We start from the raw sequence: 57,671 nt of genomic DNA on the forward strand, positions 1-57,671 counted from the left end.
TCTAGTGGTTGCATACATTAAACGTTGTTTTGCCAAAGAAGAGTATCGCTACAACGATGACATCGACCAAGCAATTCTGCGCTTTATTACCCAAGATGAGTTTAAGCCAGAAGAGTTACAAGAGTTTTTGTGGGAGTTTGAAAACCCAGCGAAAATCTTAGATACCAACTGGTATGCGATTAAGCCGATGTACGAGAAAAAGTACCGCGAGCTTATTGGCGAAGCCGACAAATTTGTATCAATTAACGATATTCGTTTAGATTTCAAAAATGTTGAAAATGCGATTAAGTATCTTCGTGAGATTTATCGTCACCGTATCAGCAAAACCAATATTTTGTCTTTGGATAACGATGCTGACGGGGTTATTCACTTATCGCCGGGTTTGCATGCAATAGAACCGGTAAAAGATTCCAAATAAAAACTAAAAAAGGGGCCTTGGCCCCTTTTTTATGTGTGCTACAAGCAACTTAGTTGTTGCTTAAGGCTTCGCTGTCTAATACTAACTCTAGTGCTTCGGCAGCAAGATTTTGCTCTTGTTGGCGTAGTAAGTTGTAGTTTTCTACTGCACGGCGATTGGTCGCTACGTTTCGTTCGATAGCATATTGAAGATCAGTCTTCATGGGATTCCCTATATATACGATGATCAAACTTATGACCTTATGGTCGGCACAAGTTTGAGGGCGCAATGTTACACAAATGTGAAGGAAAGGTGAAGTGTTTACTTTGGCTTTTGAACCTGTTTGCCGCTTAATTGTTCAAAATAAGCAGAATGCCAAATTCCTTCTATAATCCGAGGCAAGCCTTGTGATTAAACTTGGACAAGGATGAAAATTTGTTTCAAAATGTGGGCGTTATCTGATTAGGGTCATAAAACTTTTACCCTTGGCGTGGCAAAATGCGCGCTCACTAAAACAGTGAATAGAAATTGTGAAGTCGCCGATTCTAGTACTGTTAAAAGAATATTTTGTTGTTTCGCGTCGTCTATTTAAGCCAATAAAAGCAATAAGCATTAAAAGGCAGACGCGAAGGAATTGTTGAATTATTACGTAAGTTTTGGTCAGTTCAGCTTTGTGAGGGAATGATGGTTAAGAAAATTGGTGTTTTAACAAGTGGCGGCGACGCTCCTGGTATGAATGCTGCGGTACGTGCAGTTGTACGTAGTGCGTTATCTAAAGATATTGAAGTATACGGCGTATACGACGGTTACATGGGCTTATACGAAGACAACATTAAAAAGTTGGATCGTTACAGCGTTTCTGATGTTATCAACCGTGGCGGTACGTTCTTGGGCTCAGCGCGATTCCCAGAATTTAAAGAACTAGCTACTCGCGAAGTAGCAGTAGAGAACATGAAAAAGCACGGCATCGAAGCTTTGGTAGTAGTGGGCGGTGACGGTTCTTACATGGGCGCGAAAAAGCTAACTGAAATGGGCTTCCCATGTATTGGTTTGCCGGGCACTATCGATAACGATATTGCAGGTACTGATTACACCATTGGCTTCGATACTGCGCTAAACGTGGTTATCGACGCGATTGACCGTATTCGCGATACCTCTTCTTCACACAACCGTATTTCTGTTATCGAAATTATGGGCCGCTACTGCGGCGACCTAGCCATGCAAGCTAGCATTGCCGGTGGTGCAGAGTACGTTATTATTCCTGAAAAAGGCTTTGACCGCGAAGGCTTGTTGAACAGCCTTCAAGAGGGTCAGAAAAAAGGTAAGAAACACGCTATTGTTGCTATTACCGAGCACATTACTAATGTGAATGAATTAGCCGCTGGTATCGAAATGGCCACTGGCCGCGAAACGCGTGCAACCATTCTTGGCCACATTCAACGTGGTGGTACGCCAACAGGTCGTGACCGCGTAATGGCAAGCCGTATGGGTGCCTACGCTGTAGACCTTCTGCTAGATGGCGAAGGTGGACGTTGTATCGGTATTCAAAACAACAAGATGGTTCATCATGACATCATCGATTGTATTGAAAACATGAAACGCCCATTCAACGAAGAGTTGTATGATTTGTCTAAATGCTTGTTCTAAGCACTTAGCACAAATGAAAAAGCCCGCTATAGCGGGCTTTTTTGTATCTACAACTTACTACATTGCTATCGATGATCGTTAAGCGACCAATCGTAATCCAAGTAAGAAATCTTAGCCTGTTTTACTTGCTCAGGGCTAATGCGTAATTCTGCCGCATACTGGCTTAAGTAGCTATTAAGGCCACCCTCAAAATCGCCTTTATACCACTTAAATATAGACGATAGGTATAAGCGATTTTTGTCTGCGTCGTAATAGTTTTTATCACTCTGCAAAAACTCTCTAAACGCTTGAGTGAGTTGTTGCTCAACCGCTTCGCCAGTAAATGCCACGCTCTGCAGGGGAGGGCAACTAATTGCAGCGCATACTACAGCGGCATGAATGTGCGGGTTATTGTAACCGGGGCGAATAATGTCGTGCTCGATATGATCAAGGCTTACCTTTTCGCCAAATAACAAAAAGCGTTTTTTCTTCCAAGGTGACTGGAATAAGTTACCTAGATCGCGAATAGACGTGATATTGGGGTAAGCACTAAGAATGTACTGCACGGTATAAGCGTTATAGGCGTTAATAAGAAAGGCCAACTGCTCGTTATTAGACCAAGCATCAAACTCGCTTTGGCTAATGCTCGCCAGTTTGTCTAAATAAGCCTGTAACTCTTGTTGATCAAAGTTAGCATAGTCGACTCGACTTTCTTGATTAGCCACAGGCCAATGCACGTATTCTTTTAGCAATCCACCCCACTGCGCGTGATCAAAAGATTCAGCCAAGGCCAGCGGCGAAGAAATTAAACTAAGAAGGATTAAAACTTGAGCAAACAAACGCTTTGCGGGGCTAAAAAGCGCTTTTAGCGTTTGCAAAACAACAAGGCTTAAGCGAGAATAGCCTCGCTTCTTCGGAAGCTCATCTATGGTGGCCCTATTGGTCCTCCCGCATTGATACTCTGTGAACTCGGCCAGGCCCGGAAGGGAGCAACCGCAGCAGACGACTCGAGTGCCGGGATGTGGCTGGTAGGGTCGCCACCCAATCTTATAAGTCATTAATTCAATAAGATTTCTCACAGTTCTTCTTTCCTTCTTAATTCAACTTCTATTTGTTTAGCATAGTTTAGTCTCATGATGCCTATCTATATGCGTAGTTAATTTCCAACTATCTATTTAGACAGGGGAAAGCTTAGAAAACTTCCTAGCGTTTCTGTATTTATTTGAACATCTTGTGTACTTACCAATTGGACTCAGTGTTACCTCTTGTCACCGAGTTACTCCAGTAACTTACTTCTTTGTGTTTGCCCAAAAATTCACAATGGCTCCGTCAAAACAAACAGCGCTAAGTTAAAGGCTTAGCTGCTGATTTAAACCGGAGACTAAAACAATGACTACATCTACTTTTAAAAAACATCCGCCAATTCCTGCAGAGCGTTTAGCAAAGTACCAAGACTTGTGGCTTAACTCGCAAAGCATTGATGGCATTGACCAAGAAGTAATGGAGCACTTAGTGCGCATTAGTGAGATGGGCGGTGTAGGCCTTGAGGTGGTAGGTAACCTAAACAAAGAATACTTGGGTGCATTTATGGCGCCGTTCTCTCGTGATACTAAAAATGCCGATATTGTGGTGGTGGGTCAGCCTTTAGAAAAAGCGGCGCCTATGAATAGCTCACATAAATATGGGCCAAAAGCCTTACGTGAACTGTCTAAAAATGCCATGGGTACTATTGAGCCAAGCCCAACGGGTGGCTGGGATATTCCTTTTGATAATGCACGCATTGTTGATTACGGAAACATTGATACCTACGGCCAGTTTGATATGAAAGACGAAGTGCAAAAAATTGTTGATGAGTACGAGAAAATTGTACTGGAAGACGATTGCGTAACCTTTACTTGGGGCGGCGACCATACCACTAGCTACGCACCTATTGCGGCTTTGGGCAAAAAGTTTGGCCCATTAAGCTTGATTCACTTTGATGCGCACTACGACTTAGTTACCTTTGCTGATTTTGAATATCCCTATCACTCGGGCAACCAATTTACCCGTAACTTTGCCGAGGGGAACTTAGATCCTGAGCGCATGATTACCATGGGTATTCGCGGTCGTATGACTGCACTAGTGGGCGGACACGCTAAAAACTTTGGTGTAGAAACATACAGCTCAGACGATGTGTTTGACTTGGGCACCACCGAGATAGCAGAGCGCATTTTAAAACGAGTAGGAGACGGCCCTTGTTACTTTAGCTTTGATTTGGATGCACTAGATGCAACCGACAATGCGTCTAACTCAGCCATTGAACCTTTTGGTCTTAAATCGCGCCAAGTATGGGACATCATTCGTTACTTGCGTAAACACGGCAACATTAACTTAGTAGGTGCCGATGTGGTGGAGTACACCCCACAACACGATATGTCTAAGCGCGATGGCTATATTGCGGCGGGCATTAGCTGGAAACTGCTTTGCTGGTTAGCAGATTGCACCGCAAAACGTAATGGCGAAAAACGCAAAACACAGTGGCCACAAGCCTTTGGTAAAGCCAGCCTGTAATAAATGGGGCGACAGCAATGTCGCCTTTTGCTTTTGTGTTTTAGGAGTACGTTATGAATAAACCACCTAAGTGGGGTTTAGAGGCTTGGTATACCGCACACTTATGCTACGGCATTATTCAAATGGTATTTATCCCTATTCTAATTCCTACTTTTATTCTTGATAAAACCGGCAGTGCTACCCAGGTGGGCATTGCGATGGGGATTTTAGGTTTGTCGGGTTTGCTGGCGCCCGTGCTGGGTGGGCTTGCCGACAAATATCGCGCGCATCGCGCAGCCCAGTTAATTGGTTTAGCGGCCATTGCTATTGCTGCTCTGATTTTTGCGCTATCGGGCGCTAGTTTTATGCTGCATTTGTTGGCCGCTGTGTTTTTAGGTTTGGGTTCCGCTTCCCTTCTGATGATTAACCCGGCGTTTATCGTCTCCGGGGGTTATGAAGCAGAAGAGGAAGCCTCCAAGCTTACTTTGCTTAATCAGGTGGCTATTGTTGGATCGTTGGCAGCGGGCTTAGGCTTAGCGGCACTCACCGAAGCGGGTGTCTCTTATGTTGTGCAGTTTATTGTTATGTTTTCGGTGGCAGCATTTGCTTTGCTAGTAACCGCTGCAAGTAACAAGCAAGCTGCTGCCAGAATAAAGGTTGCAAGCGAAGACGACAGTGATGCTCAAGGGGGAATAACAGAGGTATTGTGTTCTCGCTTTGGTCTGATTTTGTTAGCGATATTCTTTGTATCTATTGGCCAGGGCGTTATTACCGGGCAGTTTCCTAACTATATGGCCGAAGTCTTTAAGATTGACGCGGCTTCGTCATCGGTGGCTTTGTCGGTATCGGCAGTAGTGAGTTTAGTGCTGTTATCCTTAGTGGGCAAAGCCATGGCAAAAGTAGGTGGCGAGAAAGTATGGCTGCTGGCTGTAGTGGCCAAAGTTGTGGTGATGATTGGCCTAGCGGGGCTTGCCATTTACGCGGATCAACTTGCGGCATATCTGCCTTTGGCCTTGTATTTGGTTTATTTACAAGGAGTAACAACAGTAGATATGGTGCAGCCAGCCATTGCTGCTAAAGCTTCTCGTGCAGGGGCGGGCATGACCCAAGGTTTGCTAATGTTTGCTATCGCCGGTGCTTATGCCGGTGGCAATGTGCTTAGTGGCATTAGTGCTGATAGTTTTGGTTGGAGCTCCTTAGCCAGTTTAGTGGCAGTGGTTAGTATTATTGCCCTGCTGGTTGGCTTAACTTGCTTAGTGAGGAAACCCAAAGTGGCTATTCAGCGCGCTACTTTTAATGACACTGAGTCGACCAGCGAACTTTAAGCTTTAAAGGCCCACATTATTTAAGCAAAGGCACTTATTATTTTAAGTGCCTTTTATATTGGTGGTTTTTACCAAGCTAATTGGATTTGGTGGAAATATTTTGCTAATTGCTGCTAGTTGATTCACTAACTCGCAAGTCGTTTCTGCTCTACCTTACGTATCATTTAACAACACCTTAACAATTAGTGGCGGTTTTTATGTTGGTTTATTTAAAGCGTTTATTTAGCGAGCATCCTAATAGTGTTAATGAAAGCTACCTTGAGCATTTGTTTGCTGCAGCGGGTTTTGCCATAAAATTGGCCTATGCTGCGCTAGTGTGTTTAATACACGCCATTCTGCCATTTCTATTTGTTACCACGGCCAGTGAACAGCTAAATGCATTACACGCTAAAATGATTGAAAATCGCAATCGACGTGAGGGCAAAGAAAAAGCCCAAGCTAAAGATAGTATTGAAAGCCTTGCTGCTTTTAACTTTGAGATATAGCTGTTAGAGCTACGTTTGTTTAGATAAGTCTAAGAAAAGCAGTTTATTTCTTGTTGGCTTAGTGCTCGCCATTCACCCGGTGCAATGTCTAATACAATGTCGGCAATTTGCTGTCGGTGCAAAGCCTTAACGCGATTACCGGTAGCGGCGAACATTCGTTTCACTTGATGAAATTTGCCTTCGTAAATACTTAGTTCAACGTCGGTGGGGCTTAAAGTTTTAACTAAAGCGGGTAGAGTGGCTTTAGATTCTCCTTGCAGAAGCATGCCTCGCTCGAGTTGTTCAATGGCTTTTTCGCTAATGGGTTTAGCAAGCTTTACTTGATAAACTTTTGGGCAATGTTGCTCGGGACGAGTGATTGAAAATGACCATCTGCCATCGTCGGTGGCTAGGACCAAACCGGTGGTATCGGCGTCTAAGCGTCCGGCAACATGCAGTTGTTCACTTTGCTGTAGTCCTACTGCATTAAATACCGATGGGTAGGCTTCGTCTTTGTTTGAGCAAATGCAGCCTGCAGGTTTGTGAATCATAAAATACTGAGAGGGGCGGGCAAATAAGCGTTTCCCAAGCAATTCAATGTGATTGTTTTCGTGCACCTGAACTGCTGCATCAGTAGCGATTTGTTGGTTAACCTGTATTTGCCCCTGACTAATTACTAACCTTGCCTCAACAAGATCTAGCGAAGTGCTTTTGCAAATAAATTTGTCTAGTCGCATAAATGTTTATACCAATCGTACTAAATAAGGGGTCATTTTATCTGCTTAAAATACTCGAGTAGTTTTCCAGGGTTATTTCTAAACATTCACTTAGTGTGATTGGTATTCAAGTGTTGGAAAGCTGAGCGGAGTATCAGGAATACACCGCTCAAGCGGGGGTTAAAGTTTGTCTAATGCGGTAGTCACTTGCTGTTTTAAGTTTGGACAAACCAAGTAAGCACTTAGGTAATACTCGCGTCGCTGATTAAAGTCTGGACATAGCTCAAGCACTTTTAAGTAAGCGGATTTGGCCTGAGCAAATTCACCTTTTTCAATGTGTAATACGCAGCGAAGCAATGGCTGCCAATAAAGTTTACTTAGCGAGAATTGGTCTAAAGCTTTAAAGGCCTGATCAAAATCGTGTTCGGTGTAAAAGTAAAGTATATCAGCCAAGGCAAACCAAGGAGGACGAAAAGGATTAAGTGCTTTCGAGTTCGCCAGTAATTCTCTGCCTTGTTCAAACTCTCCGGCTAAACATAATGCCCAACCAGCTAAACCCACCTGGTAAGCGGCATTAGGGTTAAGTGTTACTACCTTATTTACCGCATCAACAAGGCCTGCTTGATCACCGCGGCTTAGGTAGCCCATGGCCAAAGCCATTTGGCATTCTTGGTTATTACTGTCTAGTTCTACCGCTTTACGGGCGCATTCAAAGCCTAGTTCGCTTGCGTTAGCAATATCGGCCATCGCTAACTTGTCGGCATCAAAATAAAGCACTGCTAACATAGCCCAAGCCAAAGCAAACTCTGGCTCTTGTTCAGTGGCTTGTTGCAGAGCCTCTAAGGCAGGATGGTAGTGCTCTTTGCTAAGGGTCATTAAGTAATGGCGATAGCGCAAAGTGGCTTCGTAGGTAGAAAGCTGAGTAACTTTTTTGTGGTTACAGCTTTGGTAGATTTCGCGATGAATAATGCCAAAGCTTGAGGCAAGCTCTGCCACAATTTCAGCAATTATCTGATCTTGAGCCTCAAACAAATCGTGGGTAGACATGTCGCAGGTGTATTTTTCGGCCCACACTTGTTGTCCGGTATCACTGCGATATAAACGGGCATGAATGCGCATTTGGTTGTTTAAGGCGCGCATTGTGCCACTGGTGATAAAAGACACATTAAGCTGCTTGCCTATTTGGCTAATGTCGGCGGCCGTGTTGATATCAAAGCTGGTATCTCCCATGGCATACATCGACACCACATTTAGCGTATCAAAACGTGATAGTTCGGTGGCGAGCTCTTCGCTAAAACCATCGGCAAAAAACTGCTGTTGGTTGTCTTCTGCTAGGGATAGAAAGGGCAGCACAGTTATGCTGGGGCTTAGGCTTTCAATTTCTGCTGGCTCTGCAACCGCAGCGTTTGCTTTTGGGGCAAGGTCTTGTTCACTACGCAGCTTAAAGCTAGGCAGATAACGCCCTTTAGGCACAGAGATGTAAAGTGCGTCGTTGGCACCTTCGGTGAAGTAATAAGTGTCGAGAGAGCGGCGAACTCGACCCGCCTGGATGCGGACAATAGGGTCAGATTGATGATCAAAATCGACGCCGCGGTCAAAAATTTCAATGGCGATGGTAAATTGCTTTAAGCGCTCACCATTGCCTTGCAAGGTTTGGTCTACCAAATAGCTCAACAATTCTTTCATCTTGGGGCTTTGTTCGAAAACGCTACTCTCAACTATGCGCTCCAATTGTTCGCGGATCAGTATTTGGTGTTGTTGGTTGTTTAAGTCCAAATTTTTTCCGTTAGCCACTGCTTACCACCTTCATCTTATTATTCGCTTATAGTTTGCCATTTTGTTGCTCGTTTATATAGCGCCTTGCCCTACAAAGTTATTAGCTAACAGTCGTTTAGCAAAGTAGCAATCGGCGCCTACTAAGGCTCGCTGCTGTTACTTACTGTTACCTGTAATTACTTTGAGCTTCGCTTTTCTAAGCTTCTGTATTTATTGCGTTTATTCTTTTCTTGCTCTGTGATCCAGTGTGTAACTTCGAGATTATTGGGCTTTAAGTAAACTGGCTCTCGTCAACAAGATACACATTGTTAATTGCCAATAAGAGAGACAGATTATGAGCACACAAGTTCAAACCAAAAAAGTAGATGCGGGCTTCATGGAGTTTTCTTTGAAGCGAGTATGGCAGGCCACTGGCGCCAGCGAAGAACACGCAAATGCAGTAGCAAGCGCCCTTATGACCGGCATTCGCCAAGGCAAACTAAACCAAGGTTTAGGTGTTTATGAAGCGATTGACCTTACCTTTCAAGCCGGTGAGCTAAATATTAAAGCTGAGCCTGAAGTGGTTAATGAAGGTGACACTTGGGCAGTGATTGACGGTAAGCGCTCTAGCGGCTACTGGACCGTAACCAAAATGGCTGAGCTTGCCATTGCTAAAGCTAAAAAACACGGCATTGCGATTGTGTTTGGCGGTAACCACAACGACGCAGGTAGCTATGGTTCTTATGCGTGGATGGCCCACGAGCAAAACATGTTTGCTCAAACCTCTAATAACTCAGTACCTATGAATTCACCTTATGGTGGCATGGGTAACGTACTGTCGGTTCCTCCTTTTGATGCAATTGCCCCTTCTGGTGAAGAAGCGCCAGTGTGGACCAGCGTTAAGTTATGTGAATGGTACGATGGCCATACTGCACAGGCTGCTTTGCAAGGCACCAAAGTACCTACAGATTCGGTGATTGATCCAAACACCGGTGAGCTAGGCAACGATTTAGCCCCATATGCGCGACCAGTTGAAGGTTATGGCCGAGTGTTTGACCAATCTTGCTACCAAAACATGACTGATCCTCGTGTTTACTCACTAAACCTTTGGAACGAGGCGCTCACCGCCATTATTAATCCGCTGGGTGTTATTGCGCCAGAGATGCCAACGCTAACTGACTACTTGAGTGGTGATGCCGACAAACCTTCGGTAGGTGGCTCTTACTACATTGCCATTGACCCAAGCCACTTTGGTCCAATTGGCGAAGTACTGGCTAAGGCCGATCGCTTTACTAAAGCAGTGCAATCAACTCAAGCTTTACCCGGCAAAGGCGCACCACGTATGCCTGGTCAAAAAGGCTATTACAGCTTAAAAGCGCAAACCGAAGAAGTAGAAGTGCTAGCGAGTCACTGGACACCATTTTTCGAAAATACCGCCGCCAAATATGGCTTAAATGAAGCCAAATTACGTGAAGAGTACGTCCAGTTAACCGAGCAAGCAGTGACTGCGTAAGCAAACCACAAGATCTCGTACGAGTACTTAAGCACAGTCGAAGGAAAGATTGAGGAGCGCAGGGAGCGCTTCGTTTTAAGTTCTTAATACTAATTGATTATCTATAAAACAGTATTGATATCAGAGGATTATTATGACACTTAAAGGTAAAGTCGCCATTATTACAGGCGCCACGAAAATGAAAGGTTTAGGCCGCGCTATTGCACTTAAATTAGCCAAGCAAGGCGCTAAAATCGCCTTAACGGGGCGCACAAGTTCAGCTGAAGGTTTACAGCAGGTTGTAGACGACCTTAAAGCACAAGGTGCAGAGGCTATAGGGGTAATAGTAGACGTAGCCAACCAAGCCGAAGTAAATACTGCCGTGCAGCGCGTTATCGACCATTACGGTAGCGTAGACATATTAGTAAACAATGCTGGCATAGGCGCTGGCTCGCCAGTATTTCTAGAAAATAGTAATCGTGATTGGGATGCTAACTACGCGGTGAACGTAAAAGGCACTATGGCTATGTGTGCAGCGGTTTTACCGCAAATGGAACGTCAAGGATCTGGAGCCATTGTAAACATTGCTTCTTTGGCCGGATTAGGTGCTTTGCAAGGCATGCCTTACCCTTATACCGCCACCAAGTTTGCCTTAGTGGGTGTAACTAAAGAGCTGGCTTTAGAATATGCCAACAAAGGCGTGCGCGTTAATGTGGTGTGCCCCGGCGCTATTGCAACCGACATGCTACAGCAAGCCTATCAAGGCATTGCAGAAGCAGAGGGCATTAGCATAGAAGAAGCCGCTAAGTTAGAAAATTCAACCATTGCTATGGGACGCCCAGCAGAACCGAGTGAAATTGCCGATACGGTGTGCTATTTAGCTAGCCCCGCAGCCAGCTATGTTACTGGCGTTGCTATGCCAGTAGGTGGCGGAATGTTACCTGGCTTATAATCGTTCAAGTACAAGTTGGAATCGAATACTCGATATTTGCTTCCAACTTTCTAAAATCTCCTACAAATTGTTTCTTATCGATAGCCAGTTAATTATCAGATATAGGAACAGCTTTATCTACACATCATCAATGTTGTGATTATGTTAATTATCACGGTGTTTTATCGCGTTTTGTTGATATTTGTCACAAAGGTGAAAATATTAAATTTGGTAAGGCTGTGTCAGGTTGGGTGTTTTTTAGGCATTCTTTCTGTATATCTAATTGTGAAATTCTTAAATAAAACCAAGGGGTGTTAGCGCTATCCATTTTTCATATGTGTAGATTAAAATCTAATCTTGTCGTTGCTTTGCAACATATTGATCTGTTTGGGTTGGTTTATTACACTGATTTCGATGTTTGATAATTATCTCATTAAATGTTGATTAGATAATTATGTATGCCAAATGCGTTCTTTGAGAAGGGTTTTGCTTAGTTGATGAAAACTAAAAAGCGTAATTGTTTGTTTCGGTTGGGCGGCCTAGCAATAAAAAGTTATGAATATGTAAATTATTGGGTGTTGTGTGAGCGTTGTAAACGCTGAGTGGCAACACTGTTTTTTTAAGTGAAAATGAAACCGGTTTCATTTTCGAAAGGAAACTTAAAAATAGGGAAATTGTAATGACAATTACTAAACCTACCGTTACAAAAGGCGGTAAAAAAACGAACCAGAGAATGGCCCATAGGGCGCACTTTTCAAAGCATTTGTGGCTAGTTGCGAGCCTTTCTTTTGCCAGTGGAATGGCCACTGCCGAGCAAGGAATTGAGCTAAATGATAGTGGCGCGGTGGTTTACTTTGATGATCAAGGTTGGTCTGGCAACTGGAGCTATCTTTGCGTCAATGATTATTGTACTAGTGGTGACTTGGTTGGCGATCGGTGGCAAAGAAAGGTAGCCGAGATTACTCCCGTTTCTGGGCAAAATTATACCATTCAAATTAAAGTTCAAGATAATGCCACAGGGCAATTTATCTCACCTGCTTACACCGTGACAGCCGCTGGTGGAGATGCAACTCCACCGCCAGAGAACTTAGCTCCAGAGATAAGCTTTGATGCTTTAGCTAGTGACCTAAGCACTGAAGACAGCTTATCTGTATCTGTATCTGCCAGTGATAGTGACGGTGAAGTGAGTTCTGTTTCGCTTTACCTTACCGAACCAGGTAGCGTGGAACTACTGTATTCTACTCTCAATACCGAACCATATCAGTGGACCATTGACCCGCTAGTTGTGGGAACTTACCAGTTGCGCGCGGTAGCAAGTGATAACGAGCAAGCGACAACACAAGCAGCCGAATCAGTCTACGTTAGTGCAGCAAGCGGGGGAGAAAACCAAGCTCCTCAAGTAAGCATTGCTGCTATAGGCAACAAGCTTGAGGTTGGCGAGTCGGTAAACGTAACAGCAAGCGCTATTGATACTGATGGAAGCATTGCTAGCGTTGAGTTGTTTTACCGTGAACCAAACGCCAATGAAGTATCTGCTGGTGTGTTAAGCAGTGCTCCATACCAGTGGCAAATCGGTAATTTGCTAGAGGGAAGCTATAGCCTGCGCGCTGTGGCTGAAGATAACGAAGGCTTAAGCACTGATGCTGAGCAAAGCTTTGTAGTCACCAGTAATGATATTCCACCTGGGACTTGTGAAGCTCCTGGTGGTTCAGACAATCCTGCTGCTGATGCTGGAGATGGTTATCAGTTTGGTATGACATCAGATGGCTTGGTTTACCACCGAGCAATAGCAGGTCACACTCCAGGCTTTGCCATCGTTGGGTTGCAAAATAACGCGCCTAACTTACCGGCCACTGGACCATTTAATTTCACAGAAAATAATGGTGCTAGCTATCAACGTTATGAAACACAAATCCAAGGAGTAGATGCCAATACTACCTACGACTTAGAGATCCGTTTACAAGGTGGTCAGTTTAACACTGGGCAGTGTATCTATAGCATTCAAGTTAAACCGGGTCAGGGCGTTACCAGTTCTCCGTGTTACATCGCTAACAATGACAGTGGTGGCGGTGAAACACCTGTTGAGCCAGTAAAAGCAACTATTGCTAGTGTCGCTTTTGATGCAGACCTTGGGGCGTATTTGAAAGCTGGAGCTAATACTAGTCAGCCAGGTTTTAGCCTATATACCTTTGATAATGACAGCGCAAACCAAAGTAGTTGTGAGGGCGAATGCTTAGTGAATTGGCCTGCCTTATTGGTGAGTTCTCCAGATAGCTTTGCACCAGCTGGTGGCGTGAGTGGCAACTTTTCAACAATAGAGCGCACACGTAGTGATGTTGACGACTGTGGTAACCCGGTTGAAGTTGTCGAGTATCAAGTGACTTACAATGGCGAGCCTTTGTATTTTTACATAGGTGATCAAAGCGCTGAAGGTACTACCGGACATGGTGTATTTGATGTTTGGTGGGTAGCTGATGTTGAGTTATTGCCTCAATTACCTTTAGTTCAGCATCCTGCGCCGGCCTTAAAAACTGCGATTAATGGCATTACTCCGCGCCGTTACGGTTTTGCAGTGGATATTGATGGCCGCACGGTGACGTGGCGCCCAGGCTACAGCCCTTCTCAAAATGGTCATGCTGCGGGCCTCATTGCGCAGTTCTCGCAAGTAGGGGGAGATGGCTCTATTGGAGCAAAAGATCCTAACTTAGAGTTTTACTGTTCAAATAACCAAATTCAGTTCCACAAAGCAGATATGCCAGGAACCTTGGCTGGGCCATACAGTGCTCAAGTTCCGGGTAGCTGTTACGGAGAATACTACTACTTCTTCCGTTACCGGATGCGCGGTACCTTTAACTTAGATCCTGAATCTAACTGGGTATATTCAGCATTGTTTGTTTATGACGAAACTAATCCTGAAGATCGTATCGACCCAAGTAAACGCGAAACTGTCACCTATCGCAGCGCTAACTGGATGCGTCATGGTCACCCTCATTCGCGGGACCGTACTCAAGAATTCATCACTTTTGACGCGATGCCTTATAACACCTCATTAATGAGTGGCTTAGAGCGTTACAACACCACCTTTATTGATGGCCCAGGTAATACCCAAATTCAGACCGAAGCCTCAGTTGCACCTATTCGTTTAGAAATATTTGAATATGGCCAAGGTAATTGTCAGGGACCGCAGTACGTAATTGGAGCTGAAAACGCGCCTTATCCAATCCGCTCAGAATATAACTATGGGCAAATTTTGAGCTGGGAAGCGTCATTCCCTACAGCTAATAACAGTAAGTTTGGTGGTACCAGCATTAGCTCGCAGGTCTACAACACCATGCAGCACATCACTATTGGTGCTGGATTTGAAACTGCGACAGGTGATCCTCGTTTAAACCCAGCGGGTCGTGGCTCGGTGCGTATTGTTCACTCTGATGGTTGTAACCCAGTTGAACAAGATGAGCGCAATGCCCGCTTTGCTCAGCAGCTCACCTCAGTTGAAAGTGATGTGCAAGTGAACGACTTTTTGTTGGGGCACGACCAATTCCATGGCATGGCTCAAGTGAGTCAGGCTAAGCCAGGCAGTACCGGGTTTGCTGGTAGTAAAGCTATTGTGGATGTAAATGGCGTGCAGAGAAAAGCCGAGAATGAGGGTTCATGTGGTGATTGTCACTTCCGTGATGGTCGCTCAGACTTTGTTGTTAATACCGCCAAAGGGCCACTACTTGCGCCGCCTACCTACGGTGCTGGTTTGTTGTCTTATATTGAAGGCGCTGAAGTAGGTCTTACCTGGGATGGCTCTCAGCCTACTGTTGAATTGCAGGCCGAAGCCGCCTTGTTAGCTGACTTAGGGTTAACGCCAGCCGATATTGGTGAAACAAACTTTGAGCGTATTGTTACCTATACCGAAACACTACATGTACCAGTACGTAAATACGATGCATACGTAGACCCTGCTATAGCTGATGGCGAAGTGGCTTTCCACGAAGTGGGTTGTGCTAGTTGTCACCAAGCTACCCAAAAAACTCGCAGTGATGCGCCGGTAGGTCTGCGCGATATGTACATTCGCCCCTATACCGACATGAAACTGTGGAATGTAAACGGCGGTGAGTTTAGAACCGCACCGTTATGGGCTATTGGCCAGAACATCGAGATGTTGGAGCGAAATGGCAAAAACACCCTGTTTATGCACGATGGCTCTGCCACCAGCTTAGAACAAGCAATTCAATTACACGATGGTGATGCTAGTGCTACCACCGCTGCCTTTAATGCTTTATCGGCAGAGCAGCAAGCCAGCATTATCAAATTCCTGAAAACCCTATAGCTCCACTTTGGTCAACATAAGCTCAGTTTACTGGGCCTATGTTTGGCCGCTTTTTTAGGAGCTTAACTTTTTACTCACAGACCAAACATGGAAGTGAAGTTATGAAAAAATCAAACCCGTTAGTTGTTCAAAATAGGCGGCTAATTAGCGGAATAGTATTAGCCTTGGCGCCCGCGCTTGCTGTTTCGGCAGGTCAGGGTATCGAAGTTAGCCAAGGCTCGTCTTTGCTGTATTTTGACGACGAGAGTTGGACCGGTTCTTGGAACTATTTGTGTCTTAATAACAATTGTATGCCAGGCGAACTTATAAATGGGCGATGGCAACGCGATGTTAGTGAAATGGTGACCGAAGGTAGCAGTTATAACATTCAGCTGAAGATACAAGATAATGCCCTAGGCCAATTTATTTCGCCTGAGTACGCGGTTCAAGCGAGCGCTGGTAGCGGTGGAGTTCAGCCGCCGGAAAATGTAGAACCATCACTATTGTTAGGTGTATCGGATAGTAGTCTTGAAGCGGGTGACAGTTTTACGGTTACCGCTAATGCCAGTGACGAAGACGGTGAAATCACTCGCGTTGCTTTTTACTTAAGCGCGCCTGGTCAAGCTGAAGTACTAACTGCCACAGTTACATCAGCGCCGTATCGTTATCTACAAAACGATACAGTAGCGGGTTCATATCAAGTGCGTGCAGTGGCCACTGACAACGCAGACGCCACCGTTGAAGATAGTGTGACTGTTAATGTGAGTGCCATATCGGGTGAGAACACGCCACCGCAAGTGTCTATTAGCGCCAGCACTGATGGCTTAGCTGCAGGTGACTCTGTCAAGATTAATGTTTCGGCAAGTGATGCTGACGGGCAAGTAAGTGCTGTTACTTTGTACCTTACCGAGCCAGGTGCCGCAGAAACAGCCTTGGCGAGTTTAAACGCTGCGCCTTATCAGTGGCAGCTAGACAACTTAATCGCTGGGACTTATAGCCTTAGAGTAGTGGCTGAGGATGATCAGGCTGCTGGCAGCGAATCTCAACAACAATTTGATGTCGCTGAAGAAGACCTTGTAGAACCGCCAGCTGGTGACTATGGCGTTGAAGTGATTGATAACTCAACCGCTTTATATTGGACATTAAATCAAGATGGCTGGGGAGGAGGTGATTACTACAGTTGCAAAAACGGTGAACAAGATTGTTACCCTGCCAGTTTAGTTAATGGTCGCTGGGAACGTCAGCATAACAATATGGTGGTGGGGCAATCCTATAGTGCCCAGCTTAAGGTTCCTGGCTTAGGCGCAGATCAAAACCCAAGTTGGGTATTTACTTGGGATGGCGATGGCACAACTCCGGGAGATGGAAATAATGGTGGTGATAACGGCGAAGATGGCGGCACTGTAGGCAACAAAGATCCACAAGTAGTTGCTCCAAGCGTGCCAGAAATATTACCCGCGTTAGATTATGGCTACACAGAGGCTAGTGGTAATTTCTTGGTAGGTGGTTTAGGAAACGGCGATGATAAATTTGGATTTACTTTATACACTTTTGCTCCTGACGTTGCCGGTAGTGGTAATAGTAACTGTGTTGATTGTGCGGCATGGCCAGCACTAACCGTAAGTGATGAAGCAGCGATTGTTCGCCCATCACGTTTATTGGGAGAACTTGGCACCATTAGCCTGCCAAACGGTGACCTACAGGTTACTTACCAAGGTAAACCATTGTACTTTAGAGCTGCAGAGCAATTGCCGGGCGAAACCGCTGGAGCGAGTGATGCGTGGCTGTTAGCTATCGTTGAAACTAGCCCTGTGCCAGAAGAGTTATATCAGCGTGCCTTAAAAACACCTACTAATATGACAGCCCCTAGCAATGGCTTTGGCTTTAACATTAGTGGTAACCAGGTGAGTTGGGAATTTGGCTCGGTACTTGGTGGCGTTTCAGCGCCTGAGGTGAGCTTTCACTGTACGGTAGACCAAATGGTATTCCATGAAGTTGATTTGGTGGGAGGACAAGCGACTATTCCTGCCGCTTGTGCCCAAGCCAATATCTACTGGTACTTCTTTGAGTATGCGATGAACAATCCTGGTGCTGGTAGTTATGTGATGAACAATAACTATGATTTTGATCCAGACTCTGCACGTCGCTATACCGCTCTTTATATTAACGACGGCACTCGGATTGATTTATCTTCGCGCGAGGTGTTTAAAGATGTAGGCGCGAACTGGATGCGTTTTCGTCATCCGCGTGCTTATGACGGTGTGACCGAAGCGATTCGTGATGCCAGTCATAACTCATCCCGTTTAGCTGACTTGGCGCGTTACTCGATTGAAGCTATTGAAACTACCTCGGCTGATGGCTCAGTGAATCTGGTATTGGATCTTAATATGCCAATATCCTACACCGGTTCAGAACAAGGATTAGTGCGTTTAGAAGGTCTACAAAATGGAGCAGGGGATGCAAAACTGCCTACCTGGCTTTACAACTTTGAACCGTCTAATAACCAAACTACTTATACCCAAGGTGGTTGGAGTTATGGTCAAAACATCAGTTTTGAGATGACTGGCGTTGTTGGCTTAATTGGCGCGCAAACTTATAACACCTTCCAATACTACACGATAGGAATGGGCTTCCATTCACCTATCGGTGATCCCCGTTTGTCCTTAGTCGGCAAAGGCGGAACTCACATGGTATTTAACATTAAGAACTATGGGGGAGAGTTTAAAAACGGCCATATTGGTGCGGGTATTCATGACATGATCATGGAAAAAGGCGCTATCTTTACCCAACATTTGACTACCTTAAACTCACCGTCTGAAGTAGATGATTTCCTATGGGGTCACCACTTATTCCATGGTGTAAAACTGCAACAATCTACTAATCAGGACCCAAGCCAAGACAACCTAGGTTCAAATCCTGGTGATACAGGTATCGGCAACGAATTACCAGAGATTAAAGCAGGTGGCCCGGTTGCTTGTGGTGATTGTCACTACCGTGATGGTCGTGGTTCTAATGTTCTAGAAACTCCCAACGGCTTGCGGATTGCACCTCCTACTTTTGGCGTAGGGCTATTGCAATACATCGATGGCAGAGAAGCAGGTTTTACTTGGAACGGCAATGTGCCAACGGTACGCCAGCAAATTAAGAATGCCTTAGTGGCTGACCACGGTATTGACCCTAGCGACCCCGAACAAATTACTCCGGAAGATTTAGAGCTAATTTCTAAGTACACCGAGTACTTAACGATTCCGGCTCGAAGCCCAGGAGTTTACGACAAGCCAGGTGTTACCGAGGGAGATAAGCTGTTTCATGAAGTGGGTTGTGCAAGTTGTCATACCCCAATTCAAAAAACCAGTGACCAAGCACCCGAAGCGTTCCGCAATTTAGTTATCCGCCCTTATACCGATATGAAACGTCATAAAGTAGCAGGCGGAACATATCGTACAGCTCCACTATGGGGGTTGGGCCGTAACATCGACTTATTAGAAAACAATAATAAGTTAGTGAACGGTGAAATAGATATTGGTATCGCCCTGTATGACGGCTCTGACGAAGAGCAAAAAGAAGCTCACCATATGCGAGAACGCGCACTATTGTTCTTGCATGACGGCCGAGCGACGACATTGCATGACGCCATTATTATGCACCAAGCCGAGGGCAGTGAAGCCGCCGCTAACTCTGCGGTAGCAGCTTACTCCGCTTTGTCAGAGGCAGAGCAACAGCAAGTTATTCAGTTCTTGCGATCTCTTTAATTTAACTTAGGTGAGCACCTTGGTGCTCACCCCTTCATCGCTTTCAAAAAGGCATTAGACATTGATTGTTCGATGGGCTTTTTAGCATCTGCGATATACATCCACCGTGATTAAACGGTAAACATAGGGAAATAGAAATGACAAAACCACACTTAAAAGCACTCGCTTTAGCAATTGGCATAAGCATGCCTATGCTTGGGTATTCGGCGGTGTTCGAGCCTAGCGATGGGCGTTTATTCACCGTTGGTCAAGACGTTGACAGCATCAATCAAATGCATAACGACACCAGTATAAATGCTGGAGGTGTGACCGGTTATGTAGGCATTGCTTCCTTAGACGGTTTGCATGGAAATGCCGACGCAGGGGCAGGCCGAAACAACTTAGATGAGTTAGCAAGCTTGTATCCTGATCGCGCTATGGTGGTTGGTATCTCGATGAATGGCCAAGTAAGTGCGGTGGCAAACGGTACTTACAACGACAACATTACTAATTTATTAGAAACCTTGGCATCTTACGACCGGCCCGTTTATTTACGTTGGGCTTATGAGGTTGATGGCCCATGGAATGGCCACAACCAAGCAGACTTAATCCGCTCTTGGCAGTATGTACATGGGCGCATTCAGGAAATGGGTATTGCTAATAAAATTGCGATGGTTTGGCAGGTGGCGTCTTACTGCCCAAATCCTCGAGGTCAGTTAGAGAGCTGGTATCCGGGTAATCAATATGTTGATTGGATAGGCTTATCGTATTTTGCTCCCCAAGATTGTAACTGGGATGCGGTAAACGAAGCGGCTAATTTTGCTAAGGCAAAAGGTAAGCCACTATTTATTAATGAAGCTAGCCCTCAGCGTTACCAGATTGCAGATTTAAACTACTCGAGTGATCCCGCCCAAGGAACTAATCGTCAAAGCAAAACCGCCCAGCAAATTTGGCAGGAGTGGTTCACGCCTTTCTTTAACTTTATCGAACAATATGACGTTAAAGCGATTACCTATATAAATGCGGATTGGGACAACCAAACTCGTTGGGGGGACTTTGGTGATGGCTACGGAGAAGGTTACTGGGGAGATAGCCGAGTACAAGCCAATAATGAGATAGAGCAAAACTTCACCCAACAGATAAATGATGGTTCATGGTTATTACAATCTAACGAACTATTCGAAAAGCTTGCATATGGTGAAACACCTACAGAGCCAGAAGAACCTGTTGACCCAGAAGAGCCAATTGATCCAGAACAACCGATAGACCCTGAAGAACCCATTGACCCACGTGGTGACCAAGGCATCAGTTACGTTGACGATGACAGCTTAGTGGTTTACCACAAAGATATGGGCTGGTCGGCATCGTGGAACTATTTGTGTTTAGATGCTTACTGTATTCCTGGCACCTTAGTTGATGGTTTTTACCAAGTACAGTTTGATAACGTGAATCTAGGACAAAGCTATAACATCCAGTTTAAAGTTCAAGACAACGCCAATGGGCAATTTATTAGTCAAGAAACCACTGTAATGTTTAACAAGGGGAGCCAAACACCAGACCTTCCAGAAGAGCCCGCCGAACCGGAAGAACCGACTGAACCAGAAGTACCTGTTGAGCCAGAGGAGCCTAATGAACCTGGCACATTACCAAACTTCGGTATTGTTGGTTTAACGGACAATAGTTTTAAAGTAGTAAGGTTGAATGAAGGTTGGACAGCGGGTTTTGTTTATATGTGTGTAAACAGTGATTGCCGAGTACCAAGCTTAGTAGATGGTTACTACCAGTATCAATGGAATGGCAGCATAGGATCTCAGTACAACATTAGCTTTAAAGTTCAGGACAATAGTGTTGGGCAAGTGATTGAAGAAGCGACAGCAACGTTTAATTAATTGCTAACTGCAAGCTAAACATTCAGGAAAAGCAACACGGCTCATCGTTGTGTTGCTTATTCTTGCCAATAGTGACTAAGGCTAAACACTATTGCTTAACCTGTAGGTTCTCGACCAGTGGCATACAAGGTAGCGGTTTTACTTTTAAGGGTTTAGCCTTTTTAGGTTTAGTGAAACTAGGCGTTTTCCTCAATTGCTCCCTCCACCAGCTTAACTCTTCACAGCCGTGGCCTTTTGCAATGGGTTTTTGGTTGCTACAGAGATTGTCGCCAGCTGGACATACCAAACGTACGTGCATGTGCGAAGAGTGGCCCCACCAAGGGCGAATTTTTTGCAACCAGTCGTCATCTTGCTCACGTTCGTCGCATAGCTGTTGTTTGATTATCGGATTAATAAATATACGCGCGACACGCTGGTCTTGTGCGGCCACCTTTAGCATGGTTTTATGCTCATCTTTCCAAGTGTTTTTATTGATAACTAGGTTCTTTTTGTCTACCACACTAACCGCATAGGGGCTGGCAAGTTGCTTGGTTACTAGTAAGTCATCTTCTAGTCTTAGCCAAATATCAACATCTAAGCCAATTTGGTGGCTACTATGGCCATAGTTAAATTGGCCACCTCTTGGCATCGACATGTCTGCAATCAAAATATTGTTAATGCCTTGGCTGCGTAGTTGTTTAGCGTAATCACTCACGAAGGAAATAAGGCTTGGATGACCATAAAAGCGATGGCGTTGAGCGCGAATCACTTGATAGCCTTCGCCAGTTAAGGGAAGTGCTTTTGCTCCGGCAAGACAGCCGTTTGCGTAGCTGCCAATGGCCGCGGGTTGAGCTTGATAAGTGCTGGTGGCTTGCTCCCAAGGATTGTATTGGGCTTGTGTGGTGTAGCTAGTTGCAAGCAGCATTAATGCGGCAGGTAAACACTTCATTCCGTTTGGCTCTCCCTTCATCATCCACCTGCTAGTGTAGTCGCCTTTGCCAGTGGTTTCAGTTACATTTATTTGCTGCGTTGATGACAATGTTTTGTAAGTCGTTGCTTGGTATTAATCAGTGATAAGAGAATGAGAATGAGAATGGCGATTGTGCATGATGGGCAGAGCTTTACAACTGAGCGACTACAAGTAAACACCGTTTGCTATGAGCAGGTTATTAGTCAACAACCTAGCCTATTACCACGTATTGTTGAACTGTTACGGCCAGCAGTTGTAGAGGCCTTACCGCCGTATTTTCAAGAGATAAATAGTAACGAAGATGCTTTGCGGTGGTTAAGTACGGTGTGTGCAGAAAGCCAGTTGTTTACGGTTGTACTTAAGGGCCAAACGCTTCCTATGGGGTTTCTATTTGTTCACGAGCAAAGCGAAGACATTGTTCACATTGGCTATTTATTGGGAGAAGCTTACTGGCGACAAGGCTATGCCAGTGAGTTATTAAGTGGCTTTATTGCTTGGGCAAAACAACATACACCTTATCGCTGTTTAGTTGCTGGCTTGGATGAGAACAATCAAGCCTCTAAGGGCTTACTGCTGAAACTAGGTTTTAGCTTGCAAGCAAGTAGCGAAGAGAATACGCAAATATATCATTATAATATTCGACCTTGAACTAGCCTATGATCTGGCGATTTACCCTTATACCTACCGAAATCAGCAAAAAGCTTCAAAGTTTAATCTAAGCAGTATTCTAGCGACAACGGTAATCTGCTTTAGTGTAAGCTAACACGCTGTATTTTATCTCTTTAACCCTTATCGAACGCTCTCATGTTTAACTATTCTATTGCTGCTCTAGTCGCACTCACGGTGTTTGTTTCTCCCATACTCCACGCTAAAACCTTGCTTAAGCCAGAAGCTGACAGCTACTTCTCGATTACTGGAGGAAGTGGCATTACCCATTTAGATGATGGTGCAAGTGACGAACAGAAGAAGCAGCAGTTTCGCTCTTTTGATATTCGTTTCGCTCAGCACTTTCATAAAAATTGGCGGGTAGACTTAATTCACGCTAACGAGGGGCATCCCTACAATCACCATCGCGATGGTTTTTCTGCGCATGCCACTTATGTGTACGTTCCAGCTGATTGGTTTCGTTTAGAGATTGGCGCTGGGCCTTATATGTCTTTCGATACCACTATTGACGAAACTGGCCTAGAGCTTAATGAAAAGCGAGTAGGGGCAATGAGTACTTTAGCATTTATTTACCCGCTCAAACGTTTTAGCGAGAGTGCACATTTACGTTTGCAATTAAATAGTTACCTTATGGCTGCGCGTCCCAATGGCAACTCCTTATTAATTGGTGTGGGATGGGACATAGATAACACCGAATATCAGCGTAAGCAGACTAAGTACGAATGGTTTGATGATGCTTGGGTCTCCATTATCAATACTAAAATTAATCACGGCGGCCCAGAAACAAAGGTCGGTTACAGCTTTGATTTAGCAAAGCGCTTTCATAATAACTTGGCCTTATCGCTAGGTTACATTGACGAAGGTGGCTACAACGGCGCAACAGATCGTAGTGGTTTTACTACCCAGCTTTGGAAAGTGATTCCTTTAGGTAAGCGTTTTGAAGGGCGAATGGGCGGTGGTGGTTACTTTGTCGTGGATAAGGTAGAGCATACCAGCGCCTATGACTTAAAAGGCATTATTAGTTTTGGGGCAAATTATTATCCTAGTTGGTCATTCTTTGAAGACGGCTACTTGGGCGTAAGCATTAGCCGAGTGATTGACCGCAAGGGTCACCAAGATGATGCCGACTTGTTCCGTTTTAGTGTTGGTAAACGTTTCTAAAACTAATAGTGAGTTGATTTAATACTGGTAAACAACCACTGATGAATACGAAAAAGCGCGTTGAAGGCTTAGCTCCAACGCGCTTTTTTATTTAAGCTACAACAAGGTGTGTTTATTTAGCGGCGTCGTGGCTTACATCTAAGCTATAAAAGGTTGCTTGAACGTAATCTTCTGGATCACCTGTGCGGTTTTGGTTGTAAACACCCGCTTTGAAATACATCCACTGATCTTCTAAGCCATAACCAGAGTTTTGCATATCTACTTTTTGCACAACATCTGCTTTGCCTTCGCGGCTTATGGTTACTGTCATATCAGTGCCATTGATGTCAATTTCATAAGAAAACTTCTCGCCCAAAGCGATACCGTCATCGTATGACTTAGGGATGTCTTTTTCTTTTTGCTTCCAGTAATTAGGTTTAGTTGGGCCAATCATTGGGAAGATTATGTCGTCTCCACCGTTAGGCTCGTGGCTTATCCATACTGAACCGGTTTCGTGGTTAGGCAGTTTACGGTAGTAAATCTTAACTGGCTCGTCATCTGGTGCGTGAATTTGGCCAATAATAACGCGGCCTTGTTGCCAAATTTCACCGGTAGAGGTGACGTGGTCAACCGAAAGGGTGGCTTTTAGATTACCATCGACACCAGCGGCATCTTTTAGAGAATCTGCTGAAACGTTGTGACCAAATACCCAGTTGTTACCATTTACGCCTTTTGTTTTGTGGCTGGTATTGCCACAACGCATCATTTCACGAAGCTCTGAGCGAACATATTTAGTATTTTTAGAGGTTCTTATCCCCTGAACAGGAGAGCGGAAAACAACACCGTCTTTTGCTTCATTCACGTAAAAGTAATCAGCGTGCATTGCACCTTTAGCGATTTCTTTTTCACTGAATTCAGTAGGGCGATCTCCATTGTCTAAAGACACTGGTAATGTCACTTTCCAACAGGATAGGTCTAGCACCTCTGCTGGTGTGGTATTAGCGGCGGATACGCTTGTGCTTAAAGCACCTAGCATCATAACAACAAGAGTTTTTACTTTCATAAGCTTGCCTTCAACGATTCAGGTTAATATTTGTATTACAATAATGCCAAGATACCTCTAGTCAAAAACTAAGGTCAATTAGAGGTTTTGCTAAATGAGACATCAAACTGTTTTGCTTCAAATAATGTGCGCTTAGCCGAAGATATACCTCATAGTAAAACCAAACGCTTAGGCTGAAGTAACCCTGATTAAGTTATTTCTGAAATGATTTTAGCGGCAATTATCGCTGCCAATAGTTGTTTCTAGCTGAATTTTTAAGCCTGGGCTTAGGGCGTCTATAGCAACTACAGCCGCAGTAATAATAGCTACACTTAGACAAGTTATTAGAGGGAATTATCGAGGGAAAGCATGCAAGAATCCCATACAGAGGGGAGCTGCTTATGTGGCGAAGTGCGTTACCAAATAAGTGGGAACTTAAACATTTTTCAGTATTGTCACTGCTCTCGCTGTCGCAAGTTCACTGGTAGCGCTCATGCCGCCAATTTGTTTGTATTACCCAGCCAGTTCCGCTGGTTGGCTGGGGAAGCAGGAGTTAGGCAGTATCATCCGCAACATACTAAATACTTTGCTACTGCATTTTGTCTCACTTGTGGCTCGTCTTTGCCTTGGTTAGCTAAAACCGGTAAAACCATGGTGATACCGGCAGGTACTTTGGACCAACACCCCAACATACAACCCACTCAAAATATTTTCTGTGCTTACAAAGCACCTTGGTTTGTAGACAGCCAGCAACTCCCGCAGTTTGATGCATTGCCACCACGTAAACCTAGAGCATGACTTAAGTGATCTAAGCTACAGTTTGTAAAGTACTAGTAAGTGTAATTATTTGAGCTAAAGTAATACATTAACCAAAAGGATAGGAGCTAGTGATGGAAACACCAATGACCGGACAGCAACAAAGCAAACCTCAGTATGCGATTCCTCAAGAGGCTTTTGATTGGTACGACGAATACGCCCATGGCCTGATTGACCGCCGCACCTTTTTAGCCCGTTTATCTAAATTGGCCGCAGTGGGTTTTTCCATGGCAGTGTTGTCGTCTGCTTTGTTACCCAACTACGCACTAGCGGAACAAGTGTCGTTTAACGACCCGGATATTAAAGCGCAGTTTGCTACCTTTGATTCCCCCAAGGGTTATGGGGAAGGGCGAGGCTATTTAGTAATGCCAACTAACTTGGAAGCAAGTGCACCTGTGGTTTTGGTGATTCACGAAAACCGAGGGCTTAATCCTTATGTTAAAGATGTAGCACGACGTTTAGCTAAACAAGGCTTTATCGCTTTTGCGCCAGACGCACTGCATAGCTTGGGCGGCTATCCTGGTAATGATGACGAAGGGCGGAGCATGCAGAAGTCATTAGATCGCGCCAAAATTGAACAAGACTTTCTGGCAGCTGCGAGTTTCTTAAAAAGCCACTCTGCTAGTAACGGCAAGTTAGGAGCAGTTGGTTTTTGTTTTGGTGGTTATGTTGTAAACATGTTGGCTGCGCGCATGGGTACTGAGCTTAACGCAGGCGTTCCGTTTTACGGAACCCCAGCAGCAAAAGAGTTAAGAGCCAATATTAAAGCTCCTTTGCAAATTCAGTTAGCGGAGTTAGATAAACGAGTGAACGCCACTTGGCCGGAGTACGAGCAAGATTTACTGGCTAATAATGTCGACTTTGATATGCATATGTACTCGCAAGCTAATCATGGCTTTCATAACGACTCCACTGGGCGTTATGACAAAGACAACGCTGAGCTTGCGTGGAATAGAACCATAGCCTTCTTTAAACAGCATTTAGCTTAAAAATCCTAAATAGGGCTTTGCTTTATAGTTTTAGCCAAGCCCTTTTTGTTCAAATATTGCTTTCTGCGGTATCTGCAAACTTCGTTTTCCATTTTAATTAGTCAGTTACTGATGAATAAGTTATTTGTTAGTGTTTTAATTAAGCCCAATTTTGAGCTTTAGTAACCATTAGCGAATTTACCCAACATGACCAAATGCTTTGACATCATAGGCGCTCCCTTTAATCACTTAGGCTGCGTTACTACCAGACAAAACACTGTGGATGGCTTTAGGCAAGCTAGCCGAGATTCGTGGCTAGGATTATCTAATTGGATGGATGTTAGAAATACCCGCTGGAATGCGGATATTAAAGATTGTGGTGATGTAACTCCTTCAAGTGAAGTATTGAGCTTGCTTGACTCAGATAGAAAAATAAACGCTTTGATGGACTATGGAAACGCGCTTAAAAGCACTGTGCTCAATAGTTTTTATGAAGGACGTATTCCAGTAACCATTGGTGGTGATCACTCTATTGCTGTTGGCACACTTCAAGCGGTGATGGCGTTTTATCAAAAGCAACAGGCTAAAAAGGTGGCGGTAATATGGGTGGACGCTCACGCCGATTGTAATAATAAGCTTGATGGTAATTTGCATGGCAAGCCTTTAGCAATGCTAATGGATAAATACCCGGAAAAAGATTGGTCAATCGACCCTGAATTAGTGGTTGATCCTCAGGATGTTTTTTACATTGGGGTGCGTGATGTGATGCCCAACGAACAACGGTTGATTAGCGAATTGGGTATTCGTCATTATGACATGCCAAGCATAGATAACTTAGGAATAAACGGCGTTATTACTGCTTTGATGGCTGAGCTAAATGACAACTACGATCATATCTATTTGTCCTTTGATTACGATGCGCTAGACGGCAGTATTTATAGAGCGTGCGCTACGCCTAACGTAGGTGGATTAAGTGCCAGAGAGGCAATTCATTTAGTCTATTCTGTTGCATCTAGCCCTAAATTTGTCGGCGCTGATTTTGTAGAATACATGCCTGAACTGGATGACAATGGAGTATCCAAAGAGTTGATGATTAAGCTGATAGATGCAGTGTGGGGGTTTAGAACCTAATGATTCAGTTACGAGCGATGACCACTAAGGAGTTTCCGGCCTACTGCGATTATTTTGTTGCTGATTACAGCCGCGATATTGTAAAGAATCAAGGTCTCTCTAATGCAAAGGCGCTTGAGGTAGCTAAACAAACACTAGAACAAAGCTTTCCGCAAGGGGTAGAAAGCCAAGGCCAGCAACTGTTGTGTATCGAGCATGGTACAGCACTAGTTGGTTACTTATGGCATTCAATTAATTTGAGTGACAATTCTAGCTATATTTATGACTTTTATATTTTCCCTCGTGAGCGTAACAAAGGCTTCGGAAAGCTAGCTATTGAGGCGCTAGAACTAATGTTAGCCGCTAGTGGAGTACAACAGATTAAGTTAAGAGTAGCCTTTCATAATCAGCGTGCGTTAAAGCTTTATGAAGAAGTGGGTTTTACAGTTACGGGTTACAACATGTCAAAATCTCTTAGTCAGTAGCGCAGTAGAATTTATGCAGTACTAAGTTTTATGGAAGCGCTTAGCTTTGAGCAAAATTTTCAGGCAATGAGTTGCAAAGGTGCTCAATATAAAGGCGTTTTTACCAATGCAGTAAAAAACACGGGCATTTCGAACCATGGTTACTCGCTGCGGTTATTCACGTAAGTGGCTACGTTAGCATTAGGCCTAAAATGGGATCTATATTAGCCAGCTACCGCAACAGCAACTAGTATATTGGGGCTTTAAAACAGCTATAGGAAACAGCCAATCTAGAATCCTGTGCCCATGCTAAAGTAAACAGCCGTGTCCTGTCGACTAAAAGCCAAATCCATTCCTAGATGAATGCCGTAGCGGCGGGCGATCTGGTAGCGAAAACCCGCTCCGAAGGCGTCTAATGTTTCACTAGTGCTTTTAATGCTTTCTTCTTTTGTTTTACCAATGCCGTAAAATCCAGACACAATCCAACGATTAGTGATGTTGTAACTGAGTTGAGTTTGTAAAGTTGCCACTTGATCGCCTTGATAGCGATAAGCCGCTATACCCCTTAAACCAATGTAAGGTTTGCTGGTGGGCGACAAATTATTCTGATCACTGTTTAAGGATTGGTAATTACCCGCCAGACCTAAGGTCCACTTCTTGGCGAGTGGGAAATAGCTCTCGCCATCAAGCTCTAAGGTATCGTAGTTATGATCGCCACCTAAACTTTCGCGATAAACCATGTACTCAGCGGCTACCGAGTATCCTTTAGTGGGGTAAAACAAGTTGTTGCGGGTGTCGTATTCGGCCAGTAAACCTAGTCCTGAGTTATTGGTTTTATTACCCATGGTGTAATTTAAAATGGCATCAATTATTTGATTGTCAGAAGAAATTTGGGTACTAGACCAAGTTTGTTTTAAGCCTAGCATTAAAGGTGTTTTAGCTACTCTAAATTGTAACTGCTGGATACCAGCAACGCCCTTCGTATTAGTGTTAAAGCGAATCGCTTTATCACTGGGCAATAAGCCACCCAAATCGTTATAAATGTCTACCTTAAACTGACCCACACCGATGCCTCCGGTGTAACGAATGCTGTCGTTCAACCAAGAGTGCCGGTGTCCTGCAAAGGCGAGCCAGCTGCCATTTTCTGTACCAGCTGCGCCCACTACTGTTACTGCTGGAGGCACTAATTGAGCACCACCATTTAAAGATGTAAGCGCTTGCTGTTTGCGATAGTTCTTTTCTTTTTCCGACTCATGCAAAAATACTCCTGCTACACCACCGCCATAACCCAGTGCTGGTTCGGTTATTAGAATTGGAACTGGCAAAAAACCATAGGCGTTTTCCGCCAAATGATGTCCTAGATCGAACTGCCCATCAATGGGGTCGATAAAGGATGCAAAGGCTTGAGCCGAGAAAGTGCAAAATGTAGTGAAAAGCAATTGTCGAAAATAGTGTTTAGACATATCGGCGCGAGCTACTCTGATCATTACTCGATAAGAAATAAAGGCAGTAAATCGCGGGTTGCTGAAGGCTGCCAACTAATAAGCGGGCAGTGTAAACAGAGATGGCTCTATGCTTAACTCACATTTGTAGGACCTAATCCTCAGTTGGCTATCTTATTAACCTGCAAAAATACTTGTTAAGTTTTCGGTAGTCATATTCGGCAAACTTGCTAATGTTGTTTTAGATTTAGTTAGTACAGTGAGAGAGTCATGGAACCGCTTAGCTTTGAGCAAAAGTATCAGGCAATGAGTCGCAAAGATGCTCAATATGAAGGCGTTTTTTACACTGCGGTAAAAACCACGGGCATTTTTTGTCGGTCCAGTTGTAGGGCGCGCAAGCCTAAAATTGAAAATGTGACCTTCTACGACAGCGTCCAACAAGCTTTGCAGCATGGCTATCGTGCTTGCAAGGTGTGTAAACCGATGCAGCCTTTAGATGAAGCACCTGTCGGAATTAAGCAGTTGCTGGATGATTTACAGCAAGATAATTTCACTCGCATAAAGGATGGAGACTTACGCCAACGTGGATTAGATCCTGCCCAAGTTCGTCGCTGGTTTAAAAAACATCATGGTATTACTTTTCATGCCTACCAGCGGATGTTGCGAATAAACGCTGCCTTTAGCCAAATTCAGCAAGGCGAAAGTGTTAGCAATAGTGCTTTTGACAGCGGCTATGAGTCATTAAGTGGTTTTAACGACAGCTATAAGAAGCTGTTTGGAGGCTCGCCCAGTGAACAAAATCAGGCGGTTATAAATATAGTCAGGTTCACTACACCTATAGGCCCTATGTATGCCTGTGCTACCAAAAAAGGCCTGTGTTTATTGGAGTTCACCGATAGGCGCATGCTAGAAACTGAGTTTGTAGATCTTCGTAAGCGGCTTAAAGCCGTAATCTTGCCCGGAGAAAATTCCCATTTAAAACAAGTACAGCAAGAGATTGCAGAGTACTTTGCCGGAGTTCGTAAACAGTTTGAAGTGGCATTAGATACGCCAAGCACTGAGTTTAGGCAAAAAGTTTGGCAAGGTTTAACAGATATTCCTTACGCTGAAACTCGCAGCTACGGGGAGCAAGCAGACTTCCTTAAAATACCTAATGCAGTGCGCGCTGTGGCATCGGCCAATGGCCAAAATAGGATAAGCATTATCATCCCTTGCCATCGAGTGATTGGCGCTAATGGCCAACTTACCGGTTATGGTGGAGGTATTCACCGTAAAGATTGGCTACTCAAGCATGAGCAAGCTAATTGTTAAACTTAACTTACTTTTACAAAGGCTTGGATAGGTATGCTGGTAGAGCAATCAAAATTAAAGCAGGCGCTATATAATTGGTTAGTTAGCCAAACTGGGGTAAACAGTGTGTTTTATCCTAATGACAAAGGCGGCTTTTATGGCTTTAGTTATAAGGACCGCGAGTTTGCCCACTTCCATCAAGCTGATGAGCTTGACTTAAAATTGGGTAAGAAAACCATTGCTCGCCTAGGTTTGCAGCACCCTAATAACTCGCTGGTTCATCCAAAGCGCAGTGCTGGTTCCGCTTGGATAGAACTTCCATTTCATCACGCGGCAGATCTAGAAACGATAAAGGGCTTAGTGAAGCTGGCAATATCTCAGCTATAGTTGCATAGCAAGACTAGCTTAGGTAAGGCACTACAAGCTCATAACTACAAGCTCATAATATGCCGACATATTCGGCTTAGCTCATAGTATTTCTGCTAAATGGCAATATAATACTACTATTGCTGATTATAGGTTATTACCATGCCGCAAACCCTGTTGCCAAATATTATAGAGTTCCTCTCGCAAATCTATCCATTTAATTTGTTACCGCCTAAATTGCAGCGGCAAATTGGTGAGTCGGTGCAAATTACTTATTTAGCGCGTGGTGAAAAAATCAATTTTGGCGGCGAGAAACAAGAGTGCTTTTTATACATTATTCGCACCGGGGTTATGGAGCAGCGTAAACCCGATGGCGTATTACGCTCTAAGTTGGGTGAGGAAGACTTGTTTGGTTTTACTTTTTTAGAGCCGCTTAAAGATGCCTTAGATGGGTATAGCGCTACGGCGATAGAAAACACCTTGTTATACATGGTGCCGCATAATCAACTCACTCAGTTACTAGAAGAACATCCGGAATACGCCGATAGCTTTGCCTCTAAAGCGCGAGTCCGCTTACAGTCTGCGCTTAATGTAGTGTGGTCTGACAATGAAAAAGGCCTGTTCTTTAAAAAGGTCTCGGAAGTGGCTAGCGGCATAGTAGCAGTGGTTAACGCCGATATGTCTATTCAAGCAGTGGCAAAAGAAATGCGAGAGCAATGCCGTTCTTCAACTGCGGTGATAAAGAAAAACGGCGTGATCAGCGGTTTAATTACCGACCGAGATATGACCAAACGGGTGATAGCCGAGGGGTACGATATCACTCGTCCTATCAGTGAGGTGATGACTTCGCCAGCCATTACCACTAAACCCAATGACCTTATCCTTACTGCTGCATCGCTAATGATGGAGCACAATATTCGCAGTTTACCGGTGGTAGAAAATAACCAAGTGCTTGGTTTACTTACTACCTCACACTTGGTGCAAAAGCATCGGGTGCAAGCTATTTTCCTTATCGAAAAGATTAAATACACCGAAAGCATAGAAGGCTTAGCCAAACTCACTCCCGAGAGGCAGGCGATTTTTGAAGCCCTGGTGGAAGGTAAGGTAAGAGTTGAGGTGATTGGCCGAGTAATGGCAATGATTATGGATGCCTATAATCGTCGACTTATTCAAATGGCTGAGCAAAAACTGGGTAAACCACCTTGTACTTACACTTGGGTGGTGGCTGGCTCTCACGCCCGTAACGAAGTACACATGCTCTCTGATCAAGACAGCGCGATAATATTGCCTGAAAATATCAGTAAAGCTGATCGCATGTATTTCACCCATTTAGCCATGTATGTATGCAATGCCATGGACAGTTGTGGCTACCCTTTGTGTAGCGGTAAATTTATGGCCGCTACACCTAAGTGGTGTCAGCCAATAAATGTATGGAAAGAATATTATCGTAAGTGGGTATCTAACCCAGAATACAGCATGCTACTTAATGCTACCGTGTTTATGGAAGTGCGTTGTATACACGGAGATGGCAGTTTATCAGAGCAATTGCAGCAGTACTTATACAGTCTGCTAAACGATAATAAGACCTTCTTAAACTCACTAGTGACTGATTCTGTATCGGTTAATCCTCCGCTGGGTATTTTTAATAATTTAGTATTAGAAAAGGGTGGGGAACACAGTGAAATGCTAGATATTAAAAAGTACGCCTTATTGCTTATTGTTGATTTGGGCCGTATTTATGGCTTGGCAGTAAACAGCGATGATACCGGCACCGAGCAACGCTTTAACCAAGCGGCCAAACAGAGCATCCTAAGTGAAGATGCGCTAAAAGATGTGCTAGGTGCTTATCGCTTTATTACCCAGCTACGTTTTCGCCATCAATTAAAAGCCTTAAAAGAAGGTCTACAGCCCGACAATTACATTGCACCTAAAAGCTTTGGTAATTTTGAGCGTGAACATCTAAAAGATGCCTTTAGAATTATTGGTAACTTGCAAGATGCAGCAAAACTGCGTTTTAGCGAGAAGTAGATAAAGCATGTTAAAGCGTTTTAAGCCCTTAGCAAAACTGGCTAACCAGCGTAGCAAGGCATTAGCAAAAACAACCTTACCTAAAGACTTAGCTCTATTGCTAAGTGCTGAGCTACCAAAAGAAAATACCCTGATTAACGATCTAGAGTTTTTGGCCTTTGATATAGAAACCACCGGCCTAGACCCAAGCACCGATCAAATCTTAAGTATCGGCTTTGTCACGATGAAAAACCTGCGAATTAACATGCAGGGTGCCGAGCACTATTTTGTGAATAGTGGCACTAAGGTAAAAGCCGAAACCGCTGTAATTAATCAAATAGTGCCAGAAATGTTAGAGCAGGGGATTAGCCTAGATGCCGCAATGGATAAGCTATTTAACGCGATGCACAACAAAGCTTTATTAGTTCATGGGCGCTGCGTAGAGCAGCAATTTATAGAAGCCTACATAGCGCAGCGCTATCAAGACAGCAACTTTCCCATGTTATGGATTGATACCTTAAGCATTGAAAAGTCTCTGTTGGCGAATGTAAATAGACAAAAAACGGGAGACTATCGATTAGCTTCTGTACGCAAACGCTATGGTCTACCCGATTACCCAGGGCACAATGCGCTAGTGGACGCTGTCGCAACCGCAGAGTTGTTACTTGCCCAAAGCAAACGTGTATATGCACAAACCCCCCAAGTGATTAGTGCTTTAGTTAAGAACTAAAGAATTGCCTCTAGTTTGACGGTAAATGCCTGTCACTTCCCTAAAACGTAAGGAAACGACAATACACTTTGAACATTGTTCGACGCGTTTTTGGACATAAATGTTTCAGTGATTTTGCTAATTTAGCATTTAATGGATTATTTAGAGTATTGCAAAGCCTCTAACCTTGAGGCTAATTTAACCTTCCACTACAACTTAAAAACACCGTAAGAGAATAAGTTGAATATCTAGAATTCAGCGGCAACGTTGCATTTTACGTCGATTAGTTCTGCTACCTGCGATAACAAATTTTGGCCTGTACTTTCATTGAAAGTCGCAATGTCTGGTTGCACTATTCCTGCTTCGCCCTTCATTTCCTTAAAACCCGTCGGGCCATAAAATTCACCTGATTTTCCAACTGTTGAAGCCATATACATGGGTTTTGCAGCTTGTGAAGGACTTGCTGCAAGTGTTTTTCCGAATATCCAAATAGCTGCTCGCTGCATTAAAGTAGGGTTACCTTTATGCTGAATACCTGTAATAGAAACACCAGGATGCGCAGCCAATATGCTAACTCCTAAGCCTTCATTTTCAAATTGACGTTTCATTGCATGACTGAGAGCAAGTGCTGCCCATTTACTGCGAGCGTATGCAACTACATTACCTTTGTTTTCAAAACCTTCTTCCATTTGTAGATCATTGAGGCTTACTTGCGCTCCGTGATGCTCTGTAGAAGACATAGTGATAACCCGTGAGCCGATAGTTTCTTTCAGCAAGGGAAGTAAATGCATCGTTAACGCATAAGGTCCAACGAAATGAACCGCTAGGTTTAACTCTATGCCGTCAGCAGATTCACGACGCTCATTATCAAAGAAATAAACTCCTGCATTATGAGCAAGTACATCGATACGAGAGTAAGTCCCCTTGATCACGTCTGAGAATGCTTCAATGGATGATAAGTCGCCCATATCAACTTTCAAAATGTCGATATTTGCTTGAGGGTGAGACTGAACCAATTCATCCTTAACTCGTTGTGCTGCTTTTTCATTCCGCACCGCCATAACGACTCGAAATCCATCTTCAATCATCATACGAGTATAATTTTTACCTATCCCGCCATTAGCGCCTGTTACTATCGCAATTTTTTGTTCTGTCGTTTTCATTAGTAAGCTCTCCAAATAAGTTAGCACCATTACAGCATTCCATTGTCGTGCTATAAATAGGTTAATTAGCATGGCATGTATTCCTAAAGGGAATTGGTATGAACAAAATTGAATGCATAAAGCTCTACGTTCGTGTCGCGTATGTGGGCAGCTTTACAGCTGTCGCAGATGAGTTGAATGTTACACAAAGCTCTATTAGCAAAAAGATAGCTTGGTTGGAGCGAGATATAGGATTTGCGCTTTTTTACAGAAATAGCCGAAGGATTGAAGTGACTGCGCAAGGTAAAAGCTACCTTCAGTACTGTGAGCGAATGCTAGAAGAAATGGAATTGACAGAAACCACATTAAAAGGTGAACTTAATGAAGTCGTTGGTGAGTTAAGTTTATCTGTTCCAAGTGCGATGGCTACGCATCTACTGGCAAAACCTATCAGCCTATTTATGAATCAAAACCCTAAAGTCGTTGTTAATGTATCGGTTAATGATCGAGTGATAAATCTAATCGAAAGCGGTGTGGATATCGCGATTCGAGTATCTGAATTAGCTGACTCTGATTATAAAGCCCGTTTTTTGTTCTCAAATCAAGCGGTTGTTTTTGCATCACCTGAATATCTGAATGAACACCCGTTGCCAACTACAGCAAAAGATCTAGAGCATCATCAATGCCTTACTTATTCTTTTGCTACACCTTCAAACCAATGGCTTATGGAACGAAAGGACTCAATGAAGGAAAAAGTTAAAGTAAAGGAAATATTCAAAAGTGACAGTCCTGAAATGTTGCTTTCAATGGCGCTGCTGGGGCACGGTGTAGGCATGCTTCCTAACTGGATGGTGAAACCTTATCTTGACAATAATCGGTTGGTAATGCTATTGGATGGTTACACCGCCACAAGCTTACCTATGTATGCAGTGTATAAATCAGGAGAATATCAACCTTACCGAATACGCGCATTTATAGATTTTTTAGTCGATTATTTTAAGCCATAATCCTTTAGTTGATTACAATGTTCTAACCGATTAAAATTGTAGTGATAAACTAACATTGACCAGAAAGTAAGAGCCTTAAGCATAAAAAAGGAAGTTAAATCGCAGAGATTGAATTCACATCCAATCCCACCCTAACTCACAACGGGGCAAAAAACGTTTCACACACTCGATAGCCAAGACTGTGCTTTTCAATCCCATCATCTTCGCCGAGTAGCGCAAATGAACAAGGGAGCAGAGTTGAAGTCTGTTTGAGCGTAGCGAGTTACTTCAACTCCCTTGTGAATGCGCAACGTAGGATCTAAGAAGATGCAGGGCGAGCTTTCTTTTTGCTTCGTTTTTCTTTGCTCGTCAAAGAAAAATGACGTCGCCGCAGGCGAAAGCCTTTACTCTATAGCTTACACATAAAGGGGCATAAACGTGTCGGCATGCCTGCCCATTTTTGGACACAAACGTTTTACGCGATCGATATCTTAGCAACCTATGTGAGGTATTTGTCCTCTAACAGAGAAACAACCCACTTTTGTAGCTGATCATCGCTATATCTTGGATGCCATGCGGCGATAACATCAAACGGCTCGGGTGACTCACTCATATCAATTTTCGTCACGCTTAATCCTTCAATCGCTCTCGAAGGCAAAAAAGCAATAGAATCGGTTGTTTCAAGGTAAAGAGGTACCACGGAGAAACAAGGTGCTGACACAACAACATTACGCTCTAAACCAAACTGCTTGAACCACTCATCTATTGAACCTTTAAAGTTGGGCCTTGAAGGCGAGGCTATAATCGCTGGATAGGCTGCGATTTCTTCGAGTGAGGGACTTACTTTGGAAATCGTTGAATGATGGGATGTGATACACACATGATGTTCTTCAAACAATGTAATGATTGGATAAGACTCGGGTATATAGTCAGGGAATGCTATCGCTAAGTTCACTTTTCCACTTTCCATTAAGTCATTTAACTTGTCTAACTCAAAGTCTCTAACAATGATTTTTAAGTTTGGTGATTGAACTCTCAACATTGCAATTAGCGGTGGCAGAACGACTTGTTGTGCATAATCTGTAGCGGCTATTACATAGGTACCTTTTACCGTTGTTGGGTCAAACGTTTTCGGAGAGAGGAGAGCTTGAAAATCCCGAAGCAGTTTATCAATTTCTAGAGAGAGTTCTTCAGCCAAAGGTGTAGGTATAAAGCCATTGGTTTTTCTAAGGAACAGTCGGTCTCCAAATACATCACGCAGCTTTTTGAGTTGCTCGCTTACTGCTTGCTGAGTTAAGCCGAGTTGGCTTGCTGCCTTTGATGCACTCTGCTCTCGAATTAATGCCTGAAAGACTCTGAGCTGTTTAATATCTAACCTATCGAGCTTGTTCACTTGAGTACCCTTTTGCTTAATGGTGTGTTACCAATTTTTATTGTATCACTTACAAATCATCGTTGTTTCTAATTGTTTTTGTCGGTCGCTAACATAGCGCCTGTCAAAACAAATCATAGAGACGGAGAAAGTCATGAAAACAGTAATTCTAATTGGTGCTTTGGGCAAAATGGGACAAGCTGCTTTAACGGGTTTAGGTAGTCATAAGGTCATTACCGCTGGCCGCTCTGGCAGTGTTGACCATATTGTTGATATTACCAATGAAAGCTCGATTCGAGCATTATTTGAAAAAGTCGGTCACTTTGATGCTGTGGTTAATACGGTTGGTTTTTGTGAGTATGCTACGTTTGCAGAAATGAGTGAATCACAATGGATGACGACGGTAATGAGCAAAATGATGGGACAAATCAACCTTGTTCGTATTGGCCAAGAGTACATCGCAGATAACGGTTCATTCACTTTAATTAGTGGCATCTTAAATGTAAAACCTATCCCTTATGCAATTGCGGATGCCACTACAAGTGGTGCAATCGACACCTTTGTTAAGTGTGTAGCGCACGAAATGCCAAGAGGAACGCGCATCAACGTTGTGAACCCAACTGTACTTGAAGAAGCATGGGAAGTTTATGGTGAAATGATGCCAGGCTTTGAGCCAGTACCAGGAAAATTAGTTGGCAAGGCGTTTGAGCGTTCCGTTGACGGCTTTATCAATGGACAAGTACTGTTCGTTGACGCTTAAGGATCTCTAATTAAAAAGCGCGCCTTTCACGGCGTGCTTTTTACGTAAAGAAAGTACTTACGTTAACAAACTTTGAGGCAAAAACGTTTCACACACTCGATAGCCAAGACTGTGCTTTTCAATCCTATTATCTTCGCCGAGTAGCGCAAATGAACAAGGGAGCAGAGTTGAAGTCTGTTTGAACGTATGGAGTTACTTCAACTCCATTGTGAATGTGCAACGGAGGATCTAAGAAGATGCAGGGCGAGTTTTCTTTTTGCTTCGTTTTTCTTTGCTCGTCAAAGCTTAATGACGTCGCCGCAGGCGAAAGCCTTTACTCTATAGCGAACACATAAAGGGGCAACAATGAGTTAAGTGACTAAGCATTTAAACTAAAAAAATGCTCAGACTATATTGTAATGTTTAACTTTTATTGTCCGTCGGAAACAGCGTTAGCAGGCAGCCGACTATTTAGTGATGCATAAAGATATTGCTTGCAGATAAAAAGCTAAGCACTTAGTGCTTAGCTTTTTTGTTTATCTACCTGAAAGGGAAGGGCTTAAAGCCTGTTGATTTTGTTGGGGGCTAAAAGCAAAAAGGCAGTGTTTAGGCCAACACCCTAAACACTGCAAAAGAAGGAATGGTCAGTTCCTTGTTGCTACAGGTCTAACTATGACTCGGTTTCTGCTGCTTGGTTTAGCGGTGGCTTTTTATTGCTGGTGTTTGCTTTTATTAGCAATACACCAACGGCGAGGATAATCGCACCACAAAGAATAAACACTAAACGGTCACCCAGGCTGTTTGGTAATACTACTAACAACATTACAAAGGCACCTGCTGCGGCAATAAGTTTACCTAGCATGCTGCGTTGTTTGTTATCTAACACTTCTTGCTCAGCTGATTCGTTAACAAGTGGCGTGTGTAAGTTGTTGAAGAACTTATCCACGTCTTTTGAACGCTCTTCACTTAAGCCTTTGTAGAACAGTTGAGACATTACAAAGAAGCCGCCAGTTAAAGTAATGTGACCAATTAGGGCGATTGCTACTTTAAGATCTTTCCACTCACGGTTAGTAAGTTCTTGTTCTAAGCCGAAGAAGTCTTGAATATGTTGTGGGCCAATAACAAAACCAACAACGTAAGAAACACAAGCTCCTACTAATAGGGTTCCCCAGCCAGCCCAGTCAGGCGTTTTCTTAATAAAGAAGCCTAAGAAAGCAGGAATAGTCATTGGGAAGCCAAGCATGGCACCAGCAAACATCATGGCGTCAAATAAACTCAATCCTTTCAGGGAGTTAATGAACAGAGCAAAGAGAATAATCAGAACACCAAATACCGTAGAGGTGATTTTAGATACTGCTACTAGTTCTTTTTCTGACGCTTCAGGGCGTAATACCGGTTCATAGAAGTTTTTAACAAAGATACCAGAGTTACGGTTTAGGCCTGAATCCATAGAGCTCATGGTAGCGGCAAACATAGCGGCAATTAGTAGACCTACCATACCAGCAGGCATGTATAGCTCAACGAAGGCTAAGTAAGCTGCGTCGGCAGCTTTACTGCCCATTTCTGGGTGCATAGCGGCTAAGTCAACGCCTTGGCCTGCTAAGAACCATGGTGGGATAAACCAAATTACTGGACCTAAGGTCATTAAACAACACGCTAACAATGCGGCTTTTTTGGCATTTTTTGAATCTTTAGCGGCAAGGTAGCGGTATGAGTTAAGCATGTTATTGGTAATGCTGAACTGCTTAACAAAGATGAAGAATGCCCAAATTGTTAAGATGCTTACGTAGTTAAGATTGTCACCAATGACGAAGTCACGAGGGAATTCATCTAAAATATTGCCAACACCACCTGAGTGGATGATAGCAACAATACAACAGGTTACGGTTACGGCCATAATCACAACCATCTGCATAAAGTCAGATGCGATTACCGCCCAAGAGCCACCTGTTACAGACATAATGAGTACCACTAAACCCGTAAGAACAATGGTCCAGGTCATGTCGAAACCAAAAATACCGGAAGCGATAATGGCCAAACCATTTAGCCAAATACCCGCTGATACCACACTGTTAGGCATACCCGACCAAGTAAACACTTGCTCGTTGTATTTACCAAAACGCATGCGAATAGCCTGAATAACCGTAACTACACGTAGTTGGCGGAATTTAGGTGCGAAGTAGGCGTAGTTCATAAAGTAACCAAAGGCATTGGCTACAAAGATAATCGCAACGGCTAGGCCGTCGGTATAGGCTTTACCAGCAGCACCGGTGAAGGTCCAAGCACTAAACTGGGTCATAAAGGCGGTTGCACCTACCATCCACCAGAGCATTTTACCGCCCCCACGAAAGTAGTCGCTGGTATTATTGGTAAATGTTCTAAACATCCAGCCAATGGCGATCAAAAAGCAAAAGTAAATGAGTACAATCAGGACGTTTAAATCCATTTCTGTTATTCCTCTTCCATAGTAGATGCATTTACCTTAACAAGCACTATGGCATTATTGTATTACATATAGGGTTAACTGCGATTCTGATCTCACTTTTTTATTTAATCAAGTTGAAAACGTTATCTAGATCCCATCAAAAAGGTCTCATTGATAGATGTAATTTTTAGTGTAGCGGCATTTGAGAAATATAATGTAACAAAATGACATTTTTTAGGCTGCCAATTGGCTCACAATTTGTAATACATTTTCTGTGTGAAAATCAATCAACTGTCGGTGATTGGCGACAGTTTTTAGCTGTTTTTAAGTGAAGGTGTATTGAAAAAAGTACAGCAATATCAAAACACTATGGCGATTCGCCTAGAGTAATTTTTTAAATCTGTTAACGTAGGCAAACATTAGTCGCGCAGCATCGAAAATGCTGCACTAAATTAATATGAATGGATGATTTCATAGGATAGTAAAAAGGACACCTATGGCTAACGAATTTGCAATGATTGAAGGCGCTTCGCGTAGTTTACATTTACAAGTAGCAAGGGAGATTGCCAAAAGTATTTTGTCTGGCGCACTTCCTCAAGACAGTATTATTCCTTCTGAGATGGAATTGTGTGAACAATTTGGCGTAAGTAGAACCGCTTTACGTGAAGCGATTAAGCACCTTAGCTCTAAAGGCTTACTAGAATCTCGGCCTAAAATTGGCACAAGGGTTAAAAGTCGCGAACACTGGAATATGTTAGATTCTCAACTACTAAGTTGGATGTCTGGTGTAGGTGAGACCAGTGATACCCTGACCGAGTTTTTAGCCTTGCGTCGCGCCATAGAGCCAGAAGCCGCAGCGTTAGCCGCTATTAACGCCAGCGCGGAACAGCGCATGAGATTATCAGAGTATTATCAACGTATGGTTGAGATCGCTAAGAGTGAAGACCAAAGCGATTGGGTAGAAACTGATTTACAGTTTCACCGTACAGTATACTTAGCGACTGGAAACAGTTTTTACATTCCTTTTGCTAATGTATTGCAGGTAATGTTCATTGGGTTCTTCCAGCATTCCTCTAAAGAGGGTGGAACTTGCATGTCGGAGCATACTGCCATCTACCAAGCAATTATGGCTGGTGACCCCGACAAGGCCCGAGAAGCTAACTTGGCATTGCTTAATAACAGCAACCACCGTTTGCCAGAAGAAAATGTAGCTTAGAAAATATAATTGCGTAAAAAAAACCTCACAGCGTGAGGTTTTTTTGTGCCTGCTTACAAATTTAATGTATGACAAAATAACTCTGGTTTGATTAGAAAGTAGAGTTAAAAACCTAATTAAAATTACGCGAATCTCCTTCGACACTAGCCAGCACTGTGACAACATATTTGGGTAGTGACTCTTCAATCTAGACTTCATCTTTGGCTATTTTTGTTATCTCGCGACTTTTTAGCAGTAAATCTTTGAATTTATGAAATTTTTGGTGTCTTGGTCATATTTTAAACAGTGAGTCACTTCAAAATTTTATTAACAAAGAAAGGCTTAAATTGAAACTGTGATCCACTTAAAGGTGGTATTGTATGATTTATTGTTAATGTTTTATTTAGCATTTTTGATGCCGCGGTTAATAGGAATATTCGCAGTTGCTTGTTAGCGTTTGGCCTATTTGAGCAAAGGATGTGTAGCTCGCCAACCCAGAATACTGGTTGTTGGCCTGAACGGACTACCCATTAGGGTAAACTAAATAGGATGTAACAATGAGATTAACGCGTAATCGCATTTCTGTGGCAATAGGCGCCATTGCTTTGCTCCACTCACCAACACTTTTAGCCGAAAGTGTCTCTATCACTAATCCAAGCTTTGAAAGTTCTAGCCAGTTTGAAGGTTGGGTCGATGTTGATCCGTCTTCTTTGTCGGGCGTTGCTTATGATGGCACGAAAGCGGTAAAAATTAGTGGCAGTGGCGGCTCAGTAGAGCAAACGGTGAATTTGCAAGCCGATACCACCTATACCTTAAGTGCGTTTATTAAAGGGGCTGGCACTATTGGCTTGCGCATTGGCGGGCAAGTATATAGCCAGAAGGTGAGTGGAAACAGTGATTGGGCTGAGTTAACAGTAAGTGCGAATAGTGGCTCCCAAACCCAAGCAACAGTGTTTGCAGAGTACAATGGTGCGGAGGGGCGCTTTGATAGTTTTACCATGAATAGCAGTGCAAGCACTCCCAGTGCGCCTCCTGCAGAAACTGGAAGTTGTGATTCGCCTACTCAGTTAACCATTGCTTCTGCTAAGGATGATGGTACTCATGATGGACATGGGCCCGAAAATGCTATCGATAATAATCTAACAACAGAGTCGCGATGGTCTTCTCAAGGTATTGGTAAGCAAATAGTGTTTGATCTGCAAGCCAATGCAACTGTCACTAGCTTAGATGTGATTTGGTTAAAAGGTGACCAGCGTTCTAGCTATTTTGATGTAGCAACGTCTAGTGATAATACTTCTTGGACACCAGTGCTTAGCGGTGCGGGTTCTAGTGGCGCGCAAAGTGCTTACGAAAGTTATGAGTTAACAGAAAGCCAAGCTAGGTATATTCGCATTACTGGACAGGGGAACTCGGCAAACAATTGGAACAGTATTATTGAAGCAAAAGCCTTTGGTTGCAGTGATGGTAGTGCCCCTGTTGATCCGGTAGACCCGGTTGATCCAGTTGTTCCAGTGGAGCCAAGTGATCCTAATTTGAACCCTTCTCTTGCTCCTTCGGGTAATTTTGATTTACTGGACTGGACGCTAAGCGTGCCAGTGGATGAAGATAGTGATGGCAAAGCTGACACAGTAAAAGAGCAGGCTTTGTCTAGCGGTTATACCAGTAACGAGTTTTTCTATACAGCAAGTGATGGCGGTATGGTGTTTAAAGCGCCAATTTCCGGTGCTAAGACCTCTTCAAGTACCAGTTACACTCGTTCTGAGTTGCGAGAAATGTTACGTCGTGGCAACACCAGTTATAGCACCAAAGGTGTGGGCAAAAACAACTGGGTATTCTCTAGTGCACCATCCTCAGCACAAGATCAAGCGGGTGGGGTAAATGGAGTATTAGATGCAAACTTAGCGGTGAACCATGTCACCACCAGCGGTGATAGTGGGCAAGTTGGTCGTGTGATTGTGGGTCAGATCCATGCTAATGATGATGAGCCGGTTCGTCTTTATTACCGTAAGCTGCCGAATAATCAATTAGGTTCTATTTATATTGCACATGAGCCTCGCTCCGGCAGTGAGAAATATTATGAAATGATTGGTAGCCGCTCAAATAGTGCCTCAAACCCTTCTGATGGTATTGCCTTAGATGAGCGGTTCTCTTACCAAATTAAGGTAGTGGCTAATACTCTAACGGTAACTATCTCTCGTCCTGATAAAGCCGATGTTGTACAAACAGTGGATATGAGCAATAGCGGTTACGACGACTCTAGCCAATACATGTACTTTAAAGCAGGGGTGTATAACCAGAATAAGAGTGGTGACGGAGACGATTACGTTCAAGCAACATTCTATTCCTTAAGCAATACTCATGATGGCTACAACTACTAATAGTAAATAGTTGTAGATAACGGCAGCTTAGGCTGCCGTTTTTTTAATTCCCTAGTGTTGTTTTGAGATCCCTTTCCCTCAGCCCCTTTGTTTTTGCTCGGCTTGCTAAGTGCCCAGCTAGTCGAAACACCTTATCTTTAATGCTCTGCATTTACTTAGGTAATTTACCTAGCGTTCCAGTGTGTAACTCTATTACTTCGGCCAACTTAGGTAACTTGTCGTTATTCAAGGCGGCATAGAGCTGCACAAACGATGAGAGGTGAAGAGATGAATCAACTATTTAATTTAGACGGTAAAGTGGCGGTAATTACCGGCGGCACTTCTGGTATTGGTGCAGCAGCAGCTGAACGTATGGCAAAAGCCGGCGCAACAGTGGTAATTGCGGGACGAAAAAATGCGATTGAGTTTGCCGAGCGCATTGGCGGTATTTTTGTAAAAACCGATGTATCAGACGAAAATTCGGTTCGCAACCTTATGGCCGTAGCCAACGACCTATGCGGAAAAATCGACATTGTAGTCAACTGCGCTGGCGTTAATCGCGGTTACAACACTTTGCTTGAATCTGAAAAAGAAGATTTTGATTTCAATTTCAATGTGAACACCATGGGTGTGGTTTATGGCATTAAACATGCCACGCAGTATATGACCCAAGGCGGTAGCATAGTGAATGTTGCCTCTGCCGCGGGTGTACAGGGCGTGCCTTACTTAGCGCCTTATGTAAGCTCTAAATGGGCGGTATTGGGGATTACTAAAACCGCAGCGTTAGAGTTAGGTGAGCAAAATATTCGAGTGAATGCCATTTGTCCCACCTCGGTGGATACACCAATGGCACGCGCTGAAGGTGGTGAGCCTCAATTGCGTATGGAGCATAAAGCTGTGCCACTTGGTCGCATTGCCGAGCCCGAAGAAGTGGCTGCGATAATTCACTTTTTAGCCGCACCAGATTGTGCTTTTGTAAACGGGCAAACCATTGGTGTTGATGGCGGCTTTACTGCGGGTATGAGTATTAATGCTTACAACAGCTTAGCTGCAGAGTAGTTATTTGGCCGAGCTGCGCTGAGCTAAGGCTTTGCGCAGTGATTCGAGCTACTAAGTTACATAAACCACTAAGTGTTTGGTGAGCAATAATTTCTGCCTTTTATTGTTTTGATTGCTTAGTTTGGCTTCTTGCCACCGGTAATACAGTGTATTACCGGTTTTTTTAGTTTATGCGGAGGTATTGGTGGGCGCTTTGTCATCTGCAAATGTGGCCTTGGCGGCCAGTATTCGAGTGACGGTTGTTACACTGCATAAGGCGGCAAAGATAAGTGCCAACATAGCGAAGTGCTGCGGAAACAAACAGAACAGTACAAAGGTGGCGATGGTTTCGGTGCCTTCGGTCAAACCACCTAAGTAATACAAAGACTTATGTGGGTAAACCGTATTATCAATGTTGCGTTTAGCGGCCATTATCGCAAAGGTGAGAAAACTTGAACCGGTGCCCATAAAGGTCCAAATAAGTACGTTTGCCGCTACCGCGTTTTGTTCAGGCGAGGCAAGGGCAAAACCTAGAACAATGCCAGAGTAAAAAATAAAATCGCAGACTATATCGAGGTAGCCACCAAAATCACTACATCCCTGTCTTCGAGCTAGTGCGCCATCTAAGCCATCAAAAGTCCGATTGAGCAAAATAAGCGCCAGGGCAACTTGGTATTGCTGAAAAGCGAGAAAAGGAATGGCACTTAAGCCAATGAAAAATCCGATGAGAGTAACTTGGTTGGCACTTAAGCCCGCATTGTCGAGCTGTTTAGCACTGTAATCTAATGGCGCTTTTATTACTTTTATGGCGTAACGGTCTAGCATTGTTGTCCTATTTACTTACTGTTATCTATCGCATTGCTTAACGAAAATCTCGCGAACGTACCGATAAATCGGCGAGTAACCACGAACAGTCTTCTAGCTTCCCTGCAATAATATGTATTACTTCATCGCAGCGCTCTAATCGTCCGTGAACCTTAAGAAGGTGAGACGAAATAAGGGCTTGGCGCTGCGCTTTAGCCGTTGCCGACCAGACTATCACATTGCTGTTGCCGGTTTCATCTTCTAAGGTAACGAAGGTGACATCGGCCGAAGAACCAGGTCGTTGCCGACCAACCACTAAACCTGCCACCTTTACTAACTGACCGTGTTTGCATTGATGCAATTGCGCCTGCGAGTAACAATTTTTTAGTGCTTGGTGTTCGCGCAGTAAATGCAAAGGGTGACGGCGTAAACTGACTCGCGTAGCAAGGTAGTCTTGGCGAATATCTTCAACCTCGCTAGGCGCACTTAAGTTAACCGCTGCTTCTTCTGGCATATCAAACAGAGGTAAGGGGGCTTCGGTGCCACTCATCTGCCAGCGAGTTTGGTGGCGATGCCCAGCTAAGCAAGCAAAAGCATCGGCAGTGGCCAGTGATTCTAAGCTGGTTTTATCGAGCTGTTGGGTGAGCTCGCTTAGTTGGCTAAAACCCTGCTTGGGGCGATTAGCTAGCAAGCGAGTAAATTTTTGTTTGCTTAATCCTTTTACTTGCTTTAAACCCAGCCTAATCGCGCCTTTAGGATCTTGGCTGTAGTCAAGGCTATGTTCCCAATTGCTTTGGTTAATGTCGATAGGAAGAATATTCACCCCATGGCGCTGTATGTCTTGAATAAGCTGGCTGGGGCTGTAAAAGCCCATTGGCTGGCTATTGAGCAGGGCGCAGCAAAATGCCGCTGGCTCATGACATTTAAGCCAAGAGGAAATGTACACTAACAAGGCAAAACTGGCCGAGTGAGACTCGGGAAAGCCGTACTCGCCAAAACCTTGAATTTGCGAGAATAAGCGCTCGGCGAATTCGCTGGGATAACCTCGTTGTAGCATGCCGTTAATCAGTTTATCGCGAAAATACGCCAGTTTACCGTTGCGCTTCCAGGTGGCCATCGCGCGGCGCAGTTGATCGGCTTCTCCGCCGCTAAAACCCGCTGCTACCATGGCAAGCTTAATCACTTGTTCTTGAAAAATCGGAACACCTAGAGTGCGCGCGAGCACTGCTTCTACTTCTGGACTAGGGTAATCGACGGGCTCTTCGCCATTACGCCGGCGTAAGTATGGGTGCACCATATCGCCTTGAATTGGCCCTGGGCGCACAATCGCCACCTCTATCACCAAGTCATAGTAGTTGCGCGGTTTTAGTCGCGGTAACATGCTCATTTGTGCGCGTGACTCAACCTGAAAAATACCTACGCTGTCACCTTGGCATAACATGTCATAAGTAGCGCTATCATCCTGTGGAATATCGCTAAGGCTTATAGTGCGTTGTTCTCGTTGGCTTAAGCTGCTTAAGCAGCGGCGAATGGCACTTAACATGCCCAAGGCTAGTACATCCACTTTCATTAAATGCAGTGCTTCTAAATCATCTTTATCCCACTGAATGATGGTGCGATCGGCCATGGCGGCATTTTCTATTGGCACTAAGTCACAGAGCTTGTCTTGAGCAATCACAAAGCCACCGACATGTTGCGATAAGTGACGGGGAAAGCCACGTAGCTGCTCAACTAATTGGGCAAAGCTATAAGCTTTGGCTTCTGGCAGTAAACCGGCTTGAACAATTTTTTGGCTGGTTGAGCTGCTGCCATCACGCCAATCAACATTGTGGTTAAGACCATGCAGAATATGCGCGGGAATGGCTAAGGCTTTACCTATTTCGTTAATGGCACTTCGGGTGCGATAGGTAACAATACTAGCGGCTAAGGCTGCCCGATCACGTCCGTATTTTTGATAGATATATTGAATTACTTCTTCGCGGCGCTGGTGTTCAAAATCAACATCAATATCTGGCGGCTCATTGCGTTCTTTAGAGATGAAACGCTCAAACAACAAGCCCACTTGAGTGGGGTTTACCTCGGTAATATTTAAGCAATAACACACCACAGAGTTAGCCGCCGAGCCGCGGCCTTGGCAAAGAATATTTTGCTGGCGGGCGTAAGCCACAATATCGTAAATAGTAAGAAAATAGTGCTCGTAGTTAAGTTCGCTAATTAGCCTTAACTCGTGTTCTATTTGCTGGCGCAAGGTGGGCGTGAAGTGTTCACCAAAGCGCTGTTGTATGCCTGTGTCAACTAATTCCCGTAGGTATTGCTGAGCAGTGTAACCAGTCGGCACATTGTCTTTGGGATATTGATAGCGGATCTCGTTAAGGCTAAAACTGCATTGGGCTGCAAGCTCACAGCTAAGGGCGAGTTCCTGACTCAAATAACGTTGTTGTAAATGTGGCCACTGCAATAGCCGGCGCTCGGCATTGCTACTTAATAAAAAACCCGCTTGTTGCACCGTACTATGTTGGCGAATAGCATCAAGAATGTCGGCCAGTCTTTTTCTATTGGCTAAATGCATACGTGGATTAATTGCTGCTACGCAGGCTATATCCTGTTGTTTAGCCAATTGCCGATAGGTATTTAATACCTTAGCGGGTTGGGATAAATCGTTGTGCAGTAGTAGATAGAAAGGCTGAGAAAGTTGCTTCTGTAACTGCTGTAGCTGTTCGGTGGTTAAACTAGGGTTTGCTTTAAGCAAGACTAAACATTGATCAAGCTGCTGATCGAACTGCTCTAGTTTTACTTTATAGCTGCCTTTTTTAGTGTGTTTTCTAGCTTTTGTAATAAAGCGGCACAGCTGCTGATAGCCTCTGAGGTTTTTAGCTAACAGCACTATTTGGCATTGTTCTTCGGTGGTGAATTGGCTGCCCACAATCAGTTTAATGGCTAATGACTCGGCCGTTTGATGGGCACGTACTACACCGCTTAATGAGCATTCGTCGGTAATCGCAATGGCCTGATAGCCATAACGCTGCGCTTGCTCTACCAATTCTTCTGGATGAGAAGCGCCGTATAGAAAGCTAAAGTTGCTTTGAGCATTAAGTTCAGCAAAGGGAGTGTTGTTCATTAGGCAAACCAGCCGTGTAAGTACCACTGACGATTCTCTTGGCATACCCACGCCAAACCCTGATCAGGGCTTTGTGCCATGTAGTAATCGCGATTAACGCTTTGTTCATCCCACCAACCGCTGGCAATGCGCTCTGGCTCAGAGAGTAGGGTGTAATGCTGAATATTAATTGGCTTTAATTGCGGCAGCAGCCAACAGGGGCGAGCAAATTGCTTAGGGTAGCTAAGCGCTTCGTGTTGCGATAAAGGCCGGTATTGGCTGGCATATTCGGGTCGAAAATCTGCTTGGCAGCTTAAGCGGCTAATAGCATGTTCGCCTAAACGTACGCTTAGTTGATCAAATAATAAATTGTCGCAAGCCGATTGCTGTGGCTCGAAGAGACCGGAGACTTCATGGCCAAGCGGATACAGGGCCTGGCAATCTAAACTAAATTCAATCACCGCTGCACTCAAACGAATCGATTCTAGCTTTAAACGAAATAAGGCCAGCCAATCGTGACTGGTTTGTAATAAGCGGGCACTTTTTACGGTGATGATCTCACAGGGTTTATTGCGAAAATTTAGGGTAAGCACCAAGATATTGCTGCAAAACTGACGTTGCCTAAGCCATTGCTGTAGGTGCTGACAAGCCTGTTTTAGTGAAAACATTAAACCTTGAATGGTGTGAGTTTCAGCCAACAGTGGAAAAGCTTGTTGATAGCGTGCTTGGGGTTTAATAAAAGTAAGTGGGGTACTTTGTTGCCCATTAGCCTGGTCAAGTAAATGTAAGCTGTCTTCTCCCAAGCGCTTGCGCAGCTCTGGCCGGGGTAGCTTACTAAGCTGTTTAAGAGTGTATAAGCCCATAGCTTGCAGGCTAGTGACCAAAGAGGAAGGGAGATCGCTGGCACTAAGCGGTAAATCGGCGAGAAACTTAATGCCAGAATTTACTTGTTTAATATCTTGAGAGCGGGCTAACCAGCGCGCGGCCATAGCACTGGGGGCGTGAGCAATGCGAAAGCTTAGCTGCTGGTGTTGGTAGTGTGTTACTAGCTTGGTGATATGTTGTTCTGGCTTGGGGTAAATATTACGCATACCGGCACCGCTAATATACAAGCCTTTATCTGGATGCACTGCAACTTGTGCCGAGTAGTACAAAGCTTGCTGGGCTAAAGCGTCAAAGTAAGCATCACAAGATAAATCACTTTGTTGATACAAACAGAGTTGTGGTGCCAATTGGTAAGCGGTATTAAGCGAGCAACCTAAGTAAACCCCTAAGTGATGCGCCACTTGGTTAAGTTGGATGATTTGCTTGTTGTGATGAATCGCTAAAGCTTGTTGGCTTGGGTGCTCGCGTTGCAATAAATCCAACGCGAGCTGAGGGAAATCAAGGTAAATCCAATACATGTTGTACTTGTGTAAAAAGCATCGGCGTTAATTAAGCCGTGGAATGTGTTGCTCATACAGTGGAGCTCCACCACGGCGCTTTAGCAGATGGTAGTTAATTTGGTCTGGTGACTTACTCGGGTGTAAGGCCATTCGTACACTGGCGCTAGAGCTTTGCTGTTGCTGTTGTAGCGGTCTAAACAGGTAACTTAAGCAATCGCCTTGTTCGGAGGCTAATTGCAAACGGCGACTTGCTTTTAAATCTAAGCCATTTAACCAGCCTAATACTGCGCTACAAGAACCACTTTTAAGCGCTTGCTCAATGGTCCACAGTGCATCACTACATTGCTCAGGCCTAATCACGATCACCTTACTAATGTTTACGCCATGTTGCTGTAATGCCGGAGCATTGGGCATAAAAGGCGGAGCTACCCAAATAATCCAACGCGATTGTTGGCTAAGTTTAGCCAGAGCGGGCAACAACAATTGCAGCTCACCAATACCATGCTGTTCGTAAAGCACTTCGGTGATCCCACCTTGAGGCCAACCATGGTTAGGTAGTTGTTGGTCGAGTTGTTCAAAGCCACTTGCATGAACGTCAAGATGACTATGTTGCCATTGGCTGCCTTGCCATACCTTGTTGCTTTGTAGCAGTTGTTCAATTTGTTGTGCCATTGTTCGCTCCATGCTCTAAGTCAATGTCGATGTTTAACTGTGTATTTATACAGTGTATGTATATACAGTATTACCTGTTCAATAATTTTGCAAATGTTTTTTTACTTTATATGTATGACAATTAGTCTGAAGCGCTAGTAATTTTTCGTAAATACTTGCAAAATAACATTGAGAACTGAAAAGGTTTTCATAGGAAGCGTGCTAATAAATAGGGATTAAAATGATAACTCTTGGTGAATACATAATAGAAAAACAACACCAGTTTCCCGACGCCACAGGGGAGCTTACTCAGCTATTAGGGGCTATTCGTTTAGCCGCTAAAGTGGTTAACCGTGAGATCAACAAAGCAGGGCTAGTTGATATTATTGGTGCTACTGGCGTAGAAAACGTACAAGGTGAGGTACAACAAAAGCTAGATTTGTATGCGAACGAAAAATTTAAAGCCGCGCTTGAAGCACGCGGTGAGGTGTGTGGCGTAGCCTCGGAAGAAGAAGATGAGTTTGTGAGTTTTGACAGTTCTCGCTCTATCGACAGTAAATATGTGGTGTTAATGGACCCTTTAGATGGTTCATCAAACATTGATGTGAATGTGTCGGTGGGAACCATTTTCTCCATTTATAAACGTATTAGTCCTTGTGGTACCCCTGTGGTATTAGAAGACTTTTTGCAGCCTGGTTATCGCCAAGTGGCAGCAGGATACGTGGTATATGGATCGTCAACCATGTTGGTGTATACCACGGGTCATGGCGTACATGGTTTTACCTGTGATCCATCGTTAGGGGTGTTTTATCTCTCGCATGAGAATATGACGATTCCTGATGACGGGGTAATTTATTCGATTAACGAAGGTAATTACCTTAAGTTTCCAACTGGGGTGAAGAAGTACTTAAAGTACTGCCAAGAAATTGAGCCGGAAACTAATCGACCTTATACCTCTCGTTATATTGGCTCGTTGGTATCAGATTTCCACCGGAACCTGCTTAAAGGCGGTATCTATATTTACCCTTCAACCGCCTCTGCACCTGAAGGTAAGTTGCGTTTGCTGTATGAATGTAACCCTATGGCCTTTTTGATTGAACAGGCTGGCGGTAAAGCGAGTGATGGCTTTACTCGTATTATGGATATTGAACCAGAAGAGCTGCATCAGCGGATCCCCTTCTTCTGTGGCAGTACCCATATGGTAGAAACCGTGGAAGGCATGATGCGCGAGTACTCCTCAAACGAGCGCAATGACTAAGGCTTAGTCACTTTGTTTGCCCTGACGAGCCAGTCGTCAGGGCAAACAAATATCCGCTGTTCGGGCTGCTTAACTTGCTGCGGTAAATACAACTGTAGGGGGCCTCTTGCTAAATCTAGTAACTTATCCGCCTTTTCCAGGGTGTGTCCTTTAGGATTTATCCACTGTTGTTTGGTGAGCGCAAACCAGCCGTGAGTTTGCATATTTTGCCATTGTTGTAGCGTATACCAATGACAATGTTGGGGAGTAGAGTGGCTGATACTACCTAGTTGAAACAAATACCCCGGCAGCAAAATCCGTTGTTTAAATGAATAGCCTGGGTAGTCTTTGGCCAAGGTTTGTATTTGCGGGTGGCAGCCTAAAGGGATTTGCTTAAGCAACAGTTTGCTGAGTTTGTTGCTGAGCCGATCTTGCTGGTTGGGGCCAAGGTAGTCATAGCTGCTGGGTTTGGCATTGCGGGCCAAGTAAAACTTTATTGCCAGTTCCCAATGCTCTAACTGTTGCTGTTGATGGTTTACTAACAAAAAGTCGATAGCACCTTGGGTTCGGCCATCTTGTTGTACGGCAACGTTGTCTGCCAGCAATTGCCAGTTTGGATGGGCCTTAATTAAGGCGCGCCATAATTGTTCAAAATACAAACCTAGCCGTGAATGCGCTGGTGAATCTGGAATTTGACTAAGTTGAGAATGAAGCGCTGTATACCAAGATTGTTGCCAGGCTTGGTTAACCGCAAAGGGCAGGGCATGGGGCAATAAGGCTGGAGCATTTAGGCACCAGTTTAAATCATTCTCCCAAGCTTGCTTACTCACAAATGTTATCCTTTTGTTATTAATTTACACTTATTTAAAGGTTTTGCTTTTTATTTCGACTATTTTACCGGTTTTTGTAGTTTTATTACTAAATGTTGGCTAATATTTAGTGGTCTAACCAGTTGAGGTGTTCGAAATGAGTAAGCAATTTTCTACCAGCATTATCATCGTTCGTCGTATCGCACTATTTTTAGTAGGTTTGGTTTCTTTCCCATTTGTTGCCCTTGCCGGTTTAAGAGCGCCTTTTTATAGCGCATTACACCGTCAGTGGATTAAGCGTAATGACCGTCCAAGTTGGATGCAGCAAGCTGACAAAATCAATCAGTTTGTTTTGTACTAATCTATAAGGCTTGTTTAAAGTTGGGTCTGCTACTTACAATGTGACAAACCATTGTGAGTTAATGTAAATGAAAAATACCCGATTAGAAAATATATTAAACCAGCACTTAGAAAGCTTTAAATTTAAAGACTACTGTCCCAATGGCCTGCAAGTAGAAGGTCGCTCTGAAGTTAAGCGAATTGTTACTGGCGTTACTGCTTGCCAAGCATTAATTGACCAAGCCATTGAGCACAAAGCCGACGCTATTGTGGTACATCACGGTTTCTTTTGGAAAAACGAAGCCGCAGTGGTTACCGGTATGAAGCGTCGTCGCCTGCAAGCCTTGTTAAACCACGATATTAACCTTTATGGTTACCACTTACCCTTAGATGTCCATCCAGAGCTTGGGAATAATGCACAGCTGGCTAAGCGCTTGGGCATTACTTTAAAGCGTGGGCTAGAAGCGTGGGATCCGCGCAGCGTAGCAATGGTAGGTAAGTTAGCAGAGCCTATTTCAGGTGAAGAGTTTGCGCAACGTATAGAACAAGTATTACAGCGCAAACCTTTGCACATCGCCAATGGGCACAATATTCAAAAAGTGGGCATTTGCACCGGCGGTGGACAATCCTACCTTGGGTTAGCCGCTGAGCAAGGCTTAGATGCATTTATTAGTGGCGAAATCTCTGAAAACACCGTACACACCGCGCGTGAGATGGGCATTGATTATTTTGCTGCTGGTCATCATGCGACCGAACGTTACGGCGCACAGGCGCTAGGCGAGTGGTTAGCAGAAACCCACGACCTAGACGTTACCTTTATCGATGTAGATAATCCGGTATAAGCTGAAAAAGATATTGCGAATGATAATGGTTCGCAATATAATTGCTTTATTGTGATTGATGAGGTGAAGCAATGTTTGTATGTTTATGCCACGGCATTACTGATAAGCAAATTAAAGAAGCAGTGCAGCAAGGCTGTGAAAACCTAGCCGATGTACGTAAAAAGAATGGTGTTGCTTCTGAGTGTGGGAAATGTGCCAGAATGGCTAAAACCATCATTAATAAAGAATTGTCTATCACACCTAAGTACTACGAAGTAGCCTAGCCTTAGGCTACTTAATCCGCTTCATCGCGGTGAATCAGTAAATCAAAACCTTTATCCCGCCAATACTGAATCAGCTCAGGTTGCACGCCTAATATTGCTAACGACACCTGCTTCTCAATACAACGTTGTTTTATGGTTTGCCAATTTCCTCGGTTATCGTTATTCACATTGAGCAAGATCCACATATCTAAAGAAATCACTAGCACATCAATTAAGTCTAGCACTGTGGGATTATTGATCAGTTGCGCCACTAAGTTGGGTTGCCAAGCCAACTGCACATGTTGTTGCTTAATTCGAACTAAGCTAGTGAGATTTTCCATTGGCAATTCAGGGCTAAATACCAACATCGTTTCTGAGTAATGCTCGGCTATTTGCGTTAGCGCTATGCTGCGTTGACTTAGCTCTTGTTTAAAGTGGTGCCAATACACTGCATTAACTGGGGCATTAAAATGCTCATCTTGTTCAATGTGTGTTGGCCAATCCCAGTAGCCAACCAAGCTATTGTCTGTAGTTGCATGAATTAGATATTGGCTGTGTTTGGTGGCATCACCGAGTTGATTAAGCTTGTGGCGGTATAAGCGGAAAAACTGACGGCTTAAGTAGCCTATCTGGGTTTTGAATTGCCCAACGGTGATAGAGGTATATAGGTTTAGACCGTAATGTTTCGCCAGCAGAATGATGCTGTTTCTCAGTGTAGATTGCTCTTGAAAAACCAAAATTAAGCCGGGGCGGTGCAAGATAGCAGCAAGACGTTCAATGGTATCAATAATATGAGGGTCATCATCGTAGACGGCCAGCATCACTAAGTTAGCTTGTTGCAGCTGCTGATTAATATCTTGTTGTTGCGGGTACCAATGTTCACAAAAGCTAAAGCCATACTCCTGCATGTGTTGCTGGAATGGCTCAGCAGGTCGAGGGTTATATAGGTAAACAAACTTACTGTTGGCCCACTGCTGATATTGTTGGTTAATGCTGTCGCCCCAATGGGCAAACTGTTCATCTAACTCTTGCTGACTATAACAATAGATAAAGTCGGGGAGGTCAAAAGACATGGCGGGCATTTCACCCACCAAAAATACCGAAATTTGTGATTGTTCTTCTAGTAAATCAGCTAACAGCGCTAGCTGCTGGCAATTGAGCTTGGCACAGTTTAAAACAATCGCGTCAAACTCATTGGATTGCTGCAGTTGCAATTGTAACTCGTCAACTTGTTGGGCGGTAACATGCTCAATAGGAGAAGGGCTATGGCTTGGTGTTTGCTGAAACCACAATACCCGCAGCAATTTAGAAGTAGTAGGGGCCGCACTGGGCGCTAATAATAGCGCCAGTTCTTCGTCATTTAGCGAAAACGACCCAGGCATTGCTAGTAAGTTACCTTAACCTTTGAAGCCACTTGTTTAGCATTGCTAACGGCTTGCTCAATGGACTCGCTGCGATTTAAGGCTACCCCTAAACGACGTTGTCCATTAATGTCTGGTTTTGAGAATAAACGCAGTTGGCTATCGGTAGCGTCTAGCGCTTCGGCTAAGCCGCTAAAGCGAATGTCGGTTGATTGTCCATCACCCATGATCACGGCAGAGGCACTTGCGCCAAATTGATGGATTTGTTTGATGGGCAAACCAAGAATAGCTTTAGCGTGTAAAGCAAACTCTGATTGATCTTGTGAAATCAAGGTGACCATACCAGTATCGTGAGGGCGTGGAGACACTTCACTAAAGTAAACTTCGTCGCCTTTAATAAATAGCTCTACACCAAATAAACCGTAGCCACCTAGCTCGCTAACGATTTTCTTAGCGATGTCTTGTGACTTAGCTAAAGCCAGCTCTGACATGGCCTGTGGTTGCCAAGACTCACGATAATCACCATCTTCTTGTCTGTGACCAATCGGTGCGCAAAAATGAATGCCATCGATGGCGCTAACGGTAAGCAAGGTGATCTCGTAATCAAAATCAACAAAACCTTCAACAATAATGCGCCCAGCACCAGTGCGTCCGCCTTCTTGTGAGTAGTCCCACGCAGCGGTGACCTGATCGCTATTGCGCAGTGTTGATTGCCCTTTGCCCGATGAACTCATCACCGGCTTAAGTACACAAGGCAAACCGACATTTGCTACGGCTTGTTGGCACTCTTCTAAACTATCAGCAAACTGATAAGCAGAGGTTGGCAGACCAAGTGTTTCAGCAGCTAAGCGGCGAATACCTTCGCGGTTCATGGTGAGTTGGGTCGCGCGAGCGGTAGGTGTAACTGCAAAGCCTTGTTGCTCTAGCTCAACTAAGGTATCGGTGGCAATGGCTTCAATTTCAGGAACAATATGCTGGGGTTTTTCTTTAAGAATTAAGGCTTTTAAGGCCTCTCCATCAAGCATATCTATAACATAACTGCGATGCGCTACATGCATCGCTGGAGCGTTCGGGTAGCGGTCTACCGCAATAATTTCAACCCCATAACGTTGTAATTCAATGGCAACTTCTTTGCCAAGTTCGCCTGCTCCTAGCAATAACACTTTAGTTCCAGAAACGCTTAGCGCAGTTCCTAACATTTAAATACTCCTAAGTTGAAGGATAGTAATGATGGACCATTGGTTTTTGAGAATGTTCCGCGAAATTTTGTAATTCTTGCTTAAAGCTGAATCGATTGTCTTTATGTTCCCATAATTCGAAGCGATCAACATTGTTTAAGCTCAGGTGATTTAGCGTTAATTGAGATAATAAAGTGAGAAGTGGCGAGAGAGAAGGGTTAAAAGCAACGTTTTCTAGATAACAGCTCCAGGCGATGACTTTGTCACCTTGATAGGCAAACATTGCGCTTTGCACTTGGGTATAAGGTGCGTAACTGGCTTTGGCAAAGTCAGGCGCTTGGCTAGCAGCAT

At 44.1% G+C, this 57,671-nt stretch carries 47 protein-coding genes and 1 other RNA gene (2 of these 48 only partly in view); 30 read left to right on the plus strand and 18 right to left on the minus strand.

Annotated elements, in window-relative coordinates; genetic code table 11:
- Positions 1–418 carry the 3' end of a hypothetical protein gene (locus G6R11_RS13275; protein ID WP_163133556.1) on the plus strand. Its footprint begins 1,670 nt before the window's first position, so the window shows 418 of its 2,088 coding nt (coding positions 1,671–2,088); the start codon falls outside the window, past its left edge; its stop codon occupies positions 416–418.
- Positions 419–467: 49 nt separating this feature from the next.
- On the opposite strand, the gene G6R11_RS13280 is transcribed toward G6R11_RS13275, so the two are convergent.
- The gene (locus tag G6R11_RS13280) at positions 468–620 is read right to left on the minus strand and encodes a hypothetical protein (RefSeq protein ID WP_163133557.1); all 153 of its coding nucleotides are present in this window, start codon (positions 618–620) and stop codon (positions 468–470) included.
- Between the two features lie 461 nt (positions 621–1,081).
- On the opposite strand from G6R11_RS13280, the gene pfkA reads away from it, so the two are divergent.
- Entirely contained in the window at positions 1,082–2,044 is a 963-nt protein-coding gene (gene pfkA / locus G6R11_RS13285; protein ID WP_163133700.1) for a 6-phosphofructokinase, read from the plus strand.
- Between the two features lie 65 nt (positions 2,045–2,109).
- On the opposite strand, the gene G6R11_RS13290 is transcribed toward pfkA, so the two are convergent.
- Complete coding sequence (locus G6R11_RS13290) at positions 2,110–2,862, minus strand: DUF547 domain-containing protein (RefSeq protein ID WP_163133558.1); 753 nt, start codon at positions 2,860–2,862, stop codon at positions 2,110–2,112.
- A 98-nt stretch (positions 2,863–2,960) separates the two neighbouring features.
- Here G6R11_RS13290 and ffs point away from each other — a divergent pair.
- The 4 genes from ffs (at position 2,961) to G6R11_RS13310 (ending at position 6,362) form a co-directional block, all read left to right on the plus strand.
- Positions 2,961–3,057, plus strand: an RNA gene (gene ffs, locus G6R11_RS13295) — signal recognition particle sRNA small type.
- Positions 3,058–3,412: 355 nt separating this feature from the next.
- Positions 3,413–4,573, plus strand: coding sequence for an arginase family protein (locus G6R11_RS13300; protein WP_163133559.1), 1,161 nt, complete (start codon positions 3,413–3,415; stop codon positions 4,571–4,573).
- A gap of 53 nt (positions 4,574–4,626) precedes the next feature.
- On the plus strand, positions 4,627–5,877 hold the full coding sequence (locus G6R11_RS13305) for an MFS transporter (RefSeq protein WP_163133560.1): 1,251 nt from the start codon (positions 4,627–4,629) through the stop codon (positions 5,875–5,877).
- Positions 5,878–6,074: 197 nt separating this feature from the next.
- Positions 6,075–6,362: a DUF6356 family protein gene (locus tag G6R11_RS13310; RefSeq protein ID WP_163133561.1), complete on the plus strand. Its 288-nt coding sequence runs from the start codon at positions 6,075–6,077 to the stop codon at positions 6,360–6,362.
- A 29-nt stretch (positions 6,363–6,391) separates the two neighbouring features.
- Here the strand turns inward: G6R11_RS13310 and G6R11_RS13315 are convergent, their stop codons facing one another.
- The gene (locus tag G6R11_RS13315; RefSeq protein ID WP_163133562.1) at positions 6,392–7,078 is read right to left on the minus strand and encodes a pseudouridine synthase; all 687 of its coding nucleotides are present in this window, start codon (positions 7,076–7,078) and stop codon (positions 6,392–6,394) included.
- 159 nt (positions 7,079–7,237) lie between these two features.
- Complete coding sequence (locus G6R11_RS13320; protein ID WP_163133563.1) at positions 7,238–8,851, minus strand: transmembrane adenylate cyclase; 1,614 nt, start codon at positions 8,849–8,851, stop codon at positions 7,238–7,240.
- A 316-nt stretch (positions 8,852–9,167) separates the two neighbouring features.
- Here G6R11_RS13320 and G6R11_RS13325 point away from each other — a divergent pair, with 316 nt between their 5' ends.
- The 5 genes from G6R11_RS13325 to G6R11_RS13345 all read left to right on the plus strand — a co-directional run bounded on the left by G6R11_RS13325 (position 9,168) and on the right by G6R11_RS13345 (position 21,152).
- Positions 9,168–10,325 carry an Ldh family oxidoreductase gene (locus G6R11_RS13325; protein ID WP_163133564.1) on the plus strand — a complete coding sequence of 386 codons (1,158 nt, stop codon included), beginning with the start codon at positions 9,168–9,170 and terminating at the stop codon, positions 10,323–10,325.
- Between the two features lie 133 nt (positions 10,326–10,458).
- Positions 10,459–11,256: an SDR family NAD(P)-dependent oxidoreductase gene (locus G6R11_RS13330; RefSeq protein ID WP_163133565.1), complete on the plus strand. Its 798-nt coding sequence runs from the start codon at positions 10,459–10,461 to the stop codon at positions 11,254–11,256.
- 658 nt (positions 11,257–11,914) lie between these two features.
- Entirely contained in the window at positions 11,915–15,553 is a 3,639-nt protein-coding gene (locus G6R11_RS13335; RefSeq protein ID WP_163133566.1) for a di-heme oxidoredictase family protein, read from the plus strand.
- A gap of 101 nt (positions 15,554–15,654) precedes the next feature.
- Positions 15,655–19,284, plus strand: a complete 3,630-nt coding sequence (locus G6R11_RS13340; RefSeq protein WP_163133567.1) for a di-heme oxidoredictase family protein — start codon at positions 15,655–15,657, stop codon at positions 19,282–19,284.
- Between the two features lie 137 nt (positions 19,285–19,421).
- Entirely contained in the window at positions 19,422–21,152 is a 1,731-nt protein-coding gene (locus G6R11_RS13345; protein ID WP_163133568.1) for a family 31 carbohydrate-binding protein, read from the plus strand.
- A gap of 88 nt (positions 21,153–21,240) precedes the next feature.
- On the opposite strand, the gene mepA is transcribed toward G6R11_RS13345, so the two are convergent.
- Positions 21,241–22,080, minus strand: coding sequence for a penicillin-insensitive murein endopeptidase (gene mepA / locus G6R11_RS13350; RefSeq protein ID WP_163133569.1), 840 nt, complete (start codon positions 22,078–22,080; stop codon positions 21,241–21,243).
- Positions 22,081–22,218: 138 nt separating this feature from the next.
- On the opposite strand from mepA, the gene G6R11_RS13355 reads away from it, so the two are divergent.
- Together G6R11_RS13355 and G6R11_RS13360 are read left to right on the plus strand one after the other, a co-directional pair.
- Positions 22,219–22,749 (plus strand): GNAT family N-acetyltransferase, encoded by a 531-nt coding sequence (locus tag G6R11_RS13355; protein WP_163133570.1) that lies wholly within the window; start codon positions 22,219–22,221, stop codon positions 22,747–22,749.
- Positions 22,750–22,905: 156 nt separating this feature from the next.
- Entirely contained in the window at positions 22,906–23,928 is a 1,023-nt protein-coding gene (locus G6R11_RS13360; RefSeq protein ID WP_163133571.1) for a hypothetical protein, read from the plus strand.
- 112 nt (positions 23,929–24,040) lie between these two features.
- Here G6R11_RS13360 and G6R11_RS13365 read toward each other — a convergent pair whose 3' ends face one another.
- On the minus strand, positions 24,041–24,970 hold the full coding sequence (locus tag G6R11_RS13365) for a polysaccharide lyase family 7 protein (protein ID WP_163133572.1): 930 nt from the start codon (positions 24,968–24,970) through the stop codon (positions 24,041–24,043).
- Between the two features lie 348 nt (positions 24,971–25,318).
- Here G6R11_RS13365 and G6R11_RS13370 point away from each other — a divergent pair, with 348 nt between their 5' ends.
- The 4 genes from G6R11_RS13370 to G6R11_RS13385 all read left to right on the plus strand — a co-directional run bounded on the left by G6R11_RS13370 (position 25,319) and on the right by G6R11_RS13385 (position 28,328).
- Positions 25,319–25,747, plus strand: coding sequence for a GFA family protein (locus tag G6R11_RS13370; protein WP_163133573.1), 429 nt, complete (start codon positions 25,319–25,321; stop codon positions 25,745–25,747).
- 92 nt (positions 25,748–25,839) lie between these two features.
- Positions 25,840–26,754 carry a dienelactone hydrolase family protein gene (locus tag G6R11_RS13375; RefSeq protein ID WP_240352469.1) on the plus strand — a complete coding sequence of 305 codons (915 nt, stop codon included), beginning with the start codon at positions 25,840–25,842 and terminating at the stop codon, positions 26,752–26,754.
- 186 nt (positions 26,755–26,940) lie between these two features.
- Positions 26,941–27,864 carry an arginase family protein gene (locus G6R11_RS13380; RefSeq protein ID WP_163133574.1) on the plus strand — a complete coding sequence of 308 codons (924 nt, stop codon included), beginning with the start codon at positions 26,941–26,943 and terminating at the stop codon, positions 27,862–27,864.
- Positions 27,864–28,328 (plus strand): N-acetyltransferase, encoded by a 465-nt coding sequence (locus tag G6R11_RS13385; RefSeq protein ID WP_163133575.1) that lies wholly within the window; start codon positions 27,864–27,866, stop codon positions 28,326–28,328. Before G6R11_RS13380 ends, G6R11_RS13385 begins: the two co-directional genes overlap by 1 nt.
- 269 nt (positions 28,329–28,597) lie before the next feature.
- Here the strand turns inward: G6R11_RS13385 and G6R11_RS13390 are convergent, their stop codons facing one another.
- The gene (locus G6R11_RS13390; protein ID WP_205472810.1) at positions 28,598–29,794 is read right to left on the minus strand and encodes a BamA/TamA family outer membrane protein; all 1,197 of its coding nucleotides are present in this window, start codon (positions 29,792–29,794) and stop codon (positions 28,598–28,600) included.
- 225 nt (positions 29,795–30,019) lie between these two features.
- On the opposite strand from G6R11_RS13390, the gene G6R11_RS21930 reads away from it, so the two are divergent.
- From G6R11_RS21930 to G6R11_RS13410, 4 genes are all read left to right on the plus strand, one after another.
- Positions 30,020–31,060 carry a bifunctional transcriptional activator/DNA repair enzyme AdaA gene (locus tag G6R11_RS21930; protein WP_163133576.1) on the plus strand — a complete coding sequence of 347 codons (1,041 nt, stop codon included), beginning with the start codon at positions 30,020–30,022 and terminating at the stop codon, positions 31,058–31,060.
- A 33-nt stretch (positions 31,061–31,093) separates the two neighbouring features.
- Positions 31,094–31,426 (plus strand): luciferase family protein, encoded by a 333-nt coding sequence (locus G6R11_RS13400; protein ID WP_163133577.1) that lies wholly within the window; start codon positions 31,094–31,096, stop codon positions 31,424–31,426.
- 141 nt (positions 31,427–31,567) lie between these two features.
- A complete protein-coding gene (locus G6R11_RS13405; RefSeq protein WP_163133578.1) occupies positions 31,568–33,433 on the plus strand; it encodes a putative nucleotidyltransferase substrate binding domain-containing protein in 1,866 nt (621 codons plus the stop codon).
- A gap of 7 nt (positions 33,434–33,440) precedes the next feature.
- Positions 33,441–34,142: an exonuclease domain-containing protein gene (locus tag G6R11_RS13410; protein WP_163133579.1), complete on the plus strand. Its 702-nt coding sequence runs from the start codon at positions 33,441–33,443 to the stop codon at positions 34,140–34,142.
- A 227-nt stretch (positions 34,143–34,369) separates the two neighbouring features.
- Here the strand turns inward: G6R11_RS13410 and G6R11_RS13415 are convergent, their stop codons facing one another.
- A complete protein-coding gene (locus tag G6R11_RS13415; RefSeq protein WP_163133580.1) occupies positions 34,370–35,284 on the minus strand; it encodes an SDR family NAD(P)-dependent oxidoreductase in 915 nt (304 codons plus the stop codon).
- A gap of 98 nt (positions 35,285–35,382) precedes the next feature.
- Between G6R11_RS13415 and G6R11_RS13420 the strand changes: the two genes are divergently transcribed.
- The gene (locus tag G6R11_RS13420; RefSeq protein ID WP_163133581.1) at positions 35,383–36,270 is read left to right on the plus strand and encodes a LysR family transcriptional regulator; all 888 of its coding nucleotides are present in this window, start codon (positions 35,383–35,385) and stop codon (positions 36,268–36,270) included.
- Between the two features lie 478 nt (positions 36,271–36,748).
- Here the strand turns inward: G6R11_RS13420 and G6R11_RS13425 are convergent, their stop codons facing one another.
- Positions 36,749–37,642 (minus strand): LysR family transcriptional regulator, encoded by an 894-nt coding sequence (locus G6R11_RS13425; protein WP_163133582.1) that lies wholly within the window; start codon positions 37,640–37,642, stop codon positions 36,749–36,751.
- Between the two features lie 133 nt (positions 37,643–37,775).
- On the opposite strand from G6R11_RS13425, the gene G6R11_RS13430 reads away from it, so the two are divergent.
- Positions 37,776–38,381: a short chain dehydrogenase gene (locus tag G6R11_RS13430; protein WP_163133583.1), complete on the plus strand. Its 606-nt coding sequence runs from the start codon at positions 37,776–37,778 to the stop codon at positions 38,379–38,381.
- Positions 38,382–39,030: 649 nt separating this feature from the next.
- On the opposite strand, the gene G6R11_RS13435 is transcribed toward G6R11_RS13430, so the two are convergent.
- Positions 39,031–40,806, minus strand: a complete 1,776-nt coding sequence (locus tag G6R11_RS13435; protein ID WP_163133584.1) for a sodium:solute symporter family protein — start codon at positions 40,804–40,806, stop codon at positions 39,031–39,033.
- Positions 40,807–41,281: 475 nt separating this feature from the next.
- Between G6R11_RS13435 and G6R11_RS21935 the strand changes: the two genes are divergently transcribed.
- The 3 genes from G6R11_RS21935 (at position 41,282) to G6R11_RS13450 (ending at position 45,396) form a co-directional block, all read left to right on the plus strand.
- The gene (locus G6R11_RS21935) at positions 41,282–42,001 is read left to right on the plus strand and encodes a FadR/GntR family transcriptional regulator (RefSeq protein ID WP_163133585.1); all 720 of its coding nucleotides are present in this window, start codon (positions 41,282–41,284) and stop codon (positions 41,999–42,001) included.
- A gap of 536 nt (positions 42,002–42,537) precedes the next feature.
- Positions 42,538–44,358, plus strand: coding sequence for a polysaccharide lyase family 7 protein (locus G6R11_RS13445; protein WP_163133586.1), 1,821 nt, complete (start codon positions 42,538–42,540; stop codon positions 44,356–44,358).
- Positions 44,359–44,625: 267 nt separating this feature from the next.
- Positions 44,626–45,396, plus strand: a complete 771-nt coding sequence (locus G6R11_RS13450; protein ID WP_163133587.1) for an SDR family NAD(P)-dependent oxidoreductase — start codon at positions 44,626–44,628, stop codon at positions 45,394–45,396.
- A gap of 168 nt (positions 45,397–45,564) precedes the next feature.
- On the opposite strand, the gene G6R11_RS13455 is transcribed toward G6R11_RS13450, so the two are convergent.
- From G6R11_RS13455 to imuA, 4 genes are read right to left on the minus strand one after another with little or no spacing between them, the layout of a single operon-like run.
- A complete protein-coding gene (locus tag G6R11_RS13455; RefSeq protein ID WP_163133588.1) occupies positions 45,565–46,200 on the minus strand; it encodes a CDP-alcohol phosphatidyltransferase family protein in 636 nt (211 codons plus the stop codon).
- Between the two features lie 37 nt (positions 46,201–46,237).
- Complete coding sequence (locus G6R11_RS13460; protein WP_163133589.1) at positions 46,238–49,297, minus strand: error-prone DNA polymerase; 3,060 nt, start codon at positions 49,295–49,297, stop codon at positions 46,238–46,240.
- Positions 49,297–50,679, minus strand: coding sequence for a DNA polymerase Y family protein (locus G6R11_RS13465; RefSeq protein ID WP_163133590.1), 1,383 nt, complete (start codon positions 50,677–50,679; stop codon positions 49,297–49,299). Before G6R11_RS13465 ends, G6R11_RS13460 begins: the two co-directional genes overlap by 1 nt.
- A 27-nt stretch (positions 50,680–50,706) precedes the next feature.
- Positions 50,707–51,333 carry a translesion DNA synthesis-associated protein ImuA gene (gene imuA, locus G6R11_RS13470; protein WP_163133591.1) on the minus strand — a complete coding sequence of 209 codons (627 nt, stop codon included), beginning with the start codon at positions 51,331–51,333 and terminating at the stop codon, positions 50,707–50,709.
- 220 nt (positions 51,334–51,553) lie between these two features.
- Between imuA and fbp the strand changes: the two genes are divergently transcribed.
- Positions 51,554–52,570 (plus strand): class 1 fructose-bisphosphatase, encoded by a 1,017-nt coding sequence (fbp, locus tag G6R11_RS13475; RefSeq protein WP_163133592.1) that lies wholly within the window; start codon positions 51,554–51,556, stop codon positions 52,568–52,570.
- Here the strand turns inward: fbp and G6R11_RS13480 are convergent.
- Positions 52,567–53,379 carry a DUF1853 family protein gene (locus G6R11_RS13480; protein WP_163133593.1) on the minus strand — a complete coding sequence of 271 codons (813 nt, stop codon included), beginning with the start codon at positions 53,377–53,379 and terminating at the stop codon, positions 52,567–52,569. The genes fbp and G6R11_RS13480 overlap by 4 nt on opposite strands.
- Positions 53,380–53,515: 136 nt before the next feature.
- Between G6R11_RS13480 and G6R11_RS13485 the strand changes: the two genes are divergently transcribed.
- The 3 genes from G6R11_RS13485 (at position 53,516) to G6R11_RS13495 (ending at position 54,802) form a co-directional block, all read left to right on the plus strand.
- Complete coding sequence (locus G6R11_RS13485) at positions 53,516–53,719, plus strand: DUF2517 family protein (protein ID WP_163133594.1); 204 nt, start codon at positions 53,516–53,518, stop codon at positions 53,717–53,719.
- Positions 53,720–53,786: 67 nt separating this feature from the next.
- Positions 53,787–54,539: a Nif3-like dinuclear metal center hexameric protein gene (locus tag G6R11_RS13490; protein ID WP_163133595.1), complete on the plus strand. Its 753-nt coding sequence runs from the start codon at positions 53,787–53,789 to the stop codon at positions 54,537–54,539.
- A 71-nt stretch (positions 54,540–54,610) separates the two neighbouring features.
- A complete protein-coding gene (locus G6R11_RS13495; protein WP_163133596.1) occupies positions 54,611–54,802 on the plus strand; it encodes a bacterioferritin-associated ferredoxin in 192 nt (63 codons plus the stop codon).
- 11 nt (positions 54,803–54,813) lie between these two features.
- Here G6R11_RS13495 and G6R11_RS13500 read toward each other — a convergent pair whose 3' ends face one another.
- The 3 genes in view from G6R11_RS13500 to cdd are tightly spaced (at most 10 nt apart) and all read right to left on the minus strand, a layout consistent with a single transcriptional unit that may run on beyond the window.
- Positions 54,814–56,163 carry a hypothetical protein gene (locus tag G6R11_RS13500; protein ID WP_163133597.1) on the minus strand — a complete coding sequence of 450 codons (1,350 nt, stop codon included), beginning with the start codon at positions 56,161–56,163 and terminating at the stop codon, positions 54,814–54,816.
- Between the two features lie 2 nt (positions 56,164–56,165).
- Positions 56,166–57,341 (minus strand): formate-dependent phosphoribosylglycinamide formyltransferase, encoded by a 1,176-nt coding sequence (purT, locus tag G6R11_RS13505; protein WP_163133598.1) that lies wholly within the window; start codon positions 57,339–57,341, stop codon positions 56,166–56,168.
- A 10-nt stretch (positions 57,342–57,351) separates the two neighbouring features.
- Positions 57,352–57,671: the 3' portion of a cytidine deaminase gene (gene cdd / locus G6R11_RS13510; RefSeq protein ID WP_163133599.1), read on the minus strand. The gene runs 526 nt beyond the window's last position; only the last 320 of its 846 coding nucleotides appear in the window; the start codon falls outside the window, past its right edge; the stop codon is at positions 57,352–57,354.

The organism is Agarivorans sp. Alg241-V36 (genome assembly GCF_900537085.1).
GTDB lineage: Bacteria > Pseudomonadota > Gammaproteobacteria > Enterobacterales > Celerinatantimonadaceae > Agarivorans.

Excerpts from the sequence above, each read along its gene's own strand:
- G6R11_RS13360 (WP_163133571.1), top strand. The coding sequence starts at position 22,906 with ATGTTTAACTATTCTATTGCTGCTCTAGTCGCACTCACGGTGTTTGTT.
- G6R11_RS13430 (WP_163133583.1), top strand. The coding sequence starts at position 37,776 with ATGAAAACAGTAATTCTAATTGGTGCTTTGGGCAAAATGGGACAAGCT.
- G6R11_RS13380 (WP_163133574.1), top strand. The coding sequence starts at position 26,941 with ATGACCAAATGCTTTGACATCATAGGCGCTCCCTTTAATCACTTAGGC.
- G6R11_RS13340 (WP_163133567.1), top strand. The coding sequence starts at position 15,655 with ATGAAAAAATCAAACCCGTTAGTTGTTCAAAATAGGCGGCTAATTAGC.
- G6R11_RS13375 (WP_240352469.1), top strand. The coding sequence starts at position 25,840 with ATGGAAACACCAATGACCGGACAGCAACAAAGCAAACCTCAGTATGCG.
- G6R11_RS13315 (WP_163133562.1), bottom strand. The coding sequence starts at position 7,078 with ATGCGACTAGACAAATTTATTTGCAAAAGCACTTCGCTAGATCTTGTT.
- G6R11_RS13405 (WP_163133578.1), top strand. The coding sequence starts at position 31,568 with ATGCCGCAAACCCTGTTGCCAAATATTATAGAGTTCCTCTCGCAAATC.
- G6R11_RS13450 (WP_163133587.1), top strand. The coding sequence starts at position 44,626 with ATGAATCAACTATTTAATTTAGACGGTAAAGTGGCGGTAATTACCGGC.
- G6R11_RS13310 (WP_163133561.1), top strand. The coding sequence starts at position 6,075 with ATGTTGGTTTATTTAAAGCGTTTATTTAGCGAGCATCCTAATAGTGTT.
- G6R11_RS13400 (WP_163133577.1), top strand. The coding sequence starts at position 31,094 with ATGCTGGTAGAGCAATCAAAATTAAAGCAGGCGCTATATAATTGGTTA.
- G6R11_RS13365 (WP_163133572.1), bottom strand. The coding sequence starts at position 24,970 with ATGAAAGTAAAAACTCTTGTTGTTATGATGCTAGGTGCTTTAAGCACA.
- G6R11_RS13325 (WP_163133564.1), top strand. The coding sequence starts at position 9,168 with ATGAGCACACAAGTTCAAACCAAAAAAGTAGATGCGGGCTTCATGGAG.
- fbp (WP_163133592.1), top strand. The coding sequence starts at position 51,554 with ATGATAACTCTTGGTGAATACATAATAGAAAAACAACACCAGTTTCCC.
- G6R11_RS21935 (WP_163133585.1), top strand. The coding sequence starts at position 41,282 with ATGGCTAACGAATTTGCAATGATTGAAGGCGCTTCGCGTAGTTTACAT.
- G6R11_RS13305 (WP_163133560.1), top strand. The coding sequence starts at position 4,627 with ATGAATAAACCACCTAAGTGGGGTTTAGAGGCTTGGTATACCGCACAC.
- G6R11_RS13345 (WP_163133568.1), top strand. The coding sequence starts at position 19,422 with ATGACAAAACCACACTTAAAAGCACTCGCTTTAGCAATTGGCATAAGC.
- G6R11_RS13435 (WP_163133584.1), bottom strand. The coding sequence starts at position 40,806 with ATGGATTTAAACGTCCTGATTGTACTCATTTACTTTTGCTTTTTGATC.
- mepA (WP_163133569.1), bottom strand. The coding sequence starts at position 22,080 with ATGAAGTGTTTACCTGCCGCATTAATGCTGCTTGCAACTAGCTACACC.
- G6R11_RS13490 (WP_163133595.1), top strand. The coding sequence starts at position 53,787 with ATGAAAAATACCCGATTAGAAAATATATTAAACCAGCACTTAGAAAGC.
- G6R11_RS13355 (WP_163133570.1), top strand. The coding sequence starts at position 22,219 with ATGAGAATGGCGATTGTGCATGATGGGCAGAGCTTTACAACTGAGCGA.
- G6R11_RS13455 (WP_163133588.1), bottom strand. The coding sequence starts at position 46,200 with ATGCTAGACCGTTACGCCATAAAAGTAATAAAAGCGCCATTAGATTAC.
- G6R11_RS13410 (WP_163133579.1), top strand. The coding sequence starts at position 33,441 with ATGTTAAAGCGTTTTAAGCCCTTAGCAAAACTGGCTAACCAGCGTAGC.
- G6R11_RS13330 (WP_163133565.1), top strand. The coding sequence starts at position 10,459 with ATGACACTTAAAGGTAAAGTCGCCATTATTACAGGCGCCACGAAAATG.
- G6R11_RS13495 (WP_163133596.1), top strand. The coding sequence starts at position 54,611 with ATGTTTGTATGTTTATGCCACGGCATTACTGATAAGCAAATTAAAGAA.
- G6R11_RS13385 (WP_163133575.1), top strand. The coding sequence starts at position 27,864 with ATGATTCAGTTACGAGCGATGACCACTAAGGAGTTTCCGGCCTACTGC.
- imuA (WP_163133591.1), bottom strand. The coding sequence starts at position 51,333 with ATGGCACAACAAATTGAACAACTGCTACAAAGCAACAAGGTATGGCAA.
- G6R11_RS13280 (WP_163133557.1), bottom strand. The coding sequence starts at position 620 with ATGAAGACTGATCTTCAATATGCTATCGAACGAAACGTAGCGACCAAT.
- purT (WP_163133598.1), bottom strand. The coding sequence starts at position 57,341 with ATGTTAGGAACTGCGCTAAGCGTTTCTGGAACTAAAGTGTTATTGCTA.
- G6R11_RS13500 (WP_163133597.1), bottom strand. The coding sequence starts at position 56,163 with ATGCCTGGGTCGTTTTCGCTAAATGACGAAGAACTGGCGCTATTATTA.
- G6R11_RS13420 (WP_163133581.1), top strand. The coding sequence starts at position 35,383 with ATGAACAAAATTGAATGCATAAAGCTCTACGTTCGTGTCGCGTATGTG.
- G6R11_RS13465 (WP_163133590.1), bottom strand. The coding sequence starts at position 50,679 with ATGTATTGGATTTACCTTGATTTCCCTCAGCTCGCGTTGGATTTATTG.
- G6R11_RS13445 (WP_163133586.1), top strand. The coding sequence starts at position 42,538 with ATGAGATTAACGCGTAATCGCATTTCTGTGGCAATAGGCGCCATTGCT.
- G6R11_RS13415 (WP_163133580.1), bottom strand. The coding sequence starts at position 35,284 with ATGAAAACGACAGAACAAAAAATTGCGATAGTAACAGGCGCTAATGGC.
- G6R11_RS13370 (WP_163133573.1), top strand. The coding sequence starts at position 25,319 with ATGCAAGAATCCCATACAGAGGGGAGCTGCTTATGTGGCGAAGTGCGT.
- G6R11_RS21930 (WP_163133576.1), top strand. The coding sequence starts at position 30,020 with ATGGAACCGCTTAGCTTTGAGCAAAAGTATCAGGCAATGAGTCGCAAA.
- pfkA (WP_163133700.1), top strand. The coding sequence starts at position 1,082 with ATGGTTAAGAAAATTGGTGTTTTAACAAGTGGCGGCGACGCTCCTGGT.
- G6R11_RS13460 (WP_163133589.1), bottom strand. The coding sequence starts at position 49,297 with ATGAACAACACTCCCTTTGCTGAACTTAATGCTCAAAGCAACTTTAGC.
- G6R11_RS13485 (WP_163133594.1), top strand. The coding sequence starts at position 53,516 with ATGAGTAAGCAATTTTCTACCAGCATTATCATCGTTCGTCGTATCGCA.
- G6R11_RS13390 (WP_205472810.1), bottom strand. The coding sequence starts at position 29,794 with ATGATCAGAGTAGCTCGCGCCGATATGTCTAAACACTATTTTCGACAA.
- G6R11_RS13300 (WP_163133559.1), top strand. The coding sequence starts at position 3,413 with ATGACTACATCTACTTTTAAAAAACATCCGCCAATTCCTGCAGAGCGT.
- G6R11_RS13335 (WP_163133566.1), top strand. The coding sequence starts at position 11,915 with ATGACAATTACTAAACCTACCGTTACAAAAGGCGGTAAAAAAACGAAC.